General features: G+C 57.0%; 18 protein-coding genes. 6 read left to right on the top strand and 12 right to left on the bottom strand.

All coding sequences use genetic code 11. From position 1 onward, the window contains the following. Window positions 1-125: 125 nt before the first annotated feature. Both proC and QN359_RS12915 read left to right on the top strand, forming a co-directional pair. The gene (gene proC, locus QN359_RS12920; protein ID WP_322250851.1) at window positions 126-953 is read left to right on the top strand and encodes a pyrroline-5-carboxylate reductase; all 828 of its coding nucleotides are present in this window, start codon (window positions 126-128) and stop codon (window positions 951-953) included. A 190-nt stretch (window positions 954-1,143) separates the two neighbouring features. Further along, window positions 1,144-2,919 carry a glycosyltransferase family 39 protein gene (locus QN359_RS12915; RefSeq protein ID WP_322250852.1) on the top strand — a complete coding sequence of 592 codons (1,776 nt, stop codon included), beginning with the start codon at window positions 1,144-1,146 and terminating at the stop codon, window positions 2,917-2,919. A 5-nt stretch (window positions 2,920-2,924) separates the two neighbouring features. On the opposite strand, the gene QN359_RS12910 is transcribed toward QN359_RS12915, so the two are convergent. From QN359_RS12910 to QN359_RS12890, 5 genes are all read right to left on the bottom strand, one after another. Next, the gene (locus tag QN359_RS12910; protein WP_322250853.1) at window positions 2,925-3,257 is read right to left on the bottom strand and encodes a YqjK family protein; all 333 of its coding nucleotides are present in this window, start codon (window positions 3,255-3,257) and stop codon (window positions 2,925-2,927) included. Beyond that, window positions 3,257-3,631, bottom strand: a complete 375-nt coding sequence (locus tag QN359_RS12905) for a phage holin family protein (protein ID WP_322250854.1) — start codon at window positions 3,629-3,631, stop codon at window positions 3,257-3,259. The genes QN359_RS12910 and QN359_RS12905 overlap by 1 nt, the downstream gene beginning before the upstream one ends. A gap of 2 nt (window positions 3,632-3,633) precedes the next feature. Beyond that, window positions 3,634-3,945 carry a DUF883 family protein gene (locus QN359_RS12900; protein WP_322250855.1) on the bottom strand — a complete coding sequence of 104 codons (312 nt, stop codon included), beginning with the start codon at window positions 3,943-3,945 and terminating at the stop codon, window positions 3,634-3,636. A 112-nt stretch (window positions 3,946-4,057) separates the two neighbouring features. Beyond that, entirely contained in the window at window positions 4,058-4,912 is an 855-nt protein-coding gene (ubiA, locus tag QN359_RS12895; protein WP_416200232.1) for a 4-hydroxybenzoate octaprenyltransferase, read from the bottom strand. 70 nt (window positions 4,913-4,982) lie between these two features. Continuing rightward, window positions 4,983-5,177 carry a hypothetical protein gene (locus tag QN359_RS12890; protein WP_322250857.1) on the bottom strand — a complete coding sequence of 65 codons (195 nt, stop codon included), beginning with the start codon at window positions 5,175-5,177 and terminating at the stop codon, window positions 4,983-4,985. 172 nt (window positions 5,178-5,349) lie between these two features. On the opposite strand from QN359_RS12890, the gene QN359_RS12885 reads away from it, so the two are divergent. Next, on the top strand, window positions 5,350-6,138 hold the full coding sequence (locus tag QN359_RS12885) for a helix-turn-helix transcriptional regulator (RefSeq protein ID WP_322250858.1): 789 nt from the start codon (window positions 5,350-5,352) through the stop codon (window positions 6,136-6,138). Window positions 6,139-6,190: 52 nt separating this feature from the next. Here QN359_RS12885 and QN359_RS12880 read toward each other — a convergent pair whose 3' ends face one another. The 4 genes from QN359_RS12880 to recG form a co-directional block, all read right to left on the bottom strand. After that, window positions 6,191-7,141 (bottom strand): hydrogen peroxide-inducible genes activator, encoded by a 951-nt coding sequence (locus tag QN359_RS12880; protein WP_322250859.1) that lies wholly within the window; start codon window positions 7,139-7,141, stop codon window positions 6,191-6,193. Window positions 7,142-7,266: 125 nt separating this feature from the next. After that, complete coding sequence (locus QN359_RS12875) at window positions 7,267-8,163, bottom strand: SDR family NAD(P)-dependent oxidoreductase (RefSeq protein ID WP_322251081.1); 897 nt, start codon at window positions 8,161-8,163, stop codon at window positions 7,267-7,269. Window positions 8,164-8,200: 37 nt separating this feature from the next. Beyond that, entirely contained in the window at window positions 8,201-8,713 is a 513-nt protein-coding gene (locus QN359_RS12870) for a GNAT family N-acetyltransferase (protein WP_322250860.1), read from the bottom strand. A 25-nt stretch (window positions 8,714-8,738) separates the two neighbouring features. Continuing rightward, complete coding sequence (gene recG, locus QN359_RS12865) at window positions 8,739-10,871, bottom strand: ATP-dependent DNA helicase RecG (protein WP_322250861.1); 2,133 nt, start codon at window positions 10,869-10,871, stop codon at window positions 8,739-8,741. A 170-nt stretch (window positions 10,872-11,041) separates the two neighbouring features. On the opposite strand from recG, the gene queA reads away from it, so the two are divergent. Beyond that, complete coding sequence (gene queA, locus QN359_RS12860; RefSeq protein ID WP_322250862.1) at window positions 11,042-12,124, top strand: tRNA preQ1(34) S-adenosylmethionine ribosyltransferase-isomerase QueA; 1,083 nt, start codon at window positions 11,042-11,044, stop codon at window positions 12,122-12,124. After that, window positions 12,124-13,257 carry a tRNA guanosine(34) transglycosylase Tgt gene (gene tgt / locus QN359_RS12855; RefSeq protein ID WP_322250863.1) on the top strand — a complete coding sequence of 378 codons (1,134 nt, stop codon included), beginning with the start codon at window positions 12,124-12,126 and terminating at the stop codon, window positions 13,255-13,257. The genes queA and tgt overlap by 1 nt, the downstream gene beginning before the upstream one ends. Before the next feature lie 48 nt (window positions 13,258-13,305). On the opposite strand, the gene QN359_RS12850 is transcribed toward tgt, so the two are convergent. From QN359_RS12850 to QN359_RS12840, 3 genes are all read right to left on the bottom strand, one after another. Beyond that, window positions 13,306-24,192: a hypothetical protein gene (locus QN359_RS12850; RefSeq protein ID WP_322250864.1), complete on the bottom strand. Its 10,887-nt coding sequence runs from the start codon at window positions 24,190-24,192 to the stop codon at window positions 13,306-13,308. A gap of 145 nt (window positions 24,193-24,337) precedes the next feature. Further along, window positions 24,338-34,717: a hypothetical protein gene (locus QN359_RS12845; protein ID WP_323493180.1), complete on the bottom strand. Its 10,380-nt coding sequence runs from the start codon at window positions 34,715-34,717 to the stop codon at window positions 24,338-24,340. A gap of 110 nt (window positions 34,718-34,827) precedes the next feature. Continuing rightward, entirely contained in the window at window positions 34,828-35,751 is a 924-nt protein-coding gene (locus QN359_RS12840) for a hypothetical protein (protein ID WP_322250866.1), read from the bottom strand. A 523-nt stretch (window positions 35,752-36,274) separates the two neighbouring features. On the opposite strand from QN359_RS12840, the gene QN359_RS12835 reads away from it, so the two are divergent. After that, window positions 36,275-45,576: autotransporter-associated beta strand repeat-containing protein (locus QN359_RS12835; protein WP_323493585.1), on the top strand; the 9,302-nt coding region annotated here is incomplete at its 3' end.

Genomic DNA, 45,576 nt, shown 5'->3' with positions numbered 1-45,576 from the left:
GATGGGTATAGTTATTCACTGGTGGCAAACATGGACGTGACAGGCACGCCACCAAAGCAAGGAACGCTGCGCGTTCCACGCTCTGCCTCCTCGGCCTGAAGGCCGAGGTTTCACGCGTAAATCTGATGAAAAATAATTTGAAAATAGCCTTCATCGGCGGCGGCAATATGGCCGTGGCCTTGATCAACGGCTTATTGCCGGGTTTGGCATCGCCCGAGCAAATTCATGTGGTGGATGTCAATCAAGCCGCCTTGACACGTTTGGAGAGCGAGTTCGCGGTGCGGACCTCCTTATCGATCGACGCACAGCTCGAGGCGGTCGATGTTATCATTTTGGCAGTCAAACCGCAGCAAATGCGTGATGCCGTGGCCGCCTTGGCCAATCATCTGAATGGTCAATTGCTGATTTCCATCGCCGCCGGGATCCGTGCCAGCGATATTTCACGCTGGTTGAGCAATTACGACAAGATTGTGCGTGTCATGCCCAATACCCCGGCCTTGATCAGCAAGGGCATCACCGGCTTGTTCGCCTTGCCAGGCGTTACCGAACCCCAAAAAGACTTGGCCGACGCCATACTGCGCGCCGTCGGTGCTACCTCTTGGGTGGCGAAAGAACGTTTGATCGATGTGGTGACGGCGGTGTCCGGCAGCGGCCCGGCGTATGTGTTTTACTTTATAGAAGCATTGCAGCAAGCGGCGGCCGAACTCGGTTTGACTGCCGAGCAAGCCACACAATTCGCGATCGCCACATTTGAAGGAGCGGCCCAGTTAGCCATGCATTCCAGTGACTCGGTGAAAGTGTTGCGTGAACGCGTCACTTCTAAAGGCGGCACAACCTATGCAGCCTTGACGACGCTGGACGAATTGAACGTAAAACCAGCGATCATCACTGCGATCAAGGCTGCCGCCAGTCGTGCCACCGAACTCGGGGCAGAATTTGGCCAACAAGATTGAGGCAGCGTGATATCACATTTCTTAACATGACAATATAGAAATTGATACATATAGGATACAATGCGTTACAGCTGCGCGCCCGGGTTTATCCCCGGGCATTTTTATGCCGCTTTCCGTATTGTGTCGCTACCACCGTTTCCGGTTTTTTGAAGTTGCACATACCCCAGTAAGATCAATTAATGTGGTTTGTATGGCAATTTTAAACTGGTTCTCTCCTTTTACCGGGCGCGTCAGCGTCTTTCGTACTCTTCTTGCTCATGGCCGTACTGCCATGCTGGCGCTGAGCACGGCCGAGCGTGGCTGCTTGCCTTTGCTGCTGCTGATCGCCGCTTATTTGTATCCGGGTTTGATCGGTCACGATCCTTGGAAGCAAGATGAAACCTATATTTTCGGCATCGTCCATCATATGCTCGAGAGTGGTGACTGGACCGTGCCGACCATGGCCGGTGATGCCTTCATGGAGAAACCGCCGCTGTACTACTGGATCGCAGCAATTTTTGCGCAATTACTCTCACCATGGCTGGCACTGCACGATGGTGCACGCTTGGCGACCGGTTTGCTCATGACCATCACCTGCATCGCCAGCGCTTGGACGGCACGGCAGTGGTGGGGGCCCGGCTATGGCCGCTATGCCGTGTTGTCTTTGCTCGGATGTTTGGGCTTGTTATTGCATGCGCATATGATGCTGACCGACGTTCCCTTGCTGACCGGCTTTGCCATTGCCACCGCTGGTTTCGTTCATGTCGAGCGCAATATGTGGCGCGCAGCGGCCTTGATGGGCACCGGCGTCGGTCTGGCTTTCATGGCCAAAGGCGTGTTCGGACTCGGCGTGTTCGGCGTCACCGTGCTGGCCTTGCCTTTGCTATTTGCCAATTGGCGCAGCCAGTCCTATCTGCGCACGCTGCAATGGGCTTTGTTGTTTGCCGCACCGTGGCTGTTGATCTGGCCGGTATGCTTGTACTTGCGCTCGCCTGATTTATTCATGGAATGGTTTTGGCTGAATAATGTCGGCCGTTATTTCGGCTTTGCCGTCGCCCAGCTAGGCGCGCCGCACACGCCGGGCTTTTGGGCTACTACCTTGCCGTGGTTTGCTTTTCCAGCCATGCCGCTGGCGCTGCTGACAATCTGGCAAAAACGCCGCAGCAGTCTGATGACGCCAGCCTTGCAAGTGTGTGGCCTGGTATTCGGCGTGAGCTTGTTCGTACTTTGGCGCGCCGCCTCGGCACGTGATAATTATGCCCTGCCTTTGTTACTGCCGCTGGCCATCATGGCTGCCCCGGCTGCTCGGCATATATCGGCTGGCTGGAATCGTAGTTGGGACTGGAGTGCACGCTTGCTCTTTGGTGCCGCGGCCTTGTTGATTTGGCTGATTTGGGGCGCGATGATAGTGCGCGGTGCACCGCCGGAATGGCTGTTCTTGCTGAAATATTTGCCGCGTGATTTTGCTCCGAGTTTTTCTTTGGCTCAAACTACTCTGGCGCTCGTTGTCACACTCGCGGCGCTGTATGCCTTGCCACGTCTGGCCACGTTGGAAGCGCGCGGACTGGTCAGTTGGGTTGGCGGCACGGCACTCTGCTGGATGCTGATGAGTAATTTGCTCTTGCCTTGGGTTGATCATGCCAAGAGTTATCGCAGTGTTTTTTCTTCCATGCAAAGCGCTTTACCGGGCAATTTTGACTGTATGGCGAGCAAAGATCTGGGCGAATCGGAACGCGCTATGCTGGGCTACTTCGCCGGCATCACCACCTATCGCCAAGAAAATTTTCCTGACGTGGATTGTGATTTATTGTTGGTCAATGGATTACAGAACCAGCAACCGCAGCATCTGCATGATGAAAACTGGCGTTTGCTGTGGGATGGTGCGCGGCCGGGCGACAGCCGCGAACGCTTGTGGTTATTCGCTGCGAAGAAAATGCATGTCGGATGGATTGACGGGCATGTTCATAAGCAGCGCGGCATCAACTGAGGCGCTTATTTTGTTGGCGTGTGATCAGACCGCGCTTGCCACTGCTTGAGTAGCGGGCTCAACCTGCGCCAAATTTGCCAAGCCGTCAGGGTGCTGGTGGAGAGAGAAATCAAGCGCCGGGGTTTGACAATAAATAATAAAGCGGCGGCACTGGCGCTGAGCAAAGGTCTTTGCCGTATCAGCGCAAACACCTTTGCCAAATACGTATAAGCAGCATCGACGGTATCAAAGGAGTGGCTTAACTGCTCGGTTTGCAAGCCGAGCAGGCACCGCTGGGCATGAATTTTGACCAGCAAGGCTTGACGCCGCAGGGCTAAAACCTCGTTTTCATAAGCCATTAAACATCCTTCCCCAAGGCCCGCAAGGCCTCGGCGTCGTTGTTGAGCTCATTCAAGCTCATTGCCAACAAACGCGGTTTGCTACGTAAGCGCTGACGCACCAAGCCCGCCAGTACCAGTGCTGCGCCACCGAATACCGCCAGCAAGCTGATAATGATCAGCAAGCGGTTGCTGTCCCAAAACAAGACTATCAGTAACAGTGCCAGCAGCAGCAGTGCAAAACAGGCGCAAAACAAGGCTGCCAGCGACCAGAGGATGAGCGCGTGAAGGCGCTGCACCTCTTCTTCGATTTCCACGGAAACCAATTCCAGCCGCGTCTGGACAATGCCAAGCATGGTCGCGCTGAGTTGGCCTAGCGAATCGAGGATAGCCATACTTATTTATTGCGACCGATCAACAGACCGAGCAGTAAGCCTACACCAGCGGCAATGCCGGCCGAGCGCCAAGGATTTTCTTTAACGTAATCGTCGGTGGCATGCACGACTTCTTTACCGCGTCGAACGACCACTTCTTCCATCCGTTGAATTTCTGCTTTGGCAGTCTTGAGGGTTTTTTCGAAACGCAGTTTGGCGGCCTTGAAGCCTTCGCCAGTTTGTTGTTCGGTATTTTTCAATAAATCTTCGGCATCGCTGATGACTTGGTTGAAATCTTGTATCAATTGGTCTTTATGTTGTTCTATGGAACTCATGGTATTTCCTCCGTTGTGCAATGAAAAAAATCTGTCTGTACAGTGTAGATCAGGCCTGCACAGGTAGTTTGTTATGGGTCAATAAAGGCTGGTGTGAAGCACGATTTTCATCCTACTGTAAAGCATAGTCGAGGGCGACGCCAGCAAAAATCGCCGCTCCCAACCAGTTATTATGGATAAAAGCGGCGAAGCAACGCAGCCGTTCGCGTTCTCGTATCAATGCAAAATGATAGAGCGCACAGGCGCTGGCGACAGCCATACCGGCGTAAAACCAGATACCCAAACCAAATTGCCGGCCGCAGATGGTGATGATGCCTAAGCTCATGAAATAGCAAACCATGATGGCGGCGACATCGTAGCGGCCGAAGCTAATGGCGGAGGTATGCAGACCGAGGCGCAGATCATCGTCGCGGTCGACCATGGCATATTCGGTATCATAAGCGATGGCCCAGAAGACATTGGCGACGAGAAGTACCCAGGCGACCGGCGGGATGGTGTTTTGCACGGCAGCAAAAGCCATGGGAATGCCAAAGCCGAAGGCAATTCCAAGATAAGCCTGCGGAATGGCAAAGAAGCGTTTGAAATATGGGTAGCTGGCGGCAATCAATACTGCGGCGACCGAGCATTGTTTGGTCAGGGTATTGAGCGGTAACACCAAGGCAAACGAGAGCAAGGCCAGTACGCCGGCGACGGCGAGCGCTTCGCGTCCGGAAATTTTTCCAGCTGTCAGTGGTCGCTGTGCCGTGCGTTTCACATGGCGGTCGAAATCGCGATCGGCATAGTCATTGACGGCGCAACCTGCCGAGCGCATCAGCACCGTGCCGGTGGTGAAAATAGCGACGAGTTTCCAATCGGGCCGCCCGGCGCTGGCAATCCAGAGCGCACACAGGGTGGGCCAGAGCAATAATAAAATGCCTATCGGTTTATCGAGACGCACCAGTTTGATATACCAGTGCAGACGGGGCAAGAGGGCATTCATGGCATTACCTGTTGTGACAAACAGGGCCAATTATAAGGGCTAACGGCATGGGCAGATACTACATCAACAGGTTCGCGCGGCGGCGCGGTTGGGTCTGCCGGGTCTGCTGGGGCTGCGCTGACTGCGTCGACGGCGCTACTGCCGCGCTGGCCAAGCTGGTGGCGACACTCAGAGGACGCTCAGGCGTCAAGCTTGGGGCGGTTTGCTGTCCCAGCGTATAGCCGGCAACGAAAATGATGGCCGTTAGAAGCATACACAGACTATATCTGACAAAGGATTGCATTTTTCCCTTTCTTTGACTGAACCCCCGGAGTGTCGCAACAGCCGCTTGGTGATACCAGACAAATCTCCCAAGTTCTGATTTTTGCCCTGCTTGGTAGCGTTTTTCAGTACTATTAAGCTTTTTTCAGCGGCTAGGGATAATCATGAGCTCTCCGGAACTATTGTTACATGTCTTGCGCAGCGAATTACGCGCCGCCGGGGTGACCTATAAAATCTTGGCCGAACGCATAGATATGAGCGAATCCAGCGTCAAGCGTATGTTCGGACAAAAAGATATGAGCCTGTCACGGCTCGCGCATATTTGTAAGGTGGCCGGCATCGCGCTGGAAGATGTGTTGCGTCAGGCTTGCACCGTGGCACCAGATTCCGATACGCTCACGCTGGCCCAAGAAAAATCCTTGATTGCCGATGCCAAATTGTTACTGGTGGCGATATGTTGTCTCGGTCATTGGAGCTTGGAGCAAATCGTCGAGACTTACAGTCTGAGTCAGGCTGAGTGTGTGCTGCATTTGATTGCACTCGATAAGCTGGAATTGATAGAATTACGCCCGCATAATCGTTATCGTCTCAATGTGTCGGCCGCTTTTCACTGGCGGCCAGATGGTCCGGTGCAGCAATTTTTTCGGGCGCATGTGGTCAGCGATTATTTCAATGGTAGTTTTGATGGTAGCGGCGAAACCCTGTTGTGTGTGCCGGCGCGAGTATCGAGTCGTAGTGCGCAGGAAATCGTGCAAAAAATTCAGCAATTGGTGGCCGAACTGGCGCGCTTGCATCAGGATGACCGGCGCTTGCGTTCCGATGAACGCGATGGTTTTACCTTGCTCATCGGCTTTCGTTCCTGGGAATTTTCTGCCCTGACGGCCTTGCGGCGGCCGGAAGCGCCACCCGAGGTGGCTGGTCTGACCCACCAAATTGCCCCGAAGAAGAAGTAGCGCGCTGAGGCGGGAGCAGAGATTTTGCGTCAACGCGTGATTCGCCTATGCTTCACGATGAAGCAGTAGTGGGCGCAGCGTCGAGCATGCGCACGCCGGGTAAATCGCAAGCCAGTACGGCTTGGCGTATTGCTTCGATGGCGGCTTGCCTGGTAAAACTTTTACGCCAGGCGATCACGACGCGGCGTTCCGGCACCGGCGCGCTGAAATGCGCATAGCGCAACATGCCATCGGTGCTCGCCATATCGGGTACTGAGGCGATCGGCAAGACTGTCAAGCCTATGCCGGAGGCGACCATATGGCGGATGGTTTCGAGCGAAGAGCCTTCGAAGGTGCGGGCGATGCCGTCACCGGTGGTGGCAAAGCGTGCCATTTCGGGGCAGACTTCCAGTACTTGATCGCGGAAACAATGGCCATTGCCGAGCAAGAGCATGGTTTCCGATTTTAATTCGGTCGCCGAGACGCTGGCGCGGCCGACCCAAGTATGGTCTTTCGGCATGGCCACCACGAAGGGTTCATCGTACAGCGGCTGCATCACCATGCCGGAGTCGGGCAAGGGTAAGGCCATGATGGCGGCGTCGAGTTCACCTTGACGCAGCAATTCTATCAGCTTGACAGTGAAATTTTCCTGCAACACCAAGGGCATTTGCGGCACTTCGCGTATCATGGTTTTCACCAGTGTTGGCAGCAGATACGGGCCGATGGTGTAGATGACGCCGAGGCGGAATGGGCCGGCCAGCGGGTCTTTGTTTTGCTTGGCAATTTCTTTGATGGCGGCGGTTTGTTCCAGTACGCGTTCGGCTTGGGCCACGATCAAGGCACCCAGCGGCGTGGTCGACACTTCCGTGCCGCCGCGTTCGAAGATGGTGACGCCGAGTTCGTCTTCGAGTTTCTTAATGGCGACCGACAAGGTCGGTTGCGCGACAAAACAAGCTTCTGCCGCATGACCGAAATGCTTTTGCCGGGCAACGGCAACGATGTATTTTAATTCTGTGAGTGTCATGTGCTTAGTTTGGCACAGTGTGAATCGGGATTCATTAAATATTTGTGGCAGATGCTCACAAATTTCTGGCTGCAGACAGCTATAAAAGCGCAAAGCCGCAACGCTGCGGCTTTGCGCGATGCGGATCAGCCCTGCGTATGCTGCATGGCTTTGCTCAGTTCCAGATGCCCTTGCGCCGTACCACTTTCGGGGACGGTTTCGTCGGCTCGTGCCCGTACTTCGCTCAGGCGAGCGGCCAGTACTTCATCGGTAGCGCCGCCGCGACCTAGCCACAGGCCTGGTGTCATGGTGATGTGGGCGGCTTCGAAGCTGCCGGCACCGGCGCACAGGATGGCACGCGTCGGCGCGGCTTCCGAAGCCAAGACCAGCATGGCCGGTACCACGTCCGAGGCTTGCAAGGCTTGCAAGAATTCCGGCGGGAACAAGGCTTCGGTCATGCGTGTGGCGGCGGTGGGGGCGAGGCTGTTGACGTGGATATTGTTTTTTGCGCCTTCCAGGGCCAGCGTCTGCATCAAACCGACCAAGGCCATCTTGGCGGCACCGTAGTTGGATTGGCCGAAGTTGCCATACAAACCAGATGACGAGGTGGTCATCACGATGCGGCCATATTTTTGTTCATTCATCAAGGGCCACACCGCTTTGCAACAGTGAACGGCGCCCATCAGGTGCACATCCATGACCAGTTTGAAGTCGTCAAGTTCCATTTTGGCAAAACTTTTATCGCGCAGTATGCCAGCATTATTGATCAGGATATCGACCCGACCCCAGGCTGCCACGGCGTCGGCCACCATCGCTTGCACGGCTGCGAAATCGGTCACCGATGCGTCATTGGCCATGGCAACGCCGCCGGCGGCGCGAATTTCCTCGACCACGGCCAAGGCTGCGGCTGAACTGCCGCCGCTGCCGAGGTCATTGACGACGACTTTGGCACCGCGGGCGGCCAAGGCCAGTGCATGTTCGCGGCCGAGGCCGCCGCCGGCACCGGTAACGATGGCGACTCTGTTGCTGAAATCGATGCTCATGCTGCGTTTTCCTGTCATGGTGGGAGATCCGTGTAGCTTACTCGGAAATCAGCGCGCGTTCAGCGCGTGTAGTCAATTTTTTCTGCAACATGACGGCCCCGCCCTGAGTTGGCCCCAGTTCATAGTTGGCAAAGCCGCTGGCGTGGTACAAAGCCAGCGCCGGGGCATTGCCGCTCAATACTTCCAGCGTGAGTTTGCAATATTGCTGTTGTTGCGCCAACTCAGTGATATGTTCCATCATACGCCGACCTATGCCACGGCCGCGAAACTCGGGATGGACTGCGAAGTCGTGGATGTTGAGCAAGGCTTGGCAGGCAAAAGTGGAAAAGCCTTCGAAACAGATCGCCAGTCCGGCCGCGCGGTCGTCGCAGTAGGCCAGCACGGCGTGTACCCCTGAACGCGCTTGTAAGGCGGCGATCAAACCGGCGCGACTGTGTGCCGGCAGCGCTGTGCCGCCGCCCATAGGGTCCTTGGCATAGTCATCTAAGAGCGTGAGCAAGTCTTGGGCGTGCTGCGGATTATTTAAATTGGCATTGACGATGGTGGTCATGGGCAGCTTTTTCAGGAGAGGAGGATCAGACGCGTAAAAATTCTTCTTTGTTGCCTAGCCAGCGATCCAGATGGGCGGCGACGGTGACGGCATCATTTTGCAGCAAATCATCGGCCAGCGTGCGCGCTTGCTCAACCAGCCATTGATCGGTCTCCAGATTGGCGAAGCGCAGCATGGCTTCGCCCGATTGCCGTGCCCCGAGAAATTCGCCGGGGCCGCGTAATTCCAAGTCTTTTCTGGCGATTTCGAAACCATCATTACTCTCGCGCATGATGCCCAGCCTTTGTTTGGCGGTGCCACCGAGCGGCGCTTGGTAGAGCAGCAAGCAAACGCTGGCGGCGGCACCGCGCCCTACGCGCCCGCGCAACTGATGCAATTGTGATAAACCGAAACGTTCGGCGTGTTCGATCACCATCAGGCTGGCATTGGGCACGTCGACCCCGACTTCGATGACGGTGGTGGCAACCAATACTTGGCTGTGATTGCCAATGAAGGCATCCATTACCGCTTGTTTTTCAGCCGATTTGAGGCGGCCGTGCACCAAGCCGACAGCGACCCCGGGCAAGGCGGCGCTGAGCATGGCATGGGTGTCGGTAGCGGTTTGCAGTTGCAAGGTTTCTGATTCCTCGATCAGCGGGCAGACCCAGTAGACTTGTTTGCCATCTTGTGCCGCCGCGTAGACGCGCGCCAGCACTTCATCGCGGCGATTTTGATCGACCACACGCGTGACGATAGGAGTGCGGCCCGGTGGTAATTCATCGATGACTGAGACTTCGAGGTCGGCAAAGTAAGTCATCGCTAAGGTGCGTGGGATAGGGGTGGCGGACATCATCAGTTGATGCGGAATTTTTCCGGCCGGTGCCTTGTTGGCCAGAGTTAAGCGTTGGCTGACGCCGAAACGATGCTGTTCATCGACGATCACCAAGCCCAGCCGTTTGAATTCGACATTGTCTTGTATCAAGGCGTGCGTGCCGATGACCAGGCTGGCCTCACCCGAGCTGATCAGGGCATTGGCGTGGGCTTTGTCTTTTTTCTTCAGGCTGCCGCTGAGCCAGGCTGTGGTGACACCGAGCGGTGCTAACCAAGCAGCAATTTTACGAAAATGTTGTTCGGCCAGAATTTCTGTCGGCGCCATCAATACTGCTTGAAAGCCATTGTCGATGGCTTGTGCCGCCGCCAATGCCGCGACCACGGTCTTGCCACTGCCAACATCGCCTTGTAGCAGACGCTGCATGGGAAAATCTTGTCGTAGATCGTGGCGGATTTCGGCCAGCACTCTTTGCTGTGCCGCGGTCAGAGAAAATGGCAGTTGCGCCAAGAATGCCGCGCTCAGTGCGCCGGTCAGCGGCAAGGCATGCGAGCCTTTGCTGCGACGGGTGATTTGTGCGCGCTTAAGCGAGAGTTGTTGCGCTAATAATTCATCGAATTTCATCCTTTGCCACGCCGGATGCTCGCGCTCCATCAGGCTGTATTGATCGGCTTCGGGCGGCGGCGCATGGATGGTGCGGATGCTGCTTTCAAAATCGGGTAAGTCGAGTGCGGCCAAGCGGGCCGGGCTGAGCGTATCGCGCCAATGCCCGCGCGTCAGTACGCGGCCAATCGCGCTGCGTAGCAAGGCTTGTGGCACGCCGATGGCGGCCGGATAAACTGGGGTGAGGGCGGTCGGTAAGGGCGCACCTTCGTTCACGATTTTGTAATTCGGATGCACCATTTCAGCACCGAAAAACCCATGTTTGAGTTCGCCGCGTGCACGCACGCGCACGCCGGGTGCGAGTTGGCTGACTTGGCTGCCGTAGAAATTCAGAAAGCGTAAGGCCAGTTCGCCACTGTCATCGGCCACGGTAACGACCAGTTGCCGGCGCGGTCGGTATTGGATGTCGGCATGGCTGATCAGGCCTTCGATTTGCACCATGCTGCCGCCGCGAAAGGCAGCTTCATGAATACTGGTGATCGCGGTTTCATCCTCGTAGCGCAGGGGTAAATGGAGGATGAAGTCCATGTCGGTGCGCAAGCCGAGTTTAGCTAATTTTTCGCTCGCCTTGCTGGCTCCGCCAGACGGTGCCGGTTTGGCTTTGGCCTTGGGGGGAGCGGGTTTTGTCAGCGCCACCTCGACTTTTTCCGCGCCGTCGTCGCCTGAACTTGGGTCTTGTGCTGGCATGGGTGTAAAATGGTGGGTTCGGCTGTTGTCAAAAATTAAGCAAGAAATCAATGCCCTGCTCATTCTACTGAGTTTTTATACAGTGTGCAGCAATTTTTGTCTGAATTTTGCCATAGAAGAGTCGGTACACCGTCTCCGCCCCGTCTCACCCTTTCATTTAGTATGCATGCATGAACTATTCTCTCACTGATTTTGATTTTGATTTGCCGCCCGAATTGATCGCGCAATTCCCCTTAGCGCAGCGTACCGATTCGCGCTTGCTGGACGCTTGCGGCGCGGCCCCGGTCGACCGCCATTTCGGTGCGGTGCTCGATTTGTTGGCTCCTGGCGATTTATTAGTTTTTAATGATACGCGGGTGTTGAAAGCGCGCTTCTTTGGTGTCAAAGAAAGCGGCGGCAAAGTGCAATTGTTGATCGAACGCGTGCTGTCGAATCATGTCGGTGAGCACAGTGTGCTGGTACAGATGCGCGCGTCCAAAGCGCCGCTGCCGGGCAGTAAAATTCGTCTGGCCGATAGCTTTGATGTGACCGTCGGTGAGCGCGTCGGTGAGTTTTTTACTTTGTTTTTTCCTGACGATATTTTCACCTTACTCGAAACTTATGGCCGCTTACCGTTACCGCCTTATATCGCGCACGATGCCGATGATTTCGATGAGCAGCGCTATCAAACCGTGTATAACCGCGTGCCTGGTGCGGTGGCGGCACCGACGGCCGGCCTGCATTTTGATGAAGCCTTGCTCAAAGCTTGCCAAGACAAGGGCATACAACTGGCCTATGTGACGCTGCATGTCGGTGCCGGGACTTTCCAGCCGGTGCGCGTTGATGATTTGGCTCAGCATCAGATGCACAGCGAGTGGTACAGTATCAGCAGCGAAACGGTGGCAGCCGTGCAGGCGACCAAGGCCGCCGGTGGCCGCGTGGTGGCGGTTGGTACCACCAGCATGCGCGCCTTGGAATCGGCGTCGCAGTCGGGCACTTTGCAAGCCGGTAGCGATGATACGCGGCTCTTTATCACGCCTGGTTATGTGTTTAAAACAGTCGATCGTTTGATTACCAATTTCCATTTGCCGAAATCGACCTTGATGATGTTGGTCTCGGCTTTTGCCGGTTACGCAGCAGTGCGCGCAGCGTATGCGCATGCGATCACGCAGGGCTATCGCTTCTTCAGTTATGGCGATGCCATGCTGCTCGATAATCACTCCGCCGCCCCATCTCTTGTCGCGCAGTCCGACAATCGTACAGAGGAATCATGATGCTTGAATTTACTTTAATTAAAAAAGATGCCACTACGGCGGCGCGGCGCGGTCGCGTGAAGGTGAATCACGGTGTCATCGAGACGCCGATCTTCATGCCGGTTGGTACCTATGGCTCGGTGAAGGCGATGTCGCCGTTGGAACTCAAGGAAATCGATGCCCACATCATTTTGGGTAATACCTTCCATCTGTGGTTACGCCCGGGACTGAGCGTGCTCAATAAGTTCGGCGGCCTGCATGATTTCATGGGCTGGGATAAACCGATCCTGACCGACTCCGGCGGCTTTCAAGTGTTTTCGCTCGGTGCCATGCGCAAAATTACCGAAGAGGGAGTGAAATTTTCTTCCCCTATCAACGGTGAGCGTTTGTTTTTGTCGCCGGAAATTTCCATGCAAATTCAGCGCTCGCTCAATTCCGATATTGCCATGCAATTCGATGAGTGCACGCCGTATGAAATCGACGGTCGCCCGGCGACCACCGAAGAAGCCGGTAAATCGATGCGCATGTCGCTGCGTTGGGCCAAGCGCTCGATCGATGAATTCCATGTCGGTGAAAATCCGAATGCCTTGTTCGGTATTGTGCAGGGCGGTATGTTTGAACATTTGCGCGATGAATCGCTGGCCGGTCTCAATGAGCTCGGTTTCGACGGCATCGCCATCGGTGGCTTGTCGGTCGGCGAACCGAAAGAAGACATGATGCGTGTGCTCGCGCATGTCGGGCCGAAATTACCCGAGCATAAACCGCATTATTTGATGGGTGTCGGTACCCCGGAAGATTTGGTGGCCGGGGTAATGAACGGCATCGATATGTTCGACTGCGTGATGCCGACCCGGAATGCGCGCAATGGCTGGATTTTTACCCGCTATGGCGACGTCAAGATCAAGAATGCCCGTTATAAAGAAGAAAAAGAACCGCTCGACGCCACTTGCAGCTGCTATACCTGCAAGAATTTTTCGCGCGCTTATTTGCATCATTTACATCGCACCGGCGAGATACTCGGTGCGCGCTTGAATACGATTCATAATCTGCATTACTATCTGGACTTGATGAAAAATATCCGTACCTCGCTTGAGCAGGAACGCTTCCCGGAATTCATCGCTGAATTCCGCGCCGACCGCGCACGCGGCGTCTGAGTTGCTGCAGCGTGGCGCGTCGTCGCCACGCTCCGTGCTGCCTTGGTTTCAATGATCCCACGGCAAGGGAAAGCCTTGCCAAAATAGTTCCTGTTCCCGTTTCGGCAGTTTTAATACCTGCGCCCGCATGGCATAGCTGATTTGGCCGCTGCATGAAGCGCCGTAACATTCGGCACCGAGTAATTTGTCGCTCCATTGGCCGGGGATGGTGGCGTCATTCTCGGTTGGTAGAATGGCCGGATTCAATTCTGCAGCGCTATTGAGGAAGGCCGCCGCCAGACCGCGGAACGGCAGCGGCGAATCGAGTTCGGTGCCGAAGATGCTGCTCGATGAAGTATGGGTGAGCAGTGCCGCGAGCCCGAAAAACAGGGCGCCGCGCTCTTGCGGAGTGGCGTTTTGCAGTTCATACAAGCGCACGACTTGAGTGGCGAAATCGGGCTGCAGCAAACGTTCATCGCGCCCGCTGGGAGTGGGCCGGGAAAACATCAGTGTCTCAAACCGATCACTGACCGTACTCATCTGCTCGGATGAAAAATGGTGATCGCTGAATTTACTGATCTTGGTGGCAGCGATGAGATCCTCATGCATCTGATGAGGTAAGCCCAGACTGCCGATGAAGGCGAGGCGGCGGCCTTGTTCTATGGAGTTGGAATAGATGCGACCGATCAGGGGGAAGCGATGGAGTATCATTTCATCGGTGCCGATCAAGGCTTTTTCACGGGCATTGAGATTGACGTAAGCGGTCGGCTGTTCCGGCTTGGCCGGATCGGTTTGACGCGCGAAATAGGCAAAATTTCTCCACGAATCGGCATGCATGTTACTGGCCGATTGAAAGATCTGCGCCAGACTATTTGCCGGCAAGGCTAGCAACAAGCTGCCGTCGGCCGAGCTCATCACGCGCACATGGCTGCTCAGCGGGATGCGCTCATCGCTGCGCTCATCGAGTATTAAGGTAATCATGTCACGCGTGGTGGTCGGCAGTAATTCCCATTGTGCTTGGGCGATTTCGCCGGCATGGATGGCGGCGTCGGCGCTGGTTTGGCCGTGTATGATCAACTGATTGATCAAGCCACTATGTTGTTGGGCAAAATACGGCTCGCTCATCCGGCTACGTACCAGTTCGGCCAGCATGTGCAGTTTCAGCGGCGCGGTGGGCGCGAGTACTTGCTGTTCGGCTTGCCTCATCAACACCGGTAAAATTTTTTCTTTCAACAGTTGTGCGATGGCCGTATCGCGCTGATACAGCGGGTCGCGGTTGAGTAAGATGTCGATGAAAGAATCGACATAGGGTTCCAAATCGAGTTGCAGATCGGCACGTGCCAGGCGGCCGATCAACGAACTCATGATTTCTACCCGTAGGCGCGGATCTTCAATATTGTCGATGGCCAGCAGTAAAGAACCGCTGTGTCGGTTGGCCAGATGGTTGAAGTAAGAGTCGAACAGATAATGTTGGTTCAGATTACCGTACAGACGTTCTACTTCATCCAACACTTCCCAATGCATTTGCATGCGACTCGCGCTGTTGAATATAGCGCTGCCCAGGCGGGTTTTTTGGTCGATGCGCACGACTTTCCAGTTTATATCACGGAGGTCGCAATCGCTGAGATCCATGCCTTCCAAATTGATATTGGTCAGATCACTGCCGCGTAAATAATCGACGCCTTTCAGTTGGCTGGCCAATACTTGAGACGGCATTGTGTTAGCCGGATCAGAAAAATCGATCAATACCGGCTGCATGCGTTGTTGTCGCTGTATCGCTTCTTCAAGTGCCGCGCGACTGGGGAAACCGGCGTCATACGCGGCCGCGCCGAGTGTTTCGCGCCATGGCGGTCGGTCGATATGCCAGCGCTGATTGGCATCGATGGAAATCGTCGCGCGTGAAAATTCATTGCCGGTATCAAACTCGTCGCGCCAGATCAATTGATAGCCTGCGTCGCCGAGTGCTGGCAAGATGGCATAGTCGGTCCGCACACGCGAGCGACGCAGTGCCGTTTCCGGGATACTGCGGATTGAGGCTGGCCGGAAGTCCATACTTAAATACCTGGTACCTGCAGTGGTTTGCAAAGGCTGCGCCGATTTCGGCTCGAACGGCGCGCTGCGATCGCTGAACACGGCGAGATCGCGAAAGCCGTTGCTGGCTTGAATTTGTAACGCCAACGCTGCAGTGAGTTCGGCCAGGCCGGGCACGGCGCGCGCCGCTGACGGCACGCTGCTCTCGAGTTCCCATTGATGGTCGCTTGCCGGTACGGTGAGTGTGTTGACGTGTCCCTCGCCGACTAAGGCAAGAAATTTCTCATTCTTGGGAACGATGTCGTGTATGCTTTTTTGAAACACGTAATTGCTGATGCACAGGTCTGTCAATGTCGCCTCGGCCGCTGCTTCGGTTTCCCACGACCAGGGATTGTGCGTCTGTGTCTGACCGTTGCCCGAGGTGAAAATGCCGGGCTGACGCACATTCGGCAGGCTCGATGCCAAACAATCGAGCCCATGCACGGCGATGCCGAATTCGCGGGCCCGTAGCAGGGTGTGGGCATAGGGCTGAAAATCTGGGTGGGCACCCGCAGTGATGCGCACGAGGTGGCGGTCTTTCAATTTTAATGCCGATTTCAAGGCCGCCGGCAAAGTGGCGACACCGGTTTGATTCAATTCTTTGAGCAAGGCTTGATATTCTTCGACCGAGAAAGTTTGCAGCAGTAGGTGACGAATGCCTTGTTCGTGCAAAAATTGCATATTGTCGTAGACGAAACGTAAGCCGTCATAGGGGTTTTCTGGTGTGACGCCCAGCACCACGCCTTTGGCATCGCGTAAACGCGCCGGCAAAACGGTTTCTGCCGTACCCGCAGAAACCGCTGGATCGGATGATTTCAGGAATGGCAGCGGCAAGTAGTCATTGGAAAAAAAGCGCCCGGCATCACGTCTGATTTTTTTTCTGATCCGATACCACAACTGCGCCTGTGACGAGAGCGGTTTTCTACTGTTAAAAATAATGTTGTCGAAATCTTGCTGGAGTTGGTTGATATTTTCCTGCAGGCTCTTTGTTTGAATCCAGATATTTGGCATCATATAGGCGTGCAAGGGATTCTCCTGGCTCGCCAAGTTGTCACGCAGTTGTAGGTGGCGACTGGTACTGGGAACATTTGGACAAGTGTTGTCGGCGGCATCGGCGCGTTTGGCACGGTGGCGCATTGTTTGATTCTGCGCTGCGAGGGATGGTAGGACGACGCGTGCGACCACGATAGCTTTGCCTTGTTGATTTGGCTCCATTTTATAACTGAGACTCAATTGTGTACCGGGTGCCACGGCAAAGATACAGCGTGCGCGCTGCTGCTGTTCGTGCCAGTGGTAGTAAGACTGAGTCGGATTGCTGAACGCATATTCATTGCCGGGAATAAACTGCTCGCCATGTACGACGAGGTAAAAGTGTTGACCAGGACCGAAATGGTTTAAATCAAACAGGAAGTCGCGCTCGCCGGCGCTGCCGCCGCCTGGGCGGGCGATCATCTGTGCCGCCAGACGCTGGGTGCCACCCGACGCGGCGATGGTTTCACACAGCGGCAGCGTGGCCGCTGGCGTATCGAAGCCGGCGCCGGCACTGAGCATGCTAAAGACGATACGGTCCGGTATCGTGCTCTCGATGGCGGCCAGCCGACCAAGATAGGTCGGTTCTTGTGGGCTTGCCAAACCCAGCAGTGTCCCGGTGACATTGTCCCAAGCGACGGCTTGGTCGTGGTGCGATAGGCCGTCTATCGTGGCGACCCGCTGGGTCCAGTTCGCCAGATGGGCGGGATGCGCGCCATTGGTAGGAAAACTGAGCATGCGTGCGCGCAGAGCTGCTGCTTGTTCAAAGTGCTGGCCATTGAGTACCAGACCGGCGCTGGGAAAGTGTCGTGCAGTCAGGCTAAGCTTGTTACCGCGGCGCAGGGACAGGCCATTGCCGTCGCCGGCGCTGAAACGATAATTCGGCAAATCGTCGATTTGCCACCTTAAAGGCAGTGTGGCGTGCGCTTCAAAGGCAAACTCGCCTTCGAGTTCGCTGGCGATCACAAATATTTCGCCGCGATGGGGGACGATGATGCGGCTATCGGCAGCGCTGCTGTAGAGATGGATAGTCGCGGCGGCTGGCTGACTGGCCTCGCTGGTGATAATTTGCCATCTCGGTTTGGCACTGGCTTGCAGACGATAGCTACCCGGCATCATCAGACGGACTTCCTGTTGGCCGACTTGGATCACGCTGCCACTGTTGCGATGCCTGAGCAGATACTGCGCAGGGCTGGGTTCAGCGGCGGCGCTGCGTGGTCCGAGATAGTCGAAGCCACCGTACACATAGTCAGGCGGGATGGCGATCCATTGCTGAGCGTGTGACAGATAAAAAAAACTCGCTTCACCCGTGCCGATTTGCAGTAAACCGTTGCGACCGTGCGCCTGGTCCGACAAGACGCGTATCGGTTGGCGCGCGCATCGTTGCGCGTGTTCCCGGCTCATAGTCAAAGACAGCACAGGCAGCAGTCCGTGCGTCTGTTGTTGTTTCAATGCAGTCACGTTGGGCGAGTGCTCGGCGACGACAAAGATTTCCAGCCATAGACGCTGCGGTGCCGATGCGTCCGGGCGCAGAAACAGCCACTGCCCGGCTTGCTCGGCCAAAAATTCGTAATCGCTCGGAGTCCAGATAGCGGGTGGCCGTCGAGTATGGCGCCAGACCATACCCTCGCTGGCATCGACGCTGTGCAAACCCAATACCGGTAGGCAGCGCATGGGGTCGAGTACGGTGGCGAGAGCGGTAGTGAGCAAGTCGCTGCCGCTGCCGAGTTGTAGTTGTGCGATTTTCGCCACGCCTTGCTCGCTCTCCATGCGGTAAGTCGTGTCATTCTCGCGTGCCCTTGGCTGTTCGGCCAGGCTGGAATAGATCGCAATCCAGCGCTCCACATCGGCGATACGTACACTCAATTGCTGGCTCTGTTCGAGTTGGTAATGGTGGGTGAAGGTCGGCAATTCTGTGTGCGCGGCGCTGGCGCTACCGAACAGCGACGCGCTGGCCAGCGTTGAACGGGCCGACAAGTGCAGTTCGAGGTCTTGTAAGTGTGGGTCAATTTCGCTCACAGCTTGTGCTGCCACGCCGGGTTTTGGCGTCGCACTGACTTCGCGGTCGCGCACCGTCAGCAGCAGCGTACGATAGGCTTGCAGATCAGCACGCGCGAGTTCAGCTAACAGGCGGTGTAACACCGCCTCGCTCGGTGCGCGTCCTTGTGGCGCTTGCAGATAGTGGCTGGCGGCTTGCCCGGTACGATCGAGCCGCCAGATCTCTTGGCCCACAGGTGTCAGTTGTGCCACACCATTACTCCAGACCGCCCCGACTTCGGGCTGCCAATGGAATCCGCCGCCCTTCAAGTGTTGTCGGCTAAAAAAGGCTGGCATCAGCACAGCGTGTAAGCCTGCTTGCGCGCCTTCGTGCTGTTCCCAGCGCCACAAGCTTTGAGCGCCTTCGGCCAGCAATAATTGCTCGCCATCATGGCCCAGCACGGTGATCTGATCGGCGCTGCGGCCGGCCGGCAGAGTCAGTATGCTGGCCCGGCCCGGGTGGTATAGCGAAACGCGGTTGCGCAGCGTATTTTGTCGTGCTTCCAGCCAGAGTATTTTCAATAAGGCCGCCAGTGGCTCGGGCTGTCCGGCCAGCGCAGCTTGGATTTTCGGGATGCCAGGTTCGCCGCGAAAGCCGGTGAAATGCAGGTCGACGATGCTTTCTTCGTCTCGCGCAGTTGGCAGCAGGGTCAGGGCGCCGCGCTGGCGTGTCTGTGCAAACACGAAGGCGCGCAGTTGTTGCTTCAATTGGGTGACGCGGGTGCCGATTTGGTCGATGTCGGCATGCGATAAATGGCCAGGCCCACCACCTGCATCGCTAGTCTCGTTGAGGCCGATGCCGAGAACTTGATCGACGATGGCGAGTGGAAAACTGCCGAGCGCACTATCCCAAAGTTCGCGTTGTTCGGCCTGCGCATCGGATTCGGGCGGGCGGGCGGCATACGCGGAGGCGACCGCGCCGTCTAGCGCCAATTGCACACGTACCTGTTGATACGGCAGGGCAAATTGTTGCCGTAAATCTGGCAGCGTTGCCGCCAGCGTCCAGATATCACTGGCCAGCGCCTCCACCTCAAAGTAACGCTGTACAAGGGCTTGGCTGATCTCCGTCGTGCTGTTAGCCGTCACCTCAGTCATGTTGCTGTTGTCCGACACATGGCGCCAACTGCCGCTGGCAATATCCTGCACCAACCAGCCTGGCGGCAGGGGTGCATTTAATCGTCCCAGTAATTGACAACTCGCTGGCAGCAGCGGTGCGGGTGCGGTTGGCGTCAGCGGCAGGCGATGGATTTCGCCCCAGCGGCCGTTGCGTACCGTGATCGCGGCGACGACACCGGCATGCTTGAAGCGTACCGTAAAATTGGCCGAGGATGCGCGCGTCTCCGGGATGGCTTGTAAATCTTCTTGTTCCGCATCGGCGGCAGCGACGAGGGTGAATGGATAGCTTTCACTGGTTTTCCAGGCATGGCTAAAGTCTTGATAACAAGCGTTCAATAATTTTAATACGTCGGCTTCACTCACCACCACACTTGGGTAAGCCAGTACCAGCAGCAGCGCGGCTTGTTGTCGTGTGCGGATGACTGGACTAATCCGCAATGCCCATGGTCCGGCACCATGATCGGCAAACAAGGCATACAGTTGTCTTTGCATGAAACGATCGAGCGGCACACCGTTGACCTCGATGTCACTGAGGTGGATGGCGCTGCCGGCTGCCTCCGTAAAATGTTGTTCAAACTCGCGTACGCGCTGCTGCCAGATGCTCAACAGGTCTTTTTGTGGCAGCGAAATATTTTCGCGCAGGACGGTCATGCGGGTCGGATTGTCGCGCTCGATTTCAAACAACAGGCGTTCCGGGGTCGGGCCGGTGGCGGCCATGTCGTGCGTCATTTGTACTTCAAAGTCGCCACCCTGACTGCTGAGTTCGCAGGATCCGATGGTTTTGCTCAGCAGTAAGGCGGTCGACAAGGCCGTTCGGCTGTCATAGTGCAACGTGCACAGGCCGGCATGGGCGGCGATGCCGCTGGGTTTGAGCCATAACAAAATAGGCGTGTGCGTGATCACGGTTTTTCTGGTTGCTCGCCCGACCCGCACCAGCGACTGGATCACTTTGTTGGGAAATTGTGCATTGCTGACGGCGAAATAGCGGCCATAGCCTTGATTGAACTGTTTGCGTTCGGGATCATTTTGCGCATTGAGATGGTAAGCGAAACTCTCGCCTTCGATGGTCACCAAGGTTTGCTCCGGTACCAGATCGAGTCCGACCACTCGCGCGGCGCTGCTGGTCCAGTTGAGCTGGCGCAGGTAGTCGGGGCGACGCAAGATCGTGCCCAGGGATTTGGCGCGGTTTTGCTGCAGATAGGGGGGGTCTGGGTGCAGTCTGGGCAGGTCGATGCGGAAGGCTTGCCGCTCATAAACCGGTTCGCGGCCGCGCAGGCGTTGGGTCCATTGTTGTTCGAGTAAAAATTCCTGAGCGGCAGTGATGGGTCGGCTCTTGATCCATTCCAGCGGAGAAAAAACGTAGAGCAAGGTGGCCAAGACATCGGCTTGCTCGACTTCACGCCGAGCGACGCTTTCTGCGATCACGCCTTCCATGATGGAGAGCGCGCCGCTGCGGTAGCCTAGGCCAGTCTGGTCGACGATGAGTAGATTGACCGGGGCTTGGGCACAGGTGCTGGCGATCTGTATCGAGGCGTTTTGCGGTGTTTCTTGTATGCTCAATTGTTGTTCGTAGTCTTGAAACAAGCCAGTCAGTTCTTTGCAGACGGCATTGGCTTTGGCACGCATGTCCCATTGTCGGTATAGCCAGTCACGCAATTCCAAGCCATATTGGTAAGCGAAACTCAGTGGTGTCAGTCGTTGTGCGGCCATGGAAGCGAGCATGGTCAGGGTGCCGACGCCATCGCTGATGAGGGTGTCGCGCGCGCGGTGTTGTTGATCGGCCGGTTCCCCGTTGCGTAGCAAACTCTCGCTGCGGCTTTCCAAATCGATGAACGTAGCGATCAATTGTGGTGCGGCCAGCAGTTGCGCCAGCCGAGCGCTGTGGCGTGCCACGGCTTCCCAGCGTGAGATGGCAGCAGAGGTGATGCCGGGCTGCTGGCTGAGGGTTTGGAGTTCGGCAAAGTAGGTCGTCAGATCGGCGGCGGAATTCATCATGGCCAAGACGGCTGCGGTCCCATTCAAAGCAGTGGCGGCACTGTCTTCAATTTGTTGGATATCAAATACCACTTGGGCAATCCGTAATTTGCCTTGCAATCGTTGCGCCGTTGCGTGCAATGAACTGCTGGTTCCCTGATTACGCTGCAGTGAATTAGCCTGAGCGACGCCGCTGAGTAATTCCTGTTCAGTCAAACGCTTGTGCTCGAGATCGCCATTCTGATGTTGATAGAGAAAATCGATTTGCCCGGCGCGCGCGCGGTTGATCTCTATGAGTTCAGCGGCCGGCACCTGTAGAAATGGCAGTGCCTGCCAGAAGTGGCTCTCTGTCAGCGCCGCGACACTGGCGCCGGGCGCTACGACTTGCTCAAGCTGTGCCAGCGCCTGTGCGCGTAGTTGCGCTTGTTCGCGTAGCTGCTGCTGCTGTTGTTCCTCTTGCTCTGGGGTTGGACTGCAAACACTGGCTTGCGAACGGCTGGCTATGTTCAGCATGCCGAATATCGTCAACATGGCAGCGGCGTGGTCGGACGAGCTGGTGCCGCTTTTTTTGAGCGTCATGGCGAGCAGCGGAAGCGCCAGCAGATTGCTGGCGCTATCCAGCGCTATCTCGGCCGAGGGTAGGATCATGTGCGCGGCCAGCCAATCGAACAGCGCTAGCGTGGGGGCAGTTTGGCTTTCCTCTTGAGGCAAGGCGCTTTGTGGTACTGGTACGTAACGAGCATTTTGCCGGAACTCGGCGCGGAATTGGGCATAAGAGCGCGGACTGACCTGCACATGCTGGGCTTGCCAGCGTTGCTGTACTTGTTGCAGTAAATGAGGTTGGGCGGCGATTAAACTTTCTGCTGCGGCCAAAAAAATACTGCGGCTGCTTTCCTCAGGATGGCGCTGCTGCTGCGTCAGCCATTGTTGATACGCATGGCGGCTCAGGGTGTTGATGATGGCGCTGCTGTCGATTGGATTGAGGTTGGCATTCCAGGCTGCCTTGATCGCGTCTTCTTGTCGCTCTGTACTCATGCGCAAATCGCTTGCGGCCAGTCTGGCGCTGGCGTAGGTCGCCAGCGGACTCAGCGCTTGGCTCAGCAGAATCAGGCTCAGGCCGATCCGGGTAGCGCGACTGAAGTCGGGTTCGACGGCGGCGACTGTGATACGCCCTGGTTGTTCCAGTGTCGCAAAAGTCTGGGTTAACAACAAGTCTCCCTGTGCCGGCCAAGCGGCGGCATGCCATAGGCTTAATGCGCCATCACACAGGTCATCGAGCTGTTGCGCCTGTTGTAAGGCTGGTTGCAGCAAGGCCGTATACTGAAAGCTCGTCAGCGCCGGCAATGTGGCCACGGTGGCGCTGACTTCGTGGGCGATGCGACGATACAGTGGCGTCAGATTGTGGATCTGCGCTTGTACTTGGCGTAACTCTTGTGCGACTGCCGCTTCGAAGGCGGGCAGCGTGGCTTGTCGCCGCTGTAAATCAGCCGCCAAGGCGCTGGTGAGCGCACGCAATGGCGGCAAACTGCTTTGCAGTACGTCACGCAGCGCCGGTGGCGCAGTGGTTGCGACGAGCGCATCAGCAAGCGTGGCTAACTGGCTGTCGCAGCGCGCCAGTAAGGCTTGCTGCTCGGTAATTTGGTCGGCATGCAAGTCGCGGTAGCTCAGACCGGGGCGGGTACTGCGCACGTATTCGGCCAGGGCGAGGCGCAAACTGTGCCAGGCCTCGATGCCCGCGCTGCCGAATGCGGCAGTGAGGATAGCGTGATGGCGCTGCAGCGCTTGTTGCAAAGTATGCAGGTGCTGCTTCAGCGCTGTCCGGTCGAGCTGGGCATCGAGCTGATCTTGCAGTGTGGCTTGGCGTTCCATGGCTTGCTGGCGGCGCTTGTCTATGTGCACGGCAGTGCGTGTAGCCGGCCGACGTGCGATCTGCGTCAAGACGTGTTGGAGTCGCATGCGGGCCCGATGATAATCACGCTGCAAGACGTGATTATCTTGCCACAGCTGTTCGCGTTCCTGTTCCAAACGACGCCGCAGCCGTGCCTGTGCCTGGGCGTCAGCCGGCAGCGGACCATGAAAATCTTTGCCGAGATGCTGCCAGTGCTGCGCCACATGGACAGAGACGCGTTGGCGTAACTGCGCTTGCTCGGTGCGGCCAGGTGTCAGACCTTGGGCGGCCAGCAAGGCGTGATAAAAGTCTGGGCTGTCGCACCATTTTCCTTGCTGCAGATAGCGATAGCCGGCCTGGTGCTCACGCACGCAGGGCAGGGTGATGTCGCGCCATTGGCCGGCCGCGAGCTGGACGGGTGTGACGCCGGGCCGCAGCAGCAGCGCCTCCTCGCTATGTTGCGACAACACGAGTAAGCCCGGGCAAACCCCGACTTCGACGGCCAAACGGGGTAGCAAGGTGCTCCAGTCCGAGCCGCTGGCGAGCGCGGCGCTGACGCCATGCTGACGTTCTGCCGCAGCGTCGACGGTGGCGCTGGTGTCGTGCTGGCTGCCGGTGAAAAGGCGCTCGACGCGTTGTAACAGGCGCGCCGTCAGCGAAGTGGCGGCCGTGCCTGTGGCTGTTGCATGGGCGCTGACAGGAAAGGCGCTGTTGCTGACACGAATCAATAACTGCTGCAAATATTTTCCGCCGGCGGCAGTGCCCGCCGCGAGTGTCGTCAATAGCTGTTGTGGTGTTGGCGCTGTGGGCAAGACGCTGCGGCGCGGGAACGGCTTAAGCATGTAATCCTCTGGCAAGTGTAAGGAAAGCGCAGAGCAAGTCGGCGCTTTGGTATAAATACAAGGCGACAATATGGCAGTATCATTTCGCTGTAACTTGCAGAAAATACTCAGCTACTTCGGTGTGCGCGTCGGCGTTTACGCGATGTCAATGATCCCAAGGCAAGGGATACACACGCCAGAAAATATCGCGCTCGTTCTTCGGTAAGTGCAGCAATTGTTCGCGCATTGCGGCGCTGATTTGCGCGGTGCACGAGTAACTGTGATAACCATCGATACCGAGTAATTTTTCTTCCCAGTGCGTGGCGATGCTGCTGCTGGCCGGGTCAGGCAGTACGGCCGGATTCAATTTGGCCGCAGTGTTGAGAAATGCCGTAGCCAATCCGCGCAGCGGTAACGGCGACTCGAATTCGACACCGAAGATACTGCTCGAAGAAGCGTGGGTCAGCATCGCGGCCAAGCCGAACAGCAAGGCCCCTTGTTCCGTCGCTGGGCTGTTTTGCATCAGGAAATTCTCCAGCACTTGCTGTGTGAAGGCCGGGGTCAGCAGGCGCCGTGCCCGTTTTGCCGGATCGGCGTGCGGCAGAATCATGGTTTCAAAGCGATCGCTGAGCAGCGCCATGTCCGGCTGAGTCAGATATTTTTTGGTATATTTGGGAGTCTGCATCGCCGCGATCAAGTCAGTTTTGAATTGTTCCGGCAACTGCAGTAAATCGATGAAGCTCAAACGCCGTCCTTGTTGCCGTGTCTGACTATAAATACGGCCTAATAGCGGGAATTGATGAAACACCGCTTCATCGGTACCGAGCAAAGATTTTTCCGCCGGACTCAAATTTTGAAAAGCTTCATGATTCTCACTACGTCCGAAATAGGCAAAATTTTTCCATAGCTCGGGATCATCATGGACTGTTTCCGATAGCAGGCCGTCCGCATGCGCAGCCGGTAAGCTGACTAGCAAACGCCCGGAAGGGGTGCTCAAAACACGCACGGTTTGTTCTATCGCTAAGTCAGGGTTGTCGCCGGGATCCATGATCAAGCTGATTTCTTCTCTGGTCTCTGGGGGCAGTTGCAACCAAGCGCGGCGCGCAATTTGTCGTGACAAATCTTGCAGACCGATATGGCTGGCAGCCTGTCCGCGCACGATTAATTGATTGATCAAACCACTGTGTTGAAAGACGAAATTTTCCTTGTTCATTTCTGTTCTTACATGTAATGCCAATGCCTGCAGTTTGAGTCGGTTGTTACTTTCCAGTAAGGTCGATTCTGCTTGCAGTATGGCTTGTGGCAGTAATTGACTTTCGATGAAACGCAGTACCATCGGATCTTGCATATAACAATCGTCTTCTTTGAGCAAGACATCGGAAAAGGAATCGAGATACGGACCCAAAGGCAAATTTTTTCGCATCAAGTGTTCTAACAAGGAACGCATGGCCGGCACTTTGATTTTAGGCTCGGCAATGTGATCGATGGCGCGCAGCAGTGAACCGGTAGCAGGGTTGGCGAGATGATGGAAATGTATGTCGAGCAAGCGTTGCTGTTCATTGATATGGCGAAGCGCGGCAATTTCATTGACGATGGGCCAGACGAAATCGATCTCACTGTAAGCATCGAAACGGGCATCTTGAAAACGCGTGCGCATGTCGATTACGACATCGCGCCAGCGTACCGCACGCAGATCGGCATGTTGCAAATCCATGCCTTTGAGATTGATATTGCTTAATTCTGAACCGCGCAGATAGCCGACTCCATTGAGCGAGCGGGCGAGTGCGAGACTGAGACTGCCGCCACTGACATCGGAAAAATTGATGCCTACCGGTTTCATGCGCAGCTTTTCAGCAACGGCTTTTTCCAATGTCAGGCGATCGACATAACCGCTATCATATTGTGCCGCGCCCAGTTTACTGCGCCACGGGTGGTAATCGATATGCCAGCGTTGAAACTGATCGATCTTCAAGGGTGCCCGGCGTATCACCGGTGGTGCCGAGCGATCATTGCTGAGTTCGTTCCAGATCAAGTCATAGCCCTGGGTTGCATCAGGTTGTAGCACGGCATACGCTGGCGCAACGTTGGAGCGGCGCAGCGCGGTTTCAGCAATCGTGCGTGGCGAGCTAGGAATAAAATCGTAGCTGAGATAATGCGCACTCTCATGGCTGCGTAAGGAGGAAAACGAAGCCGGCGTCACTTTGTCGTTGCGATGGACTAATACCACGCGGTCGTGAAACACATTGCGTGGCTGAATCTGTAAGGCGATCGCCCCGGTCAGTTCCGATAAGCCAGGGACTTCTACTCGCTCTCCGCTACTGTCAGAACGTTCGGAAGTCATGGTGTTGACGTGGGCTTCGCCGGTGAGGGCGACGAATTTCTCATGGCCTTTGAGGGTGTTGTGGATCGCGGTTTGAAATAGAAAATTGCTGACCTTCAGATCTGCCACGGTTTCCTCAAAACTGGCGTCTGAGGTGGCAAACACATGGCGCAGCATATTGGATTGTCCGCGGCCGGAGGTGAAGGCGCTAGGGCGATAGCGGTCTGGTACGCTCGACACCAGCGTATCCATACAGTGGATGCGCATACCGAGTTCGGTGGCGCGTGCGACTGTCATCGTATAGGGGCGAAACGCCTGTTCAGGATGAGCAGTTTGACGCAGTAAATCCTCATCTTTACGTTGTAAGGCGGAGAGCATACGTGGTGGCATGCCGGCCGCCAGGTTTTTGCGGTAGGCCAGTAAATCGTTGTGAAACTGTTCGGCGGGCAAACTTTGTATGTAGACACGGCGCACGCCGTGTTGTTGCAAGCGTGGTAAATTATGGTATAAAAATTCCAAGGCGCTGGCTGGGTGGTAGGCCTCGACCCCGACCACGATACCGGGCGCGCTGTGTAACATGCCAGAAAACAGATCTTCCAAACTGACCATGGTGCCGGGCGTGTGCGGGTAAGGAGGACGGTGCAGGCGCGGCGATGCAGCAAAGTAACGGTTGGCATCGCTGAGTAATTTCTCACGTTGGCGATGCCAACTGCTGAGGACGGGATCGCCGTGGTATTTGTCAATATTTACATCGAAGGCTTGTTCGAATTCATGCTGCAGGCGCAGCACATTGCGCTGCAGATTGTCGCCCTCGCTCCAGCTTGCCGGTAAGCGGTATGCCGACAAGGGGTCGTTGCCGAAGCTCAGTTGTTGGCGCAGACGCGTAAAACGACTGGTGCTGGCCGGGTTGATGCAAGCCGCTTCAGGTTTGTCGGCGCGTTTCCCGCGCGTTCGCTCTGTTTGTGTTGCCGTTTGTGTTGCCGTTTGTGTGTTAGTTTGTGTCGGGTTTTGCGCGCCAGCATAGGACACGACTTCCGCCTTCACCAATTCCATGCCATGTTGATCCGCGCCGCGTCTGCGGGTCAAACGTAGGGTGCTGTTTTGTGGCAAAACAAAGCTGCAACGCGCTCGCTGCTGCCGTTCCAGCCAATGATAGCGGGCTGCCGCGCTATCTTGCCATTCAAATTCCGGCGTCGTCACGAATTGTTCGCCATGCACGTTCAAATGGAGGTGTTGACCAAGCGAAAAATGGCTGAGATCAAACAGGAAATCGCGCTCGCCGGCGATGCCGCCGCCGGCCATCTCAATCAAGTGACGACTGAGACGCTGGGTCGCGCCAGGTGCGGCGATGGTTTCGTAGATTGTTACGTTGGCCAGAAAGGGTGTATCGAAGCCGGTGCCACGGCCCATCGTGAACACTAGACGCGCGTCCCCCTTGACTTGCAGATCAGCCAGATGGCCGAGCAGGCGCGGTTGATCTGGCCTGGTGGCGGCCAGCAAGGCACCGCTGATGTGATCATAGACTACCGCTGCCTCGGCGTGGCGCAGGCCATCGATCAACTGCGCTTGTCGCCAGCGTTCTTGTAGCAGCAGATGGTCTTGTCTATCGGCACGTTTCGTCCGTTGCAACAGACTGCCGATGCTTGGGTAACGCCGTCCATTGATCTCGATTCCAGATGGCGGGAAAATCGGAATCGCCAGGGTCATCCGGTCATTCTTGCGAATTTGTAAGTTACCCCGCGTACCGAGATAAAACTGGTAGTCGGGCAAGCGTTCCAGGTGTAAGCGCAGAGGGGCCGGATCGACCAAGTCGGATGGCAATTTGGGTGCATTGTGGAAGATGAATTTTCCTTCCAAATCATTCGGTATGCGAAACAGTTCAGTGCCGGGGGTGATATGCAAAGACTCGCGGGCGTCGACACTCCAGAGTGTCACTTCGGCACTGCGCTTGCTGCAGCGTAGCGTGCGGCGATGACCGCGTAATTCGATGTGATAGTCGCCCGACATCAGAGTCCCGACGTCCCCTTCGCCGACGCTGAGTACATCACCGCTCTCGCTATGGCGCAGCAAATGCTGGTACGCCGTGTCGCCGGGATGCGTGCTCGCACCCAGATAGGCGAACTGGCCTTGTGCGTAGCGGCTCGGGATGGCGATCAGTTGCTGTTGGAAAGAAAGATAAAAATAGCCACCGGTACCGGCCTGGCTGATCCACAGTAAACCAGCCTCACCCTCGACCGGCAGTGGCTGAAATTGCATTCCAGAAAATCGTTGTGCTTGCGCTGGCGTCAGCGCGAGCGCGAAACGCGCCTGCGAACGACTGCCTGGCGGCGGCATGTCGCGCGCGGGACGATACAGTTCCAGCCAAGCGCTGGGTTGATTCTGGCTGTCTGGACTGGCTTGGCGCAGCATCAGCCAATGCTGCTGCTGCGTCTTGATGAATTGGCTGGGTTCGGTACAATGTAAGCTCTCGCCTGTTGCCGCGCGCCAGATCACGCCATGCGCCGGATCTTGATCGGAATGGGCCAGCACCGGCAGGCAGTTTGGGCGCGGGCAGACATAGCTGGCCGCTGCTGCGCGCAAAGCGCGTTCATCGCTCAGTTGCGGCCAGCGCAAGGCGGCGATGCGGGCGCAGGCCTGGTCGACCTCGATGTCGTAGCGCAGCGCCGGTTTGCTGGGCTGATCGGCATGCCACTGCGGCCGCTGATCGTGCAGTTCTTGATAGATCTCGAGGTGACGCGCCAGATCGGCTAAGCGGGCATTGAACTGTGCGCTTTGCTCGAGTTGGTAATGGCTGGCCAGCGCGCGCACACTGAAATACCGACTACCAGGCAGATCCGGGCGCAGCGCTTGATTCAATGGCGATAGTCGACTCACTTCCAGCGTCACGCGGTGCAAGCGTTGAGCAATTTCACTGACACCTTGGACATCGATGCCGTCATGCTTGGCAGCGCGCATGTCGCGATCACGCACGCTCAATAGGAGCTCGCGGTAGGCGCTGAGATCGCGCAAGGCGACCGCGGCGGCGCTGCGCTGTGCCTCGGCGGGTGTGGCCGCTGTCGCATTGTTGGCATGCAGCGTGCGGAGCGTGCTGCCTTCCTGAAGTCGCCAGAGACCGTCACCTAGTGGCAGTAATTGCGCCGCCCCATTATCCCAGCATGGGCCGATGGCGGCGTCAAAGCTGAACCAGCCTTTGTGGAGTTTCAAGCCAGAGAAAAAGGCCGGCGTCAAGACGTCGGTGAGGGCGCTGGCTTGATTCACGGTCCAGCGCAGCAAGTGATTTTCTCGCACTGCCAGATAATGCTGTTCGTCTGTGCTGCCGAGATAGCGCAAGGAATCGGCCGCCACACCGGCTTCGAGCGTCAGCCAATGCTGTGTTTCGGGCGCATAGAGCGACAGCCGCGCAGTGTTGACGGCGCGGTCGGGCTCAAACCAGTGCACGCACAGTACCTGTGCCAGTGGTGCCGGCGCGGCCAGTAAGGCGCTCTGCAGTGTGGCCGGGCTTGGCATGGGGTTTTTTTTCGGCCAGTGGATGCGCCTCACCTCGCGTTCGGCCGTGGCCGTGGCTTGCAGTTGGAATAGACCGGTTTGTTCGCTACGGTCGGCCACAAAATCTTCCAAGCGCGCTTGGGTCAGCGCCAGTTGACGATCGATTTTCTGCCATTGCGCCGCGTCGAGCGGGCTGCTGGCATTGCGTGCTGCGCCGCGCTGCAAATCGGCCGGTAGCAGCGCGGCGAGTGCGCTATCGAGTGGAAACCGACCGAGTGCGCTATCCCAGCGGCGGCGCTCTTCGGCGCGGGCATCGTTCAGTGGTTCACGTTGCAGATAGGCGAGTGCGACCCGGCCATCGTTGTTGAGCATGACGTGCGGGGTATGTTCACCTTGCCGGTTTTGCTCTTGCAGTTGCGGCCATGCTGCGCGCACGGCCCGCACATCGTTGAGATGGGCGCACACCTGCAGGTAGCGCAAGGAAGGCAGCGCCGGCAACGCTACGCTGCGCTGTTGGCCGTCATGGTCGAACCATTGCCCACTACTGTGGCGGTACACCAGCCAGCGCCGACCATCGCCGCGCGCGGCGCGCAGTACATACTCGGGCGGCACATGCGGCAGCGCCGGCGGTAGCAGCAGACTGGTACTCATGTCGTCGCTCCAACGCCCTTGTATTACTTCGCGACGTAAACTTAAGCCGGCATGATTGATGACTACCGGGAAATCGGCCGCAACCAAGCCGGCCGGCAGCGCGGTGTTGGCGCTGAGGTCGGCAACGTGCAGATGAAAAATTTGGGTGCTACGGTAAGCACTGAGAAAATCTTGATGGCAACGCTTGATCAAGCTCATGATGTCCGCCGCGCTGACTAACACTTCTTCATATTCGAGATGGGTGCGTAACAAGGCTTTTTTTTGCGTCCGACGATGGGCTGGAATATCTAGTGACCATGCTTCCTCGGGGCCGCCGGCAAACAAGGGATACAGTTCGGTAGCGAAGAAGACATCGAGGGTGCTGTTGTTGATGCGCAGATCGGCAGCACGGATCGTGCTTTGACTGGTTTTGCTCCAACGCTCAACGAAAAAATCCAGCCTTTGCCGCCATAGCATCTCGAATTCTTTGCGCGGCAGCGAGACATTTTCGCGCTCTATGGTCAATTGTGAAGGCTGTTCGGGGGAAATGGAAAACAACAGCCGTTCCGCGGTGCTGCCGAGTGATAAGCGGTCCAGCGTCAGTTGCAGTACGATGGCACCCCCTGCGCTGCTCAGCGCCGTCTGTTTCAGTGCCGGGCTCAGCAAGAGTGTGGTGGCCAGTGGCGTCGTGCTGTGATAATGCAAAGAGCACAGGCCGGCATGGGCGCTGTTATTGCTGGGCTTTGGCAGCAATAGCATGGGTGTTTCGGCGATGACGGTTTTTTTGGTGGGATGACCAACCCGTATCAATGACTGTATCACCGTACTATAAAACACCGCGTTGCTGATGCTGTAGTAGCGCCCGTAACGTTGCACAAACTGGGCACGCTGCGGGTCATTTGCATACAGAAAATGGTAGCGATAAGAATCGCCCTGAATCGGCACCAGAGTTTGATCAGGGACGAGATCAAGTTGGACCGTCACTAAGCTGTGATCGGCCGGCAAGGCGAGTCTTCGCTCACCGTCCGACAGACGCAAGACTTCGCTCAAGGGGAGCGGCGTATTTTGGCTCAGGTACGGGCTGCGCGGACGCTGTAACGGCGGGTCGAGGCGAAAGGCTTGACGAAGATAAGCTGGCGACTTTTGTGCACTGGCACTGCTCCACTTACGTTCCAGCATTAATTCATTCGCCGGTTCGATAGGTTGATGGGCCAGCCATTGCATCGGTGACAGCAGATACACGAGCGTGGAGAGAAAATCCGGTTCGTTGACGACGCTGCGTGCGAGGTCTTCGGCGACCAGTCCTTGCATGATGGAAATGGCACCGCGGCGGTAGCGGCAGCTGGTTTTATCGACTACCAGCCAATTGACCGGTGCTTGCGCGTTGGTAGCGAGCGAGGCCAAGCCATGTGCTGTGGTTTCTTGTAAGGCCAGTGGTGTTTCGAAGGCAGAAAAAACGGTCTCGAGTTCGGCGCAGACGGCGTTGGCTTTGGCCGCCATATCGCGGATTTCGTAGATCCAATCACGGAATTCCAGTCCGGCTTGGTAGGCAAACGCCAGCGGATTGATATCGGCCGCCAGCATGGCCGCGACATTGAGCGCGCTACCGAAACCGTCGCTGATGAAACTGTCCCAAGCGCGCTGCTGCTGTTGTGGCGATAAATTGCCGCTTTGTAATTCGTCCGCGCTTTGCTTGAGTTTCAGAAAAGCATCGACCAACTGCGTGCCGCTCAATAATTGACTCAAACGCTGTGCGTGATGGCCGACGCGTTCCCAGCGTGCCAAGCTGGCAGACTCATGGACCAAGGCGGGTTCAACGGTTTGCCTTTGGCGCATTAATTTCAGTTGGATATAGTGCTCACTCAAATCGGCTACTGAGCTCATCAGTGCCAGCGCTGAGGCCGTGGAATTGAGCCCGGTGACGGCGCTGTCTTCAATTTGGCGCAGATCGTAGAAGGTTTGACCGATGCGCAAGAGACCGCTCAGCGGTGCTGCGTGCGCTGGCGACGAACTGCTGAAATCGCGCGTCAAGCCTTCCATGCGGTGTTGCCCGACCGAATTGAGTAAGTCCGTTTCCGTGACGACGCGGTGAAATTGTTGGCCATCGCTGCCTTGATGGATAAAGTCTATGCTGCCGTCGGCCAGACGATCGAGTCCAACCAATTCGGCATCGCGTACATGCAGGCTGGTCAAGTCGCGCCAGAAACGGGTTTGGGTAAAGTCGATGACGCGCTCACTCAATGGCGGTGTGAGTTCGAGTTGTTCGAGCGCGTAGTTGTGATCCTGCTGGCGCTGTGCTGCGGCGGCCTCAAGTTCGGCCTCGTTGGCCTGGCGTTGACATTGCGCCGCTTGCAGTTGCCTGAGCAGGGACATGAACGCCATTACAGGCAAAGCCAACGGTGAGGTGGCTTTTTTCCAGCTCAGCAGCGCCAGTGGCAGGCTCAAACCCGCTAAGGCGCTGCTGCTGGCCGCGACAGTCTGGGCCTGAGGGGCTGATGGTACCGCTGACTTGTCTGCTGCGTCTAAGGGCGGCACCAGCAGTGCTTGGCTCAGCCATTGGAAGTGCATGAGCGCGGCGGTCTGTTGCTGTAAATTAGTATCGCGCAGATAGCTGCGACGAAACGCCGGGTAGCTTTGTTGCGGGATAGTGACGTGTTGCGCTTCCCATTGTTCGCGCAGTTGTTGTAAAGAATCAGCTTGTGCGGCGATCAATTCCTGGGCGATGCTGTGGAAGGCCAAGATGGTTTCTTGATCGGGATGGGTGCGTTGCCGAGTCAACCATTGTTGGTAGGCGAATTGGCTTAGTTGTTTGATCACGCTGGCCGTCTCCAGCGGCGCGAGTTGGTGGTTAAACGCCGCTTTGACCGCTCGTTCGCGCGTCGCTCTGTGTGCTTGCAACTGTTGGCCCGTCAGCGCGGCCCCGGCAACGCTGGCACCGGCCGCTAAAACCTGGCTCAGTACAATCAAGCCGAAACCGGCCCAGGTGGTGCTGCTCCATGGTGTCGCGCAGCTGGGCAGGGAGAGTCGGTGGCTCTGGCGTAAATCGGCGAGCGCGGCCGTGAGCGGCGCGTTATTGCCTTGCAGCCAGATCGACCCATGCCAGCAGTGCAAGGCCCCGGCGCACAGATAATCGAAGTCTTCGGCGCGCTGTACGAGTGGGCGAAATAATTCGGTATAACGGTATTGGCTCAGTGTCGGTAGTTTGCCTGCAGCATCAGCGATGGCATGGCCAATACGCCGGTAGGCGCGGGTCAGCTGTGTCGTTTGCAACTGTACTTGGTGTAACTCGGCGGCCTGCGCTGCAGCATAGGCGGGTAATTTCTCGCGTAAGTTTTCGGTATCTTTGCGCAGCGCCGCGTGCAGTTTTTGTACTGCTGACAGCGCACTGGCGAGTGCCTCGCGGGCAGCGCCAGCGGCAAGGGTTTGTTGCAGTGCTTCCCAGTGCGCGCTTTGGCTCATACTACTCGTGAGTAATTGCTCTTGCGCAGTAATTTGGGCGGCGTCGAGGTCGCGGTAATGCTCGCCGGGGCGGGTACTGCGCAACCAGGCAGTGATCGCGTTCAGGTAGTCTTTGCTGCGCGCATCGTTGAACTCTTCGCTATGCTGGAGTGCCTGTTCGATCTGCCTGACTTGACTCTTGAGTTCGGCGCGGGCGACGCCCGCATCGATCTGATCGAGTAGCACGTGCTGTCGCGTCAGGGCCTGTTGGCGTTTTTTTTCTATGCATTGCGCCTGTCTGACTGCCGGCCAACGTTCCAATTGCTGCGCCAATTTTTGCAAGCGCTGCTCGATGTGGCTGCTGCGCTGACGTAACGCGGCATCGGTTTGCCATAGTTGTTCGCGTGCCGTTTCCAGACTGCGTAATTGCCGTGCCTGCACGCAGCGCTCGTCCTGGCTGAGATTACTAAGACTACGAGCACGAAAAAAATTCACTATTCTGTGCCACATAGCAGCTTGCGGCCTCGCCCTGGCAGTAGCGTCATGCGACAACTGCACATCACTGTTATTGATGCGCGTGATCGTCATGCGCGGCAGCTGACTGGCATTAGCGCTGTTTCCAAATAGTCGGATGGAGGGCGATAGACTGCTTTCTGAAAGAGATTCAATCATGGCGATTTCCTAACAGGGAGATGGACGCCAAGATCGCAGAATGAGCTTTCGTGCTCATTCAAAATTCGTTCATTCAGAAAGTGGCGGCGTTTGGTCTGGCAGGACACGGCTCATCCACGTTGCCGAGGCGTTTGGCCGGCCGTACCGAACAGTGTCAGCATGCCCAAGATCGCCAAGGTATTGCCGCAACCTGCGCGCGCCGCCGATTCTAAGGTCAAGGCAATGCGCGGGGCGTTGAGCAGATTGAATGCGCAAGCTGCTGCTTCGGCCGTGGCGCTGAGGTACTGATCGTCAATGCCAGAGCGGTGCAGGCATTTTGTTGGTTTTTGGCTTGGTATGCGTTGCAGCATGGATGGCGGGGATTTTTGTCTGGCGACTGCCGTGTTCTGAGTGATGTCGAGCAAGACGAGTTGCAGGCGCTGCTCATGTTTCTCGGCATATGCAGAAATCGATGCGCGCAATGCTCGCAAGCTTGCATGATCACATGGCGTTTGGCGCGCCGCTTGTAAGGCGCGGTAAAAATCGGTGGGCGCTTGCCATTTTCCATTTTGCAAACAACGATAAGCGGCACCTTCTATACACAATACCGGGGTAGAAAAATCCTTGATGCCTAATTGCTTAGTGGAAAGTTGTTGCGGTGCTTCGCCGGCCCGATAGCGCGTCCCTTGTTCCCGCTTGCTATCGATCAGAATTACCTGTCGGCATACGCCAGCTTCTACGCACAGGTAGGCGAGACAATGCGCACTGTGGGCGCGCGTTTTCAGTGCCAGTATCAGGTCATTTTGCCGGGACGAAATATTGGATGCCAGCTGCCGCTTGCCGGCACGACGCATCTGCGTGAAGGCCTTGCTTGGCGGCTGTGTCAAGCTAAGACTGACCGGCGCGATGCAGCGCAGTTGATGGTTATACACGCGTTGCCGTAATCCTAAACGACGTGCGGGTCTGCGCAAATCGCTCGCAGAAAAATGGTAAGTGAGACAGAGAAAATGCTCAGTGAATGTTGCGGCCTTGGCGCTAAGGGGGAGATGAAACATGGCTTTCCTTAAAATGCTGGCGACACCGGCGTGTGTGCCAATTTGTTGGAGAAGTAACAATATGACAGCAGGTGTTTAGTTCCTCTTTCAGAAAACGACCACATTCAACACGGCCCACATGGTGTGCTTTGTTTATCAAACAAACTGCCGAAATAGCTCAATGCATTGCTGAACGCCAATCATAAAAAAGCTTGTAAAAAAATACAAAAGAAAAAAGTAGACTAAATAACGCATTTTGAATCGCCTTTAAATAGCAGTTTTTGAAAACAGTTTTTAGCCGGAAACATAACGTTGTTTTTTTTACTATAAACTTATAAAAAAGGATTTTAAGCTTGAATTTCAATCCGAGAAGATATGTAATTGATCACAAGAAGGCGCATTTTTTCCCTTTATTTTTCTGCGCATGACGCTGAAGAAACGAAGCCGGAAGCGCTTGGCGTAATCGGTATGCCCATTCCAGTCTTAGCTTACTGGCGACTTCTTCAACGATGGAAATGTCACGGCGTCAGAGCGGAGCAATCGTATGAATCATGTTTATCGATCGATTTGGAATGCGGCCAGCGGTGCCATGGTTGCGGTAGCAGAAAATGCCCATTCTCACGCGAAAGGTCGATGCGCCAGCGCACGCCGTAGCGTCCAAAAACAGCCGCTGTTATGCCCACGCACGGTCGCTCAACTCGCTCTTTTATTGTTAACCGTATTGGCCACGGTGCCGGCCGGTGCAGGTTCACTGAGTTGGGATGCCAACGGTGCTAGCGCCGGTTCGGGCGGCAGCGGCACCTGGGATACTGCGACGGCCAATTGGTATGACGGGGTGGCGTGGTCAGCGTGGAATAATGCCGGCAGCAGCGATGCCGTATTGAATGCGGCGATCGCGCCCAACAGTGGCAGTGCCGTCGCGGTCGCAGGCGCGATCAATATCAATAATCTCACCAGCAACAGTGCTTACACGCTCACTGGCGGCAGCCTGGGTTTGGCCGCTGGCGGTTCGACCATCAGCGCCAATGGCGGCAATCTGAGCATTGCTTCGGTACTGTCCGGTGCCGGCAGCGCCTTAACCACGGCCGGCAACGCCAGCGTGATACTCAGCGGTGCCAATACCTATGGGGGCACCACGACGATTTCGTCCGGTAGCTTGCAAATCGGTGCCGGCAGCACCAGCGGTAATCTCGGCAGCGCCGCCGTGATCGATAACGGCAGCTTGGTGCTCAACCGTAGCAATGCCATGACGGTCAGCAATGCCATCAGTGGCAGCGGCAACTTGCTTAAAAGCGGGGCCGGCACCACCATCCTGACCGGTGCTAATACCTACGCGGGTCCGACCACGATTTCGGCCGGTATCCTGCAAATCGGTGCCGCCGGCACCAGCGGCAGCTTGGGGCTAGGCGCGGTGAGCAATAACGCGACGCTGCTGTTCAATCGCAGCGACACGCTCAACGTTGCGAATGCCATCAGCGGTACGGGAGCATTGACGCAAAGTGGCAGCGGTACCCTGCGCTTGAGCGGCACCAACACCTATAGCGGCGCTACCAGCGTGACGGCCGGCACGCTGCAAGGCGGTGCCGCCAACAGCTTGAGCAGCAACTCCGCGCTCACTCTCTCGGCCGGTGCTAGTCTCGATTTGTTTGGCAATAATCAAAGCATCGGTTCTTTGAGCGGCACCGGTGGCACCGTCAGTAACAGCGCGGCTGTCGCCGCCGTGCTCAGTACCGGCTCGAACAACGCCAACGGTTCGTTTGCCGGTGTGATACAGGATGGTGTCGGCACGACCGCCCTGACTAAACTTGGCACTGCCACGCAGATTTTGAGCGGCACTAATACCTATAGCGGCGGCACCAATATTTTCAGCGGCATCTTGCAACTCTTAGGCACCACCGCGAGCTTCGGCACTGGCAACATCATCGATAACGGCACTCTCGCTATCAACCGCAGCAATTCGTTTACCTTGGCCAATGCCATTTCCGGCACCGGCGGCTTGACCAGATTCGGCATCGGTGGTATCACCACGATTTTGACCGGTGCCAATACCTACAGCGGTACGACAGCCAGCACCGGTAATTTACAAATCGGTAACGGCGGCACCAGTGGCACGCTCGGTAGCGGTGCGGTGACCATTACTAACGGCAGCTTGATTTTCGATCGTAGTGACGCGCTCACTGTCGCCAACACCATCAGTGGGAACGGTGCCTTGTCCCAGATCGGCGCGGGTACCACCACGCTAAGCGGGGCCAACAGTTATTCCGGCAGCACCACCATTTCTGCCGGGGTCTTGCAAATCGGCGCCGGTGGCAGCAGCGGGACACTGGGTAGCGGTGCGGTGATCGACACCACCGCCTTGCTTTTCAATCGCAGCAATACCTTGAGCGTCGCCAACGCCATCAGTGGCGCCGGCAGTCTGAGTCAGATCGGCAGCGGCACGACAATCTTGAGCGGTGCCAATACCTATACCGGTGCCACCAGCATTGCGGCCGGCACCCTGCAAATCGGCGCCGGTGCCGCCAGCGGCAGTCTCGGCACGGCGGCCGTGAGCAATAACGGCAGCCTGGTTTTTAATCGCAGCGATGCGATCACAATCAATAACGTCATCAGCGGCAGCGGCAGCCTGAGCCAAAACGGCACCGGCACCACGGCCCTGACGCGTGCCAATACCTATACCGGCACGACGACCCTCAATGCCGGTACCTTGCAGCTCGATTTTTCTGCCGTCGGCGCACCGGCGAGCAATATCATCGCCAGCACTTCTGGCGTGGTATTCAACGATAGTGCGGCCACGCTGGAAGTCAAGGGCAAGGCCGGGCAAAACGGTTTGGTACAATCGTTCAATGGCATCAGTACCGTTTCCGGCAATGGCGGGGTGATGAAATTGACGCAAAATGGTGCCACCGATATCGATGTCAACATAGGCGCGCTCGGCGTCGATAGCGTCGCCAATTTTGTCGGTGCCACTGGCTCGGCCTTGGGGGCACGCATCATTACCAGCACTAATCTCGGCGGCAATGATGGCTTGACTCAGCTAGGCGGCGGCGTTTTGTGGAATGGCACGAATTTTGTTTCGATACAAAAAGTCGCCGGGGTCAATTATGTGGTGGCGCTGGCAGCACCACAGCAAAATGTCTACACCGGCTCGGCCGGTGGCGCGCAAGTAATTCCGACTTCGGGCGGCCAAAATGCCATCATCAATTTGTTAGAAGGTGGTGCCGTCGGAGCGCCGAATTATCTCGGCGCGGCCAGTACGACCATACAATCGTTGCTGATGACGGCCACCACCACACCGGCAGTGATCGCCATGAATCATAATTCCGCCAATGATACGCTGGTGGTCGGCAGCAATGTTGCTGCCAGCCAGAATGGCACGATCGCTTTGACCTCGCCGGCACAATCCTTGACCATCGGTCAGACCCCGAATCAAGGTTTTCTCACCGCGGGCGCCAGCGCAGCCTCCACCCTCAGCCTGACCAATGCCAGCCCGAGTGCCGTGCTGAGCGTCAATAGCGTGATCCGTGATAATGCCGCTGCCGGTGCCGTCTCTTTAAACAACGACAACATCGGCGGTGGTACGACGATTCTGGCGGGTAATAATACTTACAGCGGGACGACTTCGATCGGTTCAGGAACCCTGCAAATCGGTGCGGGTGGCACGAGTGGTACTTTAGGTGTCGGTGCGGTGGACAATGATGCCAACTTGGCCTTCAATCGCAGCGATACGATGACCGTCGCCAATGCCATTAGCGGCGAGGGAAATCTTAAACAAATTGGCAGCGGCACCACCATCTTGAGCGGTACCAACAGCTATCTCGGCAGCACCACGATCTCGGCTGGCAGCTTGCAAATCGGTGCCGGTGCCGCCAGCGGCAGCTTGGGTAACGGTGCCGTCATCGATAATGCCAATCTGAGCTTCAATCGCAGCGACAGCGCGACCATCAACAATGCCATCAGCGGCAGCGGCAGCCTCAGCCAGAGCGGCAGCGGCACGACGATCTTGAGCGGTATCAATACGTATAGCGGCGCGACCACGGTCACGGCCGGCACGCTGACGGGCGGCATCGTCAACGCCTTCGGCAGCAATTCGCTGCTGAGCACGGCGGCCGGCGCGACGCTCGATCTCGGCGGCTACAACCAAAGCCTGGGCGGGCTAAGCGGCACGGCCGGCACGGTCAGCAACAGCGGCGCGGCGGCGACGTTGAGCGTCGGCACGGCGAATGGGGCGACGACGTATCTCGGTGTGTTACAAGATGGTGCCGGTCAATTGGCCTTGCAAAAAGTCGGCAGCGGCAGTCTGAGTCTAGGCGGTGCCAATACCTACAGCGGTGCCACCACGATTTCCGCCGGCAGCCTGCTCGCTGGCGCGGCCAATGCCTTCAGTGCGCAATCGGCGTTCAGTACTGCCAGCGGTGCCAGTCTCAATGTCGCGGGCTTCAATCAAACCATCGGTTCACTGGCCGGCAGCGCCGGCACCGTCACCAACAGCGCGGCGACGGCGGCCGTGCTCAGTAGCGGTGCCGACAATACCAGTACTAACTTTGCCGGTGCGCTGCAGAATGGCGCGAGTGTGCTGGGCTTCACCAAAATCGGCAGCGGCACGCAAACCCTGAGTGGGACGAATACCTATACCGGTACCACCACGATTAGCGCCGGTACTTTACAAATCGGTGCCGGTGGCAGTTCCGGCTCGCTTGGCACGGGGGCAGTCGTGAATAACGCCACCCTGAGTTTCAATCGCAGCGGCGTACAAATGGATGTCGTCAATGTGATCAGCGGCACTGGCAATCTGGTCGACAACGGTAGCAACCATGTCGTGCTGTCGGGTAATAATACCTACAGCGGCACGACCAGCATCGGTGTCGGCAGCGTGCTCTTCGCCGGCTTCGGTACCGCTACCGGTACGTTCGGTAGCGGTGCCATCATCAATAACGGCAGTGTCGTGTTTGGCCGCCGCGATACGGTCACGGTTGCCAATGCGATTTCCGGCAGTGGCTCGGTGACGCAAGACAGTCAGGGTGCCGGGACTGGCATCTTGACTTTAAGTGGCAACAATACCTATACCGGTGCGACCTTGATCCTGCACGATATACTCATGGGTGGGCGCGTGAATGCGTTTGGGCTTAATTCTGCCGTCGCCGTGACGTCTTCGGGATTTCTTGACCTCAACGGTTTCGATCAAGCGATCGGTTCGCTGACGGTCAGCGCCGACAGCGATGTCTCGAATGGCGGCAGTGTTGCCGCCACCTTGACTACCGGCAGCGACAATAGCTCGACGCTGGCGAGTGGCTTGCTGTCCGATGGCGGCAGTGCCAGCCTGGCCTTAAAAAAAGTCGGCAGTGGCACGCTCACGCTCAATCATAGCAATAATAACTATAGCGGTGCGACGACGGTGCTTGCCGGTACGCTCGCTGCCAGTGCCGTCAATGCCTTTGGGAGCAACTCAGCCGTCACCATGGCCGCTGGTGCCACGCTCGATCTTGGTGGCTTCAATCAAGCCATCGGCTCCTTGTCCGGCAGCGGCGGCGCGATCAGTAACAGTGGCGCGGCGGCGGTGACGCTCAGCACCGGCAGTGACAACAGTTCGACTACTTTTTCCGGCAGCATCAGCGATGTGGCCGGGCCGGTCGCTGTGCTCAAAACCGGCAGCGGTACGCAAATTTTCAGCGCGACCAATAGCTACAGCGGCGGCACCACGATCAGTGCCGGCACCCTGCAACTCGGTATCGGCGGCAGCAGCGGCAGCATGGGCGTGAGCAGCGCCGCTGTGCTCGATAACGGTGTCTTGGCGGTCAATCGCAGCGATGCCTTCGTGCTCAATAACCTGATCAGTGGCAGCGGCGGCATCAGCCAACTCGGCAGCGGTTCGACCAGCTTGGGCAGCGCCAATACCTATAGCGGCGCAACCAGCGTGATGGCCGGCAGCCTGATCGCCGGCGTAGCAAATGCCCTAGGCAGCAATTCGGCCGTCAGCCTTGCCAGTGCCGCCGTCTTGGATTTGTATGGCAATAATCAGAGCATCGGATCACTGGCAGGTGCCGGTGGCAGCGTCACCAGTTCGGTCGCCGGGACTGTGCTGTTGAGCACCGGTGGCGACAACAGTTCGACCGAATTCGCTGGCCTCATTCAAGACGGGGTCGCCAGCGTGAGTCTGACAAAAACTGGCAGCGGCACCCAAATACTGAGCGGCGGCAATACCAATAGCGGCAGCACTACCATTAGCGGCGGGGTACTGCAACTCGGCAATGGTGGCAGCAGCGGGGGTATCGGCAGCGGCGCGGTGATCGACAATGCCGCCTTGGCAGTCAATCGCAGCGATAGCGCCACGCTCGCCAATGCCATCAGCGGCAGCGGCAATCTGCTGCAAAACGGCAGCGGTACGACGATTTTGACGGCTGCCAACAGCTACACCGGCACGACCAGCATCACTGCCGGCACGCTGCAAGTTGGTGCCGGTGGCAGCAGCGGCAGTCTCGGCAGCGGAGCGGTGATCGATAATGCTCACTTAGTGTTTAATCGCAGTAATGCCTTGACGGTCGGCAATGCCATCAGCGGCAGCGGCAGCCTGACTCAGAGTGGTAGCGGCACTACGACTCTGGGCAGCAGCAATAGCTACACCGGTAGCACCACGCTCAGCAGCGGCACATTGGCGGCTGGCGCCCTCAATGCCTTCGGTACCAATTCAGCGCTGACTACGGCCGCTGGTGCCACGCTCGATCTGGGCGGTTTCAATCAAACCATCGGTTCGCTGGCTGGGGCTGGCGGCACGCTCACTAACAGTGGCGCGACGGCGGCGCTGCTGACCACCGGCGGCGATAACAGTACCAGCAATTTTGCCGGCAGCATACAAGACGGTGTCGCGGCTACGGCACTGAGCAAGGTCGGCAGTGGCACGCAGACACTGTCTGGCAGCAACACTTACAGTGGCGCGACTACGCTCAGTAATGGTACGTTGGCCGGCGCTGCGCTCAACGCCTTCAGCAGTCACTCCGCCGTCACGACGTTGGCCGCTAGCACGCTCGATCTTGGCGGTTTCAATCAAACCATCGGTTCGCTGGCTGGCAGTGCAGGCACGGTCAGTAACAACGGTGCCAGCGCAGCGCAGTTAAGCACGGGCGGCGACAATAGTTCGGTCAATTTCGCCGGGCACTTACAAGATGGGCTCAGCGCCATTGCTCTGAATAAAATCGGCAGTGGCACGCAGACTTTGAGTGCCGCCAATAGCTACAGCGGGCTCACCACTATCAGCGCCGGCACGTTGCAGCTCGGTGCTGGTGGCAGCAGCGGTAGCGTGGGTAGCGCTGCGGTGATCGATAATGCCAATTTACTCTTCAATCGCAGCGATACGGCGACGCTCGCTAATGCCATCAGCGGCAGCGGCAGCGTCGGGCAAAACGGTAGCGGCACGACGATACTGAGCGGTGCCAACAGCTATGCAGGCACCACCACGCTGACTGCCGGTAGCTTGCAAGTCGGTGCCGGTGGTACCAGCGGCAGCCTGGGTAGCGGTGCCGTGATCGATAATGCGAATTTGCTGTTTAATCGCAGCGATGCGTTGACGGTGGCGAATGCCATCAGCGGCAGCGGAACATTGAGCCAAAATGGTGGCGGCACCACGACATTGTCGAGCAGTAACAGCTATACCGGTGCCACACTGCTAACCAGTGGCACGCTGGCGGCCGGTGCGCTCAATGCCTTCGGCAGCAACTCGGCCGTTAGCATGGCCGCCGGTACCACACTCGATCTCGGCGGTTTTCAGCAAGCCATCGGTTCGCTGGCCGGCACCGGCGGCACGGTGAGCAACAGCGGTGTTACGGCCGCAACCCTGAGCAGCGGTAGCGATAACAGTTCGAGCAATTTTGCCGGCACCATACAAGATGGCATCGGTACCACGGCGCTGAGCAAGTCCGGCAGCGGCACGCAAACGCTGTCTGGCACCAATACGTACAGTGGCGCGACCACGCTCAACGGTGGCACGTTGGCGGCCGGGGCGGTGAATGCCTTGAGTAATCATTCGGCCGTCGTCACGGCTGCCGCTAGCACGCTCGATCTGGGCGGTTTCAATCAAGCTATTGCTTCGCTGGCCGGCAACGCCGGCACGGTGAGCAACAGTGGCAGCAATGCGGCGCTGTTGAGCCTGGGCAGCGACAACAGTTCCAGTAAGTTTGGCGGCACCATACAAGATGGCGTCAGCCTGACTGCGCTGACGAAAGTCGGCAGCGGCACCCAAACTCTTTCCGGTAGCAATACATATACTGGCGCGACTACGGTCAGTGGCGGCACCTTACTATTGGATTTCTCCGCTCCAGCAGCGGCTGTCGCGAATATCCTCGCCTCCAGCTCCAGCCTGATTCTCCAGGGCGGAACCATCGAAGTGAAAGGCGTCAGCACAGCAAATGGTTTGCTTGAATCATTTCAGAACAGTAATTCTGGTGCCGGCACCTTCAAATTAAGCCAAAACGGCGCGCAAGATATCGATGTCAATCTCGGTGCGCTCAGTAGCGACAGCGCGACCAACTTTGTCGGTGCCAGCGGCGTCACACGTGGCGCGCGTTTTATTACCAGCAGTAGCGCCGGTGCCAATGATGCCCAAACACAGGTAGCCGGTGGGGCATTATGGAATGGCACAAGCTTTGCATCTATTCAAGATGTCAGCGGGGTTCATTACCTGGTGCAATTACAATCTTCACAGCAAAACGTGTTTACCGATCCGGCCAGCGGCAGCATCGTGATTCCTGATATTCCGGCACACGATGCCATCGTGACGATACAAAACGGCGGTCCCGCGAGCAGTGCCAATCAGCTCGCTGCCGCTGTCACCACGCTGCAATCTTTGCTGATGTCTGCCAGCACCGCACCATCGACCATTGCGATGAGTCAGAACTCTGCCAATGACACCTTGGTCATCGGTAGCAATGTCGCTAACAGTCAGAATGGCACGATTGCGATCGCTACAACGGCGCAATCTTTGAGTGTGGGCCAAGTCGCAAATCAAGGCTTTCTGACGGCCGGCAGTAGTGGCGCTTCCGCGGTGAATCTAAGCAACGCCAGCGCGAGCTCGGTATTGACCGTCAATTCCGTGATCAGCGATAATGCTGGTGCTGGGGCGGTTGCGCTCAATGTTTCCAATATAGCCAATGGCACGACTATTTTAGCTGGCGATAACACCTACAGCGGTGCGACCATCATCAGTGCCGGTACGCTGCAAGTCGGTGCCGGTGGCAGCAGTGGTAGCTTGGGCAGCGCGGCGGTGACGAATAACGCTAACTTGTCTTTTGATCGCAGCAATACCCTGCTGGTCAGTAACGCCATCAGTGGTACTGGCAGCCTTAATCAAATCGGCAGTGGCACCACCGTCCTCAGCGGCGCGAATACTTACAGCGGAGCCACCACCGTCAGCAATGGCACACTGGCCGCGGGTGCCGTCGACGTTTTCGGCAGCAACTCGGCCGTCACTACGGCCGCTGGTGCCACGCTCGATCTCGGCGGTTTTAATCAAGCTATCGGTTCGCTGGCTGGTACTGGCGGCACGGTGACGAACAGCGGTGCGACAGTGGCAGCGATGACGATCGGTGGCAATAACAGTTCAGCCAATTTTGCTGGCACGATACAAGATGGTGTCAGTGCCACAGCCTTGACGAAGGTCGGCAGCGGCACGCAAACACTATCCGGCAGCAATACGTACAGCGGCGCGACCACGGTCAGTAATGGTACATTGTCCGCCGCTGCCATGAATGCCTTCGGTAGCAATTCAGCGCTGACTACTGCTGCTGGTGCCACGCTCGATCTCGGTGGTTTCAATCAAGCCATCGGTTCCCTGGCCGGTACTGGCGGCACGGTGACGAA

It is taken from the genome of Undibacterium sp. 5I2 (assembly GCF_035019605.1).
In the GTDB taxonomy this organism is placed as follows: Bacteria; Pseudomonadota; Gammaproteobacteria; order Burkholderiales; family Burkholderiaceae_D; genus Undibacterium.
Note: the sequence above shows the minus strand (reverse complement) of the source record. Positions and strands in the feature narration are given on the sequence as shown.

Bases quoted from the DNA above. Each gene is read 5' to 3' on its own strand.
- proC (WP_322250851.1), top strand. From the start codon at position 126: ATGAAAAATAATTTGAAAATAGCCTTCATCGGCGGCGGCAATATGGCC.
- QN359_RS12915 (WP_322250852.1), top strand. From the start codon at position 1,144: ATGGCAATTTTAAACTGGTTCTCTCCTTTTACCGGGCGCGTCAGCGTC.
- QN359_RS12910 (WP_322250853.1), bottom strand. From the start codon at position 3,257: ATGGCTTATGAAAACGAGGTTTTAGCCCTGCGGCGTCAAGCCTTGCTG.
- QN359_RS12905 (WP_322250854.1), bottom strand. From the start codon at position 3,631: ATGGCTATCCTCGATTCGCTAGGCCAACTCAGCGCGACCATGCTTGGC.
- QN359_RS12900 (WP_322250855.1), bottom strand. From the start codon at position 3,945: ATGAGTTCCATAGAACAACATAAAGACCAATTGATACAAGATTTCAAC.
- QN359_RS12890 (WP_322250857.1), bottom strand. From the start codon at position 5,177: ATGCTTCTAACGGCCATCATTTTCGTTGCCGGCTATACGCTGGGACAG.
- QN359_RS12885 (WP_322250858.1), top strand. From the start codon at position 5,350: ATGAGCTCTCCGGAACTATTGTTACATGTCTTGCGCAGCGAATTACGC.
- QN359_RS12880 (WP_322250859.1), bottom strand. From the start codon at position 7,141: ATGACACTCACAGAATTAAAATACATCGTTGCCGTTGCCCGGCAAAAG.
- QN359_RS12875 (WP_322251081.1), bottom strand. From the start codon at position 8,163: ATGAGCATCGATTTCAGCAACAGAGTCGCCATCGTTACCGGTGCCGGC.
- QN359_RS12870 (WP_322250860.1), bottom strand. From the start codon at position 8,713: ATGACCACCATCGTCAATGCCAATTTAAATAATCCGCAGCACGCCCAA.
- recG (WP_322250861.1), bottom strand. From the start codon at position 10,871: ATGCCAGCACAAGACCCAAGTTCAGGCGACGACGGCGCGGAAAAAGTC.
- queA (WP_322250862.1), top strand. From the start codon at position 11,042: ATGAACTATTCTCTCACTGATTTTGATTTTGATTTGCCGCCCGAATTG.
- tgt (WP_322250863.1), top strand. From the start codon at position 12,124: ATGCTTGAATTTACTTTAATTAAAAAAGATGCCACTACGGCGGCGCGG.
- QN359_RS12850 (WP_322250864.1), bottom strand. From the start codon at position 24,192: ATGCTTAAGCCGTTCCCGCGCCGCAGCGTCTTGCCCACAGCGCCAACA.
- QN359_RS12845 (WP_323493180.1), bottom strand. From the start codon at position 34,717: ATGATTGAATCTCTTTCAGAAAGCAGTCTATCGCCCTCCATCCGACTA.
- QN359_RS12840 (WP_322250866.1), bottom strand. From the start codon at position 35,751: ATGTTTCATCTCCCCCTTAGCGCCAAGGCCGCAACATTCACTGAGCAT.